The sequence below is a fragment of the Bacillus yunxiaonensis genome (assembly GCF_037104695.1).
GTDB classification, from domain to species: Bacteria; Bacillota; Bacilli; order Bacillales; family Bacillaceae_G; genus Bacillus_A; species Bacillus_A yunxiaonensis.
On record NZ_JBAWSV010000004.1, the window covers coordinates 115,344 to 173,014 of the forward strand.

Below are 57,671 nucleotides of genomic sequence, written 5' to 3' on the forward strand. Positions count from 1 at the left end.
AAGCTTTTCAAATTGCTGTGCACTTTGTATTTCAAATAGAAGATTTTTTACAGCAATTTCTCCTTCACCAATAATAATAAAATCGATTTCAGGAACACGTTTTAGCCAATATGTCACATCATATGTAACTTCTGGACCGCCGACAAAAATGATAAGATTTGGATTAATCTTCTTGAGCATTTGAATGACTTCAAGTGTTTCTTCGATGTTCCAAATATAACAGCTAAATCCTATTACCTCAGGTTTACGCCTATGCAAATCAGTAACAATATTCATGACAGGATCGTTAATCGTATATTCAGCCATTTCTAAATCAAATTCAGGCTGGGCATATGCTTTGATATAACGAATTGCTAGATTTGTATGAATGTACTTTGCGTTTAACGTACTAATAACAACGTTCATATTTTTCCCCTCAACTTTAATTTAGAATTACATTGTTTAGTATAGGCATATATATGGAAAAAAAACAACATTCGCAAAATGTTGGCTATGTGCAAAAAAAAGGACACATTTTTTCTTGATCGTCATATAATTTACCAACAGAAAAAAAGTTGGTTATGGGAAAGAAGGGGGAAGAGGTGAGTAACAGATTGCGTGAGAAGATAATAATATATGCACATGTACTACAAAAACTACGCATTATTAATGAACAAGAGAAGAATGCCATACTACAAATTATGATGAACAAAAGAGCCTTATAGCAGGGCTCTTTTTATTTGGATAAAGTTTATGGAACATGGCAAAAGCGTATTGACAAAAAAGATTTCTCGTGTGATAATTCAATTAAATTTTGCGAATTATCAAAAAATATCGCCTTTTACATAGAAACAGAAGATAACAATACGGGGGTGACAATATGTTATTATTTTTAAAGAAATGGAAAGAATTACGGGATATTAAGATGGAATTGGCTCTTCGTGATTGGTTTTATGGGACAAAAATTAGCTTATCAATGCGTACGTCTAAAGATCCGCTTACATTTTTAGTTAATATAGAAGGGAAAGATAAAGGATTATTTGCGGAAGATGATTTTATTGTAGTCAATAGTACGTGTGAACCAGTATTTGCGATTGATGAGAAACCAGCTTCAGAGTCATTTATGCATGCAGATATTTATAAGAAAAGTCAGGCAGAATGCATTTTACAAGTACAAACAGTTGATAGTCATTTAATGTCTGAGTTATATGGGAAAGAAGGAGAAGTAACGTTTGAACAAAGAAATGTAGAACGTGTTTTTGGTAAGGAGGGTATTACAGGTATTACAATTCCAATTGTAGAAAATGAAAGTAAATTTGCGAATTTGTTAGAAGAGAGTGTGCCTTGCTTTACCGAGGGTGGCGGAGCTGTGCTTGTTCATAATTACGGATTAATTGTATGGGGAACAACGCCAGAAGAAACGAAAAAATGGTTAGAAGGATTAGAGTACTTAATGAATTATCATGTGAAACTGTTAATGATTAAAGGAACGAAAAGCTCAGTTATTTAATTGAAAGTCTTCTTTAGGTAGAAATGCCTAAAGAGGAGTGGGATAAGGTACAAAGTAACCTTAAAAATGAAAGCGTTTTTATAAATGAATTTTTACTCATAAAATATGGCTCTCCTTATTATATATAGATTACATGTCGTCATGTGGGGAGGAACGTATTTTGCGAGTTAAATATCATTTTCTTCCAAAGCAACAAGTTGTGACTTGTTCAGAGAGTGAAGATGTAGAACGGGCGTTAGAGATAATGGATCGTTGTGGATATAGAGCGATTCCTGTCTTAACAGAGGATGGTAAGACTTTCAAAGGTATTATTTATAAAGTGGATATGTTAGAGAATAAATGTAGGGAGAAAGAAGGAAGCAAAGAAAGAGTTTCGGAGCTAATGGATAATGAGCAAGCATTTATTTTTGAGCGTGATTCTTTCTTCCGAGCTTTTTATACAATTCGTCGACTGCCATTTCTAGCGGTACTAAATGATTACCATGAGTTTGTGGGCATTTTAACACATTCTAATATTTTTGATGTGATTGAAGACTCATTTGGAATGAATACAGGTGGGTATATATTAACGATAGCGACGCATGAATCTAAAGGAATCATTAAAGAGCTTGGCACATTATTAAAGTCTTATAATATCGGTGGTTTATTTACGTTAGATAATGGTGATCAATATATAAGGCGTGTTATTGTTAATCTTACAGAGGATTTAAACCAAAAAGAGCTAGAAGCATTAGTGGCGAGATTAGAGAAAAAAGGTTTTCGAGTCAGTCATGTAGACCGTATTTAGAAATAGAGAGAGGCTTCTGCCTCTCTCTATTTTTGTGAAGAAACAGGTGGCGCTGGTGAGACAAGATCAGATAAGAAGATGAAATCAGCCTTTTCTTGAATTTTTGGAATATAAGACTGGATGACGGAAGAGGTAATTTCACCTGGTGGCCCAACATGACCAATAGCTACCATAACAGGTTCTTTTTCTATTTTCTTCAAAAGAGAATTTGCTTGTTTTGTTACGTGAGAAGAAGTATATACATCATCAAAAAATAGCTTGTTTTCTACAGTAGGCACACCAATTTCTTCAGCAACTTTTTTTACAACGCTGTTTGGGCTTGTTTTACTATCTAAATAAAAGAGACCATGTTCTTTACAAACGGATAGTATAATACGCATCACTCTTTCATCAGCAGTTGCTTTTGAACCCATATGATTATTCATTCCAATTGCAAATGGAACTTCTTCAATTGCTTGTTTGACACGACTTCTAATTTCATCATCACTTAAGTCTGTTGTAATAGCTTTTGGACCAAGCCATTCTTTTTTTCCTTTTATAGGCTCCATTGGCATATGTATAATAACTTCGTGTCCTTTTTGATGAGCTGATCTTGCATCTTGTTTTGTAGATGGAAGAAATGGCATAACTGCAACGGTTAACGGGATAGGAAGAGATAACATTTTTTCCGTTCCCTTCATATTATTTCCAAAGTCATCAATGACAATTGCTACTTTATTTGTATGAGCGTAGGTCGGTACAGAAAAGGTTATGATTGGCAGTAGCGCCGTAAGTAAAAAGGTAACAATATATTTTCGCATGTAAGATTCTCCCTTCTTAATAACAAAACACCCATCAATAGACGAGAGATTGTTCATTTTCGGTTTAAATGAATAGAATGAAGCTACCATTAGTAGATGGGGGATCTCATCAGCTGATGGTTTTCTCATTTATATTCTTTAATTTCTCATAGTCTTGAGACGGGGGCTTACTCTCCGCGAATAGCCGGATAAATGATAATCTACTGTTATCGTTTACGTTTTGAAGTAATTTAACCGCACAAAATGTCGAAAATGCAATTGTGAAAAAGAGGAAAAATTATAATTAAGAGGGGTTTCAACTAAAATAAAACAAAAAAAATGTCTATTATTGCGAATGTATTTACAAAGATAGAATAATTTGTAATAATTCTCAAGGTGAGGATAAAGATTTGTAAATTACAGGGAGAAAATGTTTAATTTTCTGAACGTTCACACTTGATGGAAAAGAAACAGAAAATTCCATTTTTAATAAGAGAGGAATACAGATTACGGAATAATATCGAGGGGGATACGTATGTTTGTAGCAAAAAGGAAATCTACATTGGACAAGCTTTTACGCGATATTGATGTGAAGCGCGAAGAAATGATTCACTTAGGGCTTATAAATGGACTTAATAGCCTAGAGACAGTTCAAGTAAGTCAAGAATTGGACATGCTTATTATGAAATATCAACGTTACAAAGAGAATAAAGTATCGAAATGGTTTTTAATGTTAAAAGCGCCAGTTTTTAAAACGTCAAACAATGTGAGATCGAATATGTTTTGGAGAATGTTTATTACAGCATTTATGAAATAATCATCCCTGTATAGAAAAAGGGATGATTATTGTGAATGGAGCGGGAGTGTAATGCATACAGTTGTTCCTATATGTTCTTTGCTTTTAATCGTAATTTGACCATTGTACATTTCAACGATTCTTTTGCATACGACAAGGCCTAGTCCTGTTCCTGTATCTTTGTTTGTAAAAAATGGATGAAAAATATGTTTTTGGATGTGTTCTGGAATTCCTTTCCCTGTGTCTATAATACGTAATTGAGCTATATTTCCGCTTGCTTCGGCTATAATTGTCAATGTATCACCTAATGTCATTGCATCAAAAGCATTTTTTGTAATATTTAAAATAACTTGTTTGATATGATCAGTTGAGCAACGAATAAGAATTGGATGTTCTGGCATATGTATGGAAATTTGAACGTTATGTAAATTTGCCTCAGATTGGATAATTAACGAAACTTCTTTTACAATGTCTCTTAAATCGTATGTTTTTTCAATAATAGCAGTTGGTTTTCCAAGGATAAGGAATTCACTGGCAATTTCATTAATCCTCTCAATTTCTTGTTCAATAACTGAGAAATAAAATTGGTCTTGTTCATTTGTATGTTTTTCTTTTAAAAGAGCGACAAGTCCTTTAATGCCTGTAAGAGGATTGCGAATTTCGTGAGCTGTACTTGCAGCAAGAGAGCCAACTAATTCCATTTTTTGTACTTCATTTTGCTTTCTTTCCAATTTTGTTTGTCTTTTCAGAAGCATATACTTTACAACTAAAAATAAAATGTTCATAAGAAATAATGTTATTAAACATTCCGTAAAGACGTTCCGGTATAGAATATTTTGTTGAATAGGTAACGGATAAATAGAAACGCTCCACGGTAATCTTGTTAATGGAACAGTAATTTGTTGTGTGTTTTTTTGAGCAAATTTGTGATCATCATCTTGTAAAAATGTAATTCCCTGCTTATCAAGCACTTCAAAATGGTATTTTGGTTTGATTGCATTTAAAGATGCTGCAATATAGTCAAATCGTAAACTTGCTACGAGTAGTCCGGAAACCTCTTTATTCTTTTTGAGAACAGGAGTAGCAATCGCAATGACCTGATGTCCAGAAACACGATCAGTAATTGCAGATGAAACTGTGGTCCGTTTATTTTTCAAAGCCTCTTGTGCATAAGAACGATCGGCGATATCAAAGCTTCTTTTTAAACTGGATGATGCTACTGTAATTTTATAATCTGTATTCGCATAATACAGACCAGAATAGCGAGGGTCTCTTTCATCTGTACTTTGTAGGACTTGTTGGATTTGATTAATATCTTTCGTTTTTGTGCTAATAACCATAGTAAGCATTTCTAATGCAGATGTTGCTTCTCCTAAATAACGATCTAAATAGTCTCTATATAAAAATACGACTTTATGAGCTGCCTGTTTATTTTCGCGCTGCATTGTATATTTGTGGTATGAAAAAAAGAGAGCGCTAATACAAAGAGTTGGCAATATAACAAACAAAATATATAAAAATGTGTTGCGTAGTTTTACGTTCAAAATTGCTAACTCCTTCTGTTTTTTATTTTCATTATATATAAACATTCTTAAATATGCAGTGCTTTTATATTTTTTTATTATTTTTTATTGTAATATATTGAAACAAGACGGTGTTTTTGAAATTTGATATAATATCGCTATTTGAAAAGAAATTTAGTAAAGGATTGAAGAGTTATGACATCTCAGTATGAGAGAGAAAATGTTTCCAAATCATTAAAAGTATTTATCGCTTTATCGCGCGTACACCGCTCGGTTATGGATACTACCAATAAATCTATTCAAAGTAACGGGTTAAATCCAACAGAGTTTGCAGTGCTAGAACTGTTATATCATAAGGGAGATCAACCATTGCAACAAATTGGTGAAAGAATTTTAATTGCAAGCGGCAGTATTACGTATGTTGTTGATAAATTAGAAAAAAAAGGACTTGTAGAGCGAAAGCCTTGTCCAAATGATCGGCGTGTCATTTATGCTCATTTAACTGAATCAGGGCTGCAATTGATTTCCAATATTTTTCCGAATCATGAAAAAGTCATACATGAATCATTCCATATGTTAAACAAGGATGAGAAAGATCAACTATTAACGTTGTTAAAGAAGATAGGGAAATATGAGAAATAATAAAGGGTTTTGTAAGCTTTGAATGCACAGTTCAAAGTTTTTTTATTTATCCCGCTATTTGCGGGCAGTAAGCCCTCCACTGATGATTAGTTATATCTTATTTCTTACTTAATGAATAATAGTATAGAATTTTCAATGTATCCCAAGTTTAAAATTAAAATGTATGAATTTAAAAATGTATGTAGGATGAATTTTGCTGTTCAATAAAGGGGATTTGCAAAATATATGGAATAATAGTACGAGAATGCTTTTTAGAAGAGAAAGGGGCTATTTACATGGCATTTGAAAGTTATGAGTACAAACGTCCAAATATGGATGAAGTGAAAGAAAGATTTACAGAAGCTTTGCAGCAGTTCAAGAGTGTAAAAACAGTGGAGGAACAAAAGAAAGTAATTGCACATATTAATGCAATTCGCAATGATTTCAGCACTATGTATAACGTATGTTATATTCGTCACAGTATAGATACGACGGACGAATTCTATAAAGAAGAACAAGATTTCTTTGATGAGTATTCTCCAATTGTAAAAGGATATGTGACAAAATATTACGAGGCATTAACACAATCTCCATTTCGAAAACAATTAGAAGAATATTATGGTACGCAGCTTTTTGCACTTGCAGAGGCTGAAATGAAGACATATTCCGATGACGTGGTAGCAGATTTACAGTTAGAAAATAAATTATCTTCTCAATATACACAGTTATTAGCAGCAGCTAAAATTTTGTTTGAAGGAGAAGAGCGAACATTATCGCAACTTGTCCCGTTTATGCAGCATACAAATCGTAATATGCGTAAACAAGCAAGTGAGGCATATTATGGTTTTTTAGCAGAGCATGAAGAAGAGTTAGATCATATTTATGATGAACTTGTAAAAGTAAGAACGACAATTGCGAAGAAACTGGGCTTTAACAATTTTGTAGAACTTGGATATGCAAGAATGTATCGTACTGACTATAATGCAGAGATGGTTGCAAATTTCCGTAAGCAAGTGCTTGATTATATTGTTCCTGTTGCAACAGAGCTTAGACAAAGGCAAAAGGCACGCATTGGGGTAGAGAAGCTTGCGTATTATGATGAGAACTTTGAATACGCATCTGGTAACGCTGTACCAAAAGGTGATGCGGATTGGATTGTGAATCACGGAAAAACAATGTATAAAGAACTATCAGAAGAAACAAATGAATTTTTTAACTTTATGTTAGAAAATAATTTACTTGATCTTGTTGCAAAAAAAGGAAAAGCTGGCGGAGGCTATTGTACATATATTGAAAACTATAAAGCACCTTTTATTTTCTCAAATTTTAATGGAACGTCTGGTGATATTGATGTGTTAACGCACGAAGCAGGACATGCTTTCCAAGTATATGAAAGCCGCCATTATGAAATTCCAGAGTATAATTGGCCGACGTATGAGGCATGTGAAATTCATTCTATGAGCATGGAGTTTTTCACATGGCCGTGGATGAAATTATTCTTTGAAGAAGGTACGGAGAAATATTACTTCTCACACTTAAGTTCGGCTTTACTATTTTTACCATATGGTGTATCTGTTGATGAATTCCAGCATTTTGTATATGAGCATCCAGACGCGTCACCAGCTGAGCGTAAAGCAGCTTGGCGTGATATTGAAAGAAAGTACTTACCGCACCGTGATTATGAAGAAAATGATTATTTAGAGCGCGGAGGCTTTTGGCAACGTCAAGCGCATATTTATAATTCACCATTTTATTATATTGATTATACGTTAGCGCAAATTTGTGCGCTTCAATTTTGGAAACGCTCTAGAGAGAATCGTCAAGAAGCATGGGAAGATTATGTTCACCTTTGTCGTCAAGGCGGAAGTAAATCATTTTTACGATTAGTTGAAACGGCAAATTTAATCTCTCCGTTTGCTGATGGATGTGTGAAGGGTGTCATCGATGAAATTCATGCGTGGTTAGATGAAGTAGATGACACAAAATTGTAAAAAATATACACTGTTTTTTATGAATTTACAATCGACACATGTTTGGAAAAATGAGATAATAAAAGAAAATTTAGAATAATTAAAAAGAGGTGTTTCTTTGAAGAAGCGCCTCTTTTTAACCAAATAGGGGGGAGAAATATGGTGCAATCTTATGCAAATATGAATATGGAGACGTTGTTACGAGGAATGTCGTCTACAAGACAGATGCTTTTATCAGAAATTGAAATGTTAACAGATACAGAAATTAACACGAAGCCACGCCGTGATAAATGGAGCATAATGCAAGTTTTACATCACCTTCATCTAGTTGAACAATCTGTTACATCCGCAATTGTATATGCACTTCATAAAAACGAAAGAAAAGTTGTTCCACTACAAGACCTTCAACTTACACTCGATCGAACAAGAAAGAGAGAAGCCCCTCAGCAAATGCAACCAACGGAAACGATAATGAAAAAAGCACAAATGATTCAATTGCTGCAAAGTTCAAGAGAAAAGCTCTTGCATGTTCTTCATAGCATTGTTAATGAAAAAGAACTATTTGAAAAATCGCTTAAACACCCTATATTTGATGAGCTTAATTTATATCAATGGGTACAATTCTTAGATTTACATGAACAACGTCATCTTACACAGTTGAAAGAAGCGAAACATTCAATTTTGCAAAGATAAAGTGAAACTTCCATCAAGTGGGATGAGCTTCATTCTCCACTGATGGAAGTTTTTTATGAAGTATTTAGGGTGGCAGGTGACATGCACCACTATTATTTCAATTTCCATGAGTTTTGTATCATCTCATGTATGTATATTCCTACTTTATATGTCGGAACATATATAAGGACATCTTAAAAGGAGTTGAAATAATGGGAAATAAAAAACGGGAGCAAGAACGACAATGGAAAGCGCGAAAAGAACATCAACAGCCGCATGGGAAAGTGAAGACTTTTGCAGAACTTGTGGATGAAACGAAAAAAACGTGATGCAGTTGCATCACGTTTTTTCTATTAAAGGAAATGTAAGAAGGAAAGACGTTCCAACATTTTTCTTACTAGATATTTTAATTTTTCCGTTCATTGCTTTTATGACACTAAACACAACCATCATTCCAAGACCTGTTCCCTTTTCTTTTGTAGAGTAAAAAGGGGAACCGAGGCGTTTTATTTGTTCATTGTTCATACCAATTCCGGTATCTTGAATATGTAATTGGATGTGTTTATGAGCGGGTGTTAAGGTAAATGTAAGGTCTCCACCGTTTGGCATCGCTTCAATGCAATTTTTTACAATGTTTAAAAGGCATTGATTAAGCTTGTGTTTTTCTCCCGTTATGTAAAATATTTTACTTTGTTTCGTATAATGAATACGAACGTTAGAAAGGTTCGCTAATGGTGTCATGAGCGTAAGAACGTGAAGTAATTCTTCTTCTAACTGTAACGTTTGTACTTTTTCAATACTTGGTTTTGCGAATGTTAAATAGTCTGTTAATACATGGTTAGCCTGATCAATACCGTGTATAGCGATGTCTAAGTACAACAGTTTGTCTTGTTCTGTGTAGTTTTTCGATTGTAGCAATTGAAGAAATCCTCTTGTTGATGTAAGAGGGTTTCGAATTTCATGTGAAATTGAAGCCGCCATCTCACCAATCAATTGAAATTTCTCGGCGTTCACAAGTTCTTTTGCAAGACGAACTTGCGATTGTAATACGTCCATTAAGTATAAAATTAAAATCGTTCCTATGATTGTGCATAATTCGTATGTAATGATATAAGGTAGATAGTTCTTCGGATTTGGAACTATAGATAAAAAATAAGGAATCCAAACTATGCCATAAATCAGGCTGTAAAAAAAAGCTAAATACATTTTTGGTCGTATTTTTCCTTTTATATATGTTTTGTATGTTGTAATAAGAAAAATATACAAAACGATGGATGCGATAAAAGAAGGGATGACACCGCTGCCGCCAATAAAAAAACGATATAGATTCATAACGCCAAAAATTGTACCGCCTGCTACTGGACCACCGGATAAAGTTCCGACAATTAGCACGATATGTCGGAAGTCGAATTGAAAGCCGAAATCAACTTTTGCAGCAAACGACATACAAACAATAGCGGTAATGCTGCAAGACAGGACAAATACAAGCGAATTGAGCTTCGGAGAGCGATTTCCTTTTTCACTCCAAAATAAATGATAAATTAGCATTGTAACTAGAATAAACAATATATTTAAGAAGAGGTACATAATAAAAAGCTTCAGCTTTAAAACCTCCTTGTAGTGAGAAGTGAAAGATGTGATATATAGAATTATCATACTATTAATATGAAGGAAAATAAAATAATATTTTTAGAAAAAATAGAAAAAACAGACGTTTTTCACTCTTACATCCGCTATGTTACAATGAAAGATGAAAATTGAAGAAGACAGTCCATGCATAGCGTGGGAGAGGTTCGCGAACTCCCTCTATAAAAAACTAAGGAGAGAACAATATTCTTTAGATATTGTTTTGTTTTTTTAGTATGACAGTTCAAGAACGCTCTTTCTTCTTGTAATCGAAAAAAGAGGAGAATGAGTGAAATGAAAAAGGAAAAAGCAGTTGTTGTTTTTAGTGGCGGTCAAGATAGTACAACATGTTTATTTTGGGCGCTTGAACAGTTTGAAGAAGTAGAAACAGTGACGTTTAATTATAATCAACGTCATAAGCTCGAAATTGACTGTGCAGCAGAAATCGCAAAAGAGTTAGGTGTGAAACATACTGTACTTGATATGAGCCTGTTAAATCAGCTCGCTCCTAATGCGTTAACACGTACAGATATGGAAATAACACATGAAGATGGCGAGTTGCCGTCGACATTTGTGGATGGACGTAATTTATTGTTTTTATCGTTTGCGGCTGTGTTAGCTAAACAAGTAGGGGCACGCCATATCGTAACAGGTGTGTGTGAGACAGACTTTAGCGGGTATCCAGATTGCCGTGATGTGTTTGTGAAATCGTTAAACGTTACATTAAATTTATCGATGGATTATCCATTCGTTATTCATACACCACTTATGTGGATTGATAAAGCGGAAACGTGGAAATTAGCAGACGAACTTGGGGCATTTGAATTTGTCCGTGAAAAAACGTTAACGTGTTATAACGGAATTATTGGTGATGGTTGCGGTGAATGTCCAGCGTGTCAGCTTCGTAAAGCAGGACTTGATAAATATGTACAAGAGCGTGAAGGAGCGAAAGCATAATGACACAAAACTTCTTTGGATTTCGCATTGTTGAAAATTTACAAAAAATAGATCAGGACATTGAGCGTAAGCAACTGAAGTATCATAATAAGCGTGTTATGGTTAGTAAAGAATTTACGTTTGATGCTGCACATCATCTACACTGTTATGAAGGGAAATGTAAAAACCTTCATGGACATACGTATAAAGTAATTTTCGGAATTAGTGGTTATGTCAATGAAATTGGCTTAGCGATTGATTTTGGTGATATAAAAGAAATTTGGAAAAATGAAATTGAAATATATTTAGATCATCGTTACTTAAATGAAACACTTCCAGCAATGAATACAACTGCTGAAAATATGGTTGTATGGATTTTTGAGAAAATGGAAGAGGCACTAACAAAAGGTGATCGACAAAATGAATATAAAGGAGCGCGTGTTGAGTTTGTGCGCTTATTTGAAACACCAACAAGTTATGCAGAAGTAAGACGGGAGTGGATGATGGGTGAGTAACATTCCTGTATTAGAGATTTTTGGGCCGACAATTCAAGGAGAAGGAATGGTTGTTGGACAAAAAACAATGTTTGTTCGCACAGCAGGTTGTGATTATAGCTGTGCATGGTGTGATTCTGCATTTACATGGGACGGTTCTGCGAAAGAGCAAATTCGTCAAATGTCGCCAGAAGAAATTTTTTCTGAACTTGTGCAAATTGGTGGTGAAAATTTCTCACATGTAACGATTTCAGGTGGGAATCCAGCGTTGTTGAAACATTTAGGAGAATTGATTTCTTTATTAAAAAAGAAAGGGATTCGTACAGCAATTGAAACGCAAGGAAGTAAATGGCAAGATTGGTTACTTCATATAGATGAGGTGACAATCTCACCAAAGCCACCGAGTTCAAAGATGACAACGGATTTTGTTATGTTGGATTCAATCATTGATAAGCTAAGAGGAAAGGAATTTAGTTTAAAAGTGGTTGTATTTGACGATCGAGATTTTGTATACGCAAAAGAGGTGCATGAACGTTATCCGCACGCTCCGTTCTTCTTACAAGTTGGAAATGATGATACGCAGACGACAGATGATACATCGTTAATTCAACGTCTGCTTACAAAATATGAATGGCTCATTGACAAAGCAATGCAATGTAAGGAAATGAATAATGCGAAAGTATTGCCGCAACTTCACGCTTTAGTGTGGGGCAATAAACGCGGTGTATAATTACTGTATGAATGAAGGGAGATTTTTAAGATGACCGGAAGAAAAGATGAAGATTTAAAAGATGTAACATTACTGGGGAATCAAAATACAAAGTATTTATTTGAATATAGCCCGGAAATTTTAGAAACGTTTGATAATAATCATCCAAATCGTGATTATTTTGTAAAATTTAATTGTCCGGAGTTTACAAGCTTATGCCCGAAAACAGGACAACCAGATTTTGCGACAATCTACATTAGCTACATTCCAGAGCAAAAAATGGTAGAGAGTAAATCGTTAAAGTTATATTTATTCAGTTTCCGTAATCATGGAGATTTTCACGAAGATTGCATGAATGTAATTATGAATGACTTAATCAAACTAATGGATCCACGCTACATCGAAGTATGGGGTAAATTTACACCACGTGGTGGTATTTCTATTGATCCATATTGTAACTATGGACGCCCTGGCACGAAATATGAAAAAATGGCTGAATATCGTTTAATGAATCATGATTTATATCCAGAAACAGTAGATAATCGATAAAGGAAAAAGAGGCAGCTTTGTAGGCTGTCTCTTCTTTTCTAGTATTTTATACATGTTGCGTAATAATTGTATAGTTTTTATGATTGACAACAGTAAGCGGTTCCATATCTAACTCTCTAAAATTATCCATAATTGTTATATCTACAATAACAGAGTTTTTATTTACTTTTTGAACGCGCCCTTGTAAACCGTCTTTGAATTCAATGATATCTCCAGCTTCCGCGATTTTCATAAGCAACTCTCCTTGTTACATTTTTACGAAAAAGAGAACAAGATTCGTTCTTTTTGTATTTTTCTTTATTTTGAACGATATTTCATCTTTTGTAAATGTTTCCATGCTATTTTTTTGAAAAAAATACTAATTTTTCACAAGAATTTCATAGTAAGAAACTTATATTCATATTTGTAACATGAATGTAAGGAACTCATATTTATAATTGTAAGATGAATATATGGGAGTATAATGAAACGGGGGCGATAAAATGGAACTTGAGATTGTGGGGAGCTTGATAGCTATTATTTTATTTCTGTTTGCATATACGAAATTAAAAATGATTCGAGAACATGGAACATACATATACTATGAGGGAGTTGATAGTGTATCTTCTTTTTCTAGCCATGAAGATGGGAGTACTGAATGAGACACACATGGATTTGTAATAATATAATGTGAAACATGTTGAACGGAGAGTGAGAAAGATGCAAATTTCTTTCATAAATCATGGACGCTCTAGTGTTCACAAAAAAGCGATGACAGTACGAGAATTTCAAGAATGGCTGCAAAGATATGAGAATGAAGATATTATGAAAGACATAGACATTCCAAGTAAAACGCTCGAAGTCATTGAAGCTTCCAAGTTTATAGTGGCAAGTGATCAAAAAAGAGCTGTTCAATCAGCAACAATGTTGACTAATAATATTATTTTTATACAGAATCCACTTTTTCGTGAAGCTGCTGTTCCTTCTATTTTACCTGTGCCAAAATGGATAAAATGTAAACCGAAAGTATGGATATCTTTAGGGCGCGCATTTTGGATGATCGGTTATTCGAAGGATGTTGAATCATACTCAGAAGTACAAGAAAGAGCGAAGCAAGCAGCGGATGTATTAGTTGGATATGCAAACGTATATCAGCGAGTTGCCCTTATTGGACATAGTTATTTTAATGTGATGATTGGTAAGGAGCTGCGTACCCGAGGATGGCATGGACCGCTGCTGCTTCAGACGAAACCGTGGGGGTGTACAATTTATACTTTTCGCGAAGTAATGGAAGGAAATATATTTGTAACGTATACATAAAATAAAATAGACATAATGCTTCGTGTATAATAGAAAGGCACAATCATTATTTAGTGATTGTGCCTTTCTATTATACACACTTAACTAAATGAGCATATGGTTCGCCTACAAGCATAATTGTGTTATCTTGTTTATAACCAAGCTTTTTATAGAGAGAAAATGCAGGCTTATTTTCTAGATTTACTAACAATGAAACTTTTTCATGCCCTTTTTCTTTGGCGTGTGTTTCAGCAGCAAGAATTAAATTTGAACCGATACCTTGTCCGCCATATGTGGATGAAACAGACAAGGTATCAATATAATATTCATCTTCTTCGGCTTCTTTTTCTAATATAATAGAAGAATCTTGTTTCATTTTTCGTAATCGTTTTACAATTGGGGCATCTAGCTTTGTTGCTTCACTTCCATGGTAGGTTATAATAACGCCAACTGCATCTCCATCACGCTCTGCAACGAAACAATTTTCATAGCTGAGTCGGTTGTGTTTTTTTGTAAACCAATACTCTAAACCTTCTAGAACTTCGGTTTCAGTTGTACCACCTGTTAATTTTTCAGCAACTTCATGCAGTGCGTTGTACAATAAAGGAGATATTGCTTTAGTATCTGTTTGTTTTGCTTTCCGAATCATGTTATCCCTCCTGGTTGTCCATTTTATTGTATCATAAAATGGAACTTCTATCAGTGGTGGGGTCTTACTGCACGCAAATAGCGGGATAATTTGTTAACTGTATTAGAAAAGTGTATTGTCGATATTTGGGAAAAATCGTAAAATAAAAGTAATACAGAGAGGTGAACTGTATGGATAAACAACAAGTAAATATGATTTTAGATCAACTTAAAAATAAAGAAATAGAAGAATATGTTGTAATAAAAGAAGTCTTTTATACGTTTCGTGAAGTTTTAGTAGAACGCCAAGATTTTAAACATTTTCGTGGTAACGCACAGCACGGGGGAGAAATTATTTATACGTATATGGAAACACCTCGCTCGTAGGTCAATTATCTGCTACTTAAACGCTAATGAGTTTGGTTGCTAATTAAAACAAGTAAATTTTTTTGAAGTTATTATCTACGTAAAGAAGATAGATATGCGATAATTGCCAAAAAGGGTGAGAGAAAGATAAGGAGAGGAGCTCGTATGGGAGAGTTTAAGCAAGGAATACTTCCGCATTGGGATTATTTTTGGAAAGATGAGGAAGGAAGAAAATTTGTTGGGATGGTTATGTTTCCTGAAAAACGAAAGCGAACGAAGGAGATCATTCAACAACTAAAAACAGCGTATGAACAAGAACAAAATGTGCTTGTAGTAGCTAAATTTCAAAATTCTATTCAAAAAGTTAAAGGTACGATTGCATATTTCGATGAAGAATCACCTATTTTTACGATGCAATGTAAAGATGAAAATTTCTATCATATATTTGTGAAGGACATTGTGCGCGTGGAAAATAATTAATAGGAGTTGTCTTTTGCGCGTGCTTATGTTTAGGATACGCTGCGCATTTTTCTCCTTTTCGTTGTAAATGAAACAGCAATATTTTTAATAGTGTACCAAAAAAGGATAGATTGTGAGTTTTTTAGTAACAAATATTGAAAAGAAAATCTCTTATTTGAATGTAGCTGTTTTTTAAGTAAGAGGGGTATAATTTAGAAAATGTGTAACCGGTTTCGAACAGTTTCTAGTAAGGAAACTGTTCGTTTTTTTATGACAAACGAAAAATAGATTTCGTAGGTATATTTCTTTTTTTGACAATTTTATACTGTTAACTTTTTCGAAAACATGGGTAAATCCGTTGACAACTTTTTTGAAATACACTTTATTGACATGCGTTTTAGAATGTTGTTTCATATTCTTTGTATTGTAAAAAGATCGGTCTTTTCTGTCGAAAAAATAAATTTTTAAAAAGAAAGAAATTATACATATATCTTGTGTCCTTTTTTAAAAAGTAATACAATATATAGAGAAATCATCGAGAACGAACATGATGTGAAAAGATGTAAGAGGAGGGTCGGAGATGTTAGTTGCATATGATTCTATGACAGGAAATGTGAAGCGTTTCATCCATAAATTAAATATGCCGGCCGTTCAAATTAATGAAAATCTCGTATTAGACGAAGAATTTATCCTTATTACGTACACAACAGGTTTTGGAAATGTGCCAGAACGTGTTTTAAAATTTTTAGAACGTAATCACGAACGCTTAAAGGGAGTATCTGCAAGCGGGAATCGCAATTGGGGAGATATGTTTGGGGCAAGTGCAGACAAGATTGCAACGAGATATGAAGTGCCGATTGTATCGAAATTTGAGTTATCTGGAACAAATAAAGATGTAGAATTTTTTAAAGAGAGGGTGCTGGAGATTGCGACACATTGAATTGAATAATGAGATCACGCAAATGCAGGACGGATTCTATCAGCTGCACAAAGATAAAGAGGCACTAGCAGTCTTTATGGAAGAGGCGAAAGAGAATACCGTTCATTTTGATAGCGTGGCAGAACGCATCGAGTATATGTTGGAGAACGATTACTACTATGATGTGTTAAGCGAGTATAAGATGGACGAGATAGAAGCTGTATACGAAATCACATACGGCGAAAAGTTTGAGTTTCAATCTTATATGGCAGCATCTAAGTTTTATAAAGATTACGCGTTAAAAACGAATGATCAAAAACAATACTTAGAAAGTTATCCTGATCGCGTGGCAATTGTATCGTTATACTTAGGACGAGGAAATGTTGAGAAGGCGAAACATTTCGCAAGTATGATTGTAAAACAAAACTATCAACCAGCGACACCAACCTTTTTAAATGCGGGAAGAAGCAGAAGAGGAGAAATGGTGTCTTGTTTCTTGTTAGAGATGGATGATAGCTTAAACTCGATTGGATTTAACATTAATACGGCAATGCAGTTATCAAAAATCGGCGGCGGTGTAGCGCTTAACTTGAGCAAGCTGCGCGCGCGCGGTGAACAAATTAAAGGTATTGAGAACGCGGCAAGCGGTGTAGTGCCGGTTATGAAATTACTTGAAGATTCGTTTTCGTATGCGAATCAGCTCGGCCAACGAAAAGGTGCCGGTGCGGTATATTTAAATATTTTCCATTGGGATATTATTGAATTCCTTGATACAAAAAAAATAAATGCCGACGAGAAGAGCCGTATTCAATCTCTTTCAATCGGAGTTATCGTTCCAAGTAAGTTCTTTGAGCTTGCGGAGAAAAACGAACCATTCCATGTTTTCGCACCTTATACAGTGTATAAAGAGTACGGAAAACATTTAGATGATATCGATATTGATGAAATGTATGATGAACTGATGAGCAATCCGAATATCAAAAAGAAACCACTTGATATTAGCGCACGCGATATGCTCATTAAAATTGCAATGATTCAGCTTGAGTCTGGTTACCCATACTTAATGTTTAAATCAAATGCGAATAAGCAACATCCGTTAAAGGATATTGGAACTGTGAAGATGTCTAACTTGTGTTAACTATGTAGCACCTTCTAGTAGAAATGCTAGTCGAAAACTCCGTTAAACGGGGAAAGCCTCAAAAATGAGGTAACCTACCGTGCTAAATTTTATCTTAGAATAAGTTAATTTATTCAGAGGGTATCTTATCATTTTGTATAGGTACAATTTAAAAAATACAGCATGAAATGATAAGAGACTTTCTGAAAGACTAAGGTAAATAAAAGCCTAACGACTATCCCATATGGGAGTAGAGCGCAAGTGATTGGCGTTCGAAAAGCGGAGCACCTAATCAGGTTATGCTGTAGGTGATGATATAGTCTGTCCTGTATGGTGACATACAGCAGTTGTGTAAGCAACGGGCTGAGAGTAGCGACCTCAGTTGAACATTAGAGACTGAAATCTTCCAGTTACAAGAAACATCAGAAATCAACGACTATGGTACAGATGACATTATCCGTCGTGACATTAACTGTAACTTAGGATCGTTAAACATCGTAAACGTGATGGAGAATAAAGAAATTCGTGAAGCGATCCATGCAGGTATGGAAGCTTTAACAGCTGTTTCTGATATGACAATTATTCCGAACGCACCGACTGTGAAAAAAGCAAATGATGAGCTTCATTCTGTTGGTCTTGGAGCAATGAACTTACACGGTTATTTAGCGAAAAATAAAATTGGTTATGAAAGCGCAGAAGCAAAAGAATTTGCTCGTACATTCTTTATGATGCTTAACTATTACTCCATCGAAAAGAGTATGGAGATTGCGAAAGAGAAGGGCGAAACATTTAAAGACTTCGATAAGTCGGATTATGCAAAAGGAACATACTTTGAGAAGTATGAAACAACAGATTACAGTCCAGTAACTGAGAAAGTACAACAGTTATTTGAAGGAATCCACATTCCAACAAAAGAAGACTGGACAAACCTAAAAGAACAAGTGCAGAAGCATGGTTTATATAATTCATATCGATTAGCTATTGCTCCGACACAATCAATTAGTTACGTTCAAAATGCGACTTCAAGTGTAATGCCAATCGTAAGTCAAATTGAGTCAAGAACGTATGCAAATGCAACGACATATTATCCAATGCCGTATTTATCAAAAGATACGTTCTGGTATTATAAATCTTCTTACGATATGAATCAGTTTAAATTGATTGATTTAATCGCAGAAATTCAAGAGCATATTGACCAAGGAATTAGCACAATTCTTTATGTAAATAGCGATATTTCTACACGTGAATTAGCACGTTACTATATTTATGCTCATAAAAAAGGATTAAAGAGTTTGTATTATACAAGAACACGCAAGTTAAGTGTCGAAGAGTGTGTAGCTTGCACGGTATGATGAGTTGTTTTTGAAAGAGAAGAAACAAATTGTACAGGTAGTATTTACGATAGAGTATCATCATGAGCAGGGGAAGAAACACCCTGCTCATGCTTAGTTATTAAATTTACGTTCTAACGCACGGTTAGATTTTCATTATGAAATGGAAATTTTACCGTACGTTAGGACAATGTAACAATATAAAGAAGGGGCGATTCAATGCGCGCGGTAAACTGGAACAAGAAAGAAGACGATTTTAGTTTAATGTTTTGGAAGCAAAACATCGCTCAGTTTTGGACAGAAGAGGAGATCGCTGTTTCTTCTGACAAAAATACATGGGTGCAGTTATCAAAAGAAGAACAACAAGCGTATAAGCGCGTACTAGGTGGTTTAACGCTCCTTGATACGAAGCAAGGCGGCGAGGGAATGCCTCTTATTCTTGTGCACCTTGAGAACTTACAAGCAAAAAGTGTATTAGCTTTCATGGGAGCAATGGAAGAAGTACATGCGAAGAGCTACAGTCACATTTTTACGACATTGGCAAGTGAAGAAGAAATTGATGAGATTTTTGAATGGGTAGATACTCATCCGATACTTGTGAAAAAAGCAGGGATTATTACAAATTACTACCGTCGTCTATTAAAACCTCAAGTAACGAAAAAAGAACTATACATGGCAATGGTAGCAAGTGTGTTCTTAGAAAGTTACTTGTTCTATAGTGGATTCTTCTATCCGCTGTATTTAGCTGGGCAAGGAAAATTAACGGCGAGTGGTGAAATTATCAACTTGATAATCAGGGATGAGTCCATCCACGGTGTATTTGTTGGTATTTTAGCACAGCAAGTTTTGGCAGAGCTTTCTGCTGAAGAACAACAAGAAGTACAAAAAGAAACGATGGATTTATTAGTGGAACTGTATGAAATTGAAACAGCATACACAGAAGAAATTTATACATCTATTGGTCTTGTTGAAGATGTGAATCGTTTCGTTCGTTACAATGCAAATAAAGGGCTAATGAACTTAGGATTAGAACCACACTTTGAAGAAGAAGAAATTAATCCAATCGTATTAAACGGTTTACGTACAGATACGAAAAACCATGATTTCTTCTCTGTAAAAGGGAATGGTTATGTAAAAGCAACAAATGTTGAAAAATTATCAGATGATGATTTCGTATTTGATTTTTAAATAGATAGGATTGAAAAAGCTGTCTTTCATATAAAGGCAGCTTTTTTTAGTATTGATAGTTTACATAATGTTATTATCCCGCTATTCGCGGGCAGTAAGACCCCCACTGACGGAAGTTTCACTTTATTTCGTGGTAAATTTGTTATTTTTCGACTGATTAAAGTTTCGCTTCACGTGTATGTAGTGGTATGAGAGACTGAATAAGTTATGTCAAAATGAATAAAAAACCAACAAAAAATGTAAAGAAAATAATCTCACCTGCTGTATCTTTGAAGCGTGAAAATTGGCTTATCCTCTTAATTTTTTAAACAAGAAATTTTTGGCTCAAAAATTGCATGAATATTTAAAAAATAGAAAAAGGAGGGTTTGGAATGCGATATAGCATATACACGGTTTATTGAAAGCGTTTTCTGTTTCATTATCAAACTTTACATGGAAATTAGATAGAGAAAGTAGGAGGAATGATAGGTGGGAAAAGAAGTTGGTTTAAAACGTTCATTAGGACTTTGGTCAATTGTCATGCTAGGTGTCGGGTATATGACGCCGATGGTGGGGTTTGATACATTTGGAATCGTTTCTGACAAAACGGGCGGGCATGTTCCAGCAGCTTATCTTATTGCATTAGCAGGAATGTTATTTACAGCTGCAAGCTACGGCAAAATGGTAAAGGTTTTTCCGACTGCGGGATCTGCTTATACTTATACCCAGAAGACAATTAGTGCAAGGCTTGGATTTCTTGTTGGATGGTCAGCGTTATTGGATTATTTGTTTTTACCAATGGTAAATGCGCTATTAACGAGGATTTATATGTCCGCACTTTTTCCAAGTGTTCCTTCTTGGTTATGGGTTGTTGGATTTGTCCTACTGATTTCACTAGTAAATATTATTAGTGTTAATGTTACTGCTAATTTCAATACATTCTTAGTAGTGTTTCAAATATTAGTAATGGTTGTGTTTGTATTTCTTGTTATAAAAGGATTGATAGCAGGAGAAGGAACTGGAGAAGTCTTTTCCATTCAGCCGTTTTTTCAATCAGATATACACATATCATCATTAGTTGTGGGGGCCACAATTCTTTGCTTTTCATTTTTAGGCTTTGATGCGGTAACTACATTTTCAGAAGAAACACCAAACGCGAAGAAGACAATTCCTCGGGCTATTTTTCTTACCGCTTTAATTGGCGGAATTTTATTTATTGTTACTACGTACTTCACACAATCTTTTTTCCCAGACGCATCCTTATTTAAAGATCAAGAATCAGCGGCACCAGAAATCGCGCTATACGTTGGAGGAAAATTATTTCAAACTTTCTTTTTAGTAGGGACATTTATGGGAACATTGGCATCAGGTTTAGCTTCTCATACAAGTGTGTCGCGATTATTATACGTAATGGGGCGAGATAATGTAATCCCGCAGAAGATATTCGGATACATTCATCCTCGCTGGCGAACTCCCGTATATAACATTATTATTGTGGGAATTATTTCACTTTCCGCTATATTTATCGATTTAGAAACAGCAGCATCTCTTATTAACTTCGGAGCGCTTATTGCATTTACATTTGTTAATTTATCTGTAATCGCTTACTATGTTATAAAGCAAAAAAGATATAAAACAGTAAAAGACTTTTTTAATTTCTTAGTTCTGCCTATTTTAGGAGCAGGTACAGTAGCTGTGTTATGGTTTAACCTCAATATTAATTCGCTTATTCTTGGACTTAGCTGGGCTGCTATTGGAATTGGTTACCTTTTATATGTTACGAACATGTTTCGATCAGCTCCGCCGCAAATGCATTTTGAAGAAGTACAGGAAATGTAAAATAACAAAAGACATCGGAATTTTTCCGATGTTTTTTATTTTGGAGATTTTAAAATCATGCAATATTGCATAAGTCATTCAACAATTCATAAAGAAAGAGAGAAAATTTGTAAATCAGTGCCAGAGAGAAGGGTGAAAAGGGAATATAAACATTATATTTTTATTTGGCACACTTATTGCTTTATAAAACTAGTAAAAATATATAAATGAGGTGTTATCGTGGCAATTCAATCAGAAAAAAATATAACTCAATCTATACAGGGAAAAGTTGAGATTGAAAATCCTTTAGAGGAATTTCAGTCTATATTAAAAGAGGCGCTCCAGATTTTACGTTATCCAGAGGAAGTATTCGAATTTCTTAAAAAGCCGATGCGCTTTTTAGAAGTAAGTATTCCTGTTCGAATGGATGATGGAAGAACAAAAGTATTTCAAGGGTATCGTGCTCAGCATAACGATGCAGCAGGACCAACAAAAGGTGGTATTCGGTTTCATCCAGATGTTACAGCTGAGGAAGTAAAAGCACTTGCTGGTTGGATGAGTTTGAAATGTGGAGTAACGGGTCTTCCATATGGAGGGGCAAAGGGCGGGATTATTTGTAATCCGCAGGAGATGAGTTCTAGAGAACTAGAGTTACTTAGTCGCGGTTATGTAAGAGCAGTGAGCCAAATTGTTGGGCCTACTAAAGATATTCCAGCTCCTGATATGTATACAAATGCTCAAATTATGGCTTGGATGCTAGATGAATATGATCATATTAGAGAATTTGATTCCCCAGGCTTTATAACTGGAAAACCATTGATGCTAGGAGGATCACAAGGGCGGGAAACAGCTACTTCTAAAGGAGTATTCTATACACTTCAGTTAGTGAGTGAGCTGAAACATATTCCACTCCAAAATATGCGAGTAATCATTCAAGGGTTTGGAAACGTTGGAAGTTATTTAGCAAAGTATTTATATGATATTGGTGTGAAAGTGGTAGGAGTATCTGATGCTTTAGGTGGCATTTACAACCCAGATGGTTTGGATGTTCCTTATTTACTAGAAAATCGAGATTCGTTTGGAGTAGTATCAAACCTCTTTAGTAAAACAATCTCTAACCAAGAGTTGTTAGAAAAAGAATGTGATGTACTCATTCCTGCAGCAATTGGAGGAGTGATTACGAAACATAATGCAGAAAGGCTTGGATGTAAGATTGTAATTGAGGCAGCAAATGGTCCGACAACAAAAGAGGCGATCACAATGTTAGAAGAGAAAGACATTTTGGTTGTTCCAGATATTCTAGCAAACGCTGGAGGTGTTATTGTTTCTTATTTTGAATGGTGTCAAAATAACCAAGGGTATTATTGGACAGAGCAATATGTCGACCAATGCTTAAAGGAGAAAATCACATCTAGTTTTTCTAATGTATTCAATACTTCAAAACATTTTGGAGTAAATATGAAAATTGCTGCTTATATAGAGGGAGTCCGTAAGATTGTAGAGGCATCGCGCCTAAGAGGGTGGTTGCATTTTTAATCTTTTAACAAAGGGAGGAATAAAATGAAGCTTGATATCTTATTAGAAGAAATTGAGAGACAACCGATCGGTTATTATTGTATCGTGTCGAATTGTCATCGATATGATATAGCCGTTACGTATTCACAGCAATTTTTGGGAAAAGCAATGGTTACTTCTATTCAGAATGGAAGAATGATTCTATTAAGTCAAGAAGATATTGAACAGGAACAATATTGGGCACCTAAGTTAGAGATTGAAGTAGAAGATGTAGAAGATTTTCAAAGTTTTTTCCGTATGATTCTTCAGCCACAAACGTTGGCAGAACAATATTAATAGAATAAAAGAAGGGAATGATTCATTTTGTTTTATGAGATCGTTACGAGCCCGTGCTATGGAACGGTTGAAAAAGTGGCTATTGATAAGGACTCTCGAATTTACGAATGGGAACCACTGTTTGCTATTAAAAATATGAATGGTGAGCTGGAAGTAATTAAAATGGGATGTAGTGGAGAAGTACAATCTTTAGAAGTAGAAGCAGGAGATAAGGTAATTCCAGGGATGGTATTAGCTTATATTCAAGAAGATATTTTAATTGGTGGTAGTGATTAATTAGAGAACAAAAAGGAAGATGGAAGCATTCATCTTCCTTTTTTTTAATAAATAAAGTTTATTATCAGATTAATTAAAAAAATCTATTTTTAGTGATACAATACAAGTTAAGTAGCTCAAAGGAGGGGTAGCGGAATGTTTTCCATTGCTCATAAAAAAATTAGACAGATTGTTTCTCTACCTATTGATCAACCTGAAAAGGAATGGAATATAGATGTTAAAAATATAAAAGAACCTTTTCTATTTTTAAAAAGGGAAGATCAATTATTTGCATACGTCCATGTAAAGGATCTGCTATCAAGAAATGAGGAATTAACTGCCCAAGCATTACTTTCAAATGCTGTTTCACTAGATACAATCTGCCACCTTAGTAAAATTATTTCCTTAACAGCTCTCTTTCAAATTATTGGGGCGCCTATTGCGATTGTGAAAAATGAAATAGGAGAGTTAAAAGGATACATAAGAAGAGAGGATGTTTTTGCAGAATTATTTAAGCAAGAAAATAAAAGTGTAGATATACTAAAAATCATTTTAATGTCTATTCCTATGGGGATTTTTGTGGTAGACAGGGAAAAGAAAATTGTAAATTGTAATGAATCTGGTTTAAAGATGATTAAGTCTACTTCTGAAAAAGTACTAAATGTACCAGCAGAACAGATTTTTAATGGGGAACATATTAACAATGTATATGCAACGGGAAAAACGATTTTAAATCAGTTACAAATAACAAATGAAATGGGAGTATTAGTTGATTACAGTCCGATTCCTAGCTTAGATCAAAGCATTGAAGGAATGGTTATTATTGTACAAGATTTACCAATGGTTGAGGATATGGCCATGGAAATTGAACATATAAAGGATTTAAATAAAGATTTAAACGCAATCTTATCTAGTATTTATGATGAAATATTAGTAGTTAATCATAAAGGGGAATTAATTCGTTATAGTGAAACCATTATCAATGATTTTTGGGGAGGAGATTTAAAGGATCTTTTAGGGAAAAATCTTTTAGATTTAGAGCGAAAAGGTTTATTTAGTCCATCTGTTACTCGTTTGGTACTAGAACAAAAGAAAAAGGTATCGGTTGTACAAGAAACAAAAAGTGGTAGAAAAATATTAGCGGTTGGAAACCCTGTGTTTAATGAAGCCGGAGAACTGCATCGTATTATTATTGCCTCAAGGGATATTACAGAGGCAACGAGATTAAAGACGGAATTGCATGAGATGAAAAAAATATCTGAACAATATAAGAAGGAATTGGACAACTTTAAAAATAAAGATCGTTTTCTTAAGAAACTTATTTATTGTAGTCCGAAAATGGAACAAATTATTAATCAAGCTAAAAAAATAGCTGATTTTTCTTCTAATGTTCTTATTTCTGGAGAATCGGGTGTTGGAAAAGAAGTGATTGCCCAAGCAATTCATCAACTGGGAAATCGATCTTCAAAGCCGTTTTTAAAATTAAATTGTGGTGCAATTCCAGAATCATTATTGGAAAGTGAATTGTTTGGATATACGAAAGGTGCTTTTACCGGTGCTGATAAAAATGGAAAAGAAGGATATTTTAAGCGAGCGGATCAAGGGATTTTATTTTTGGATGAGATTGGAGAAATGCCTTTACATTTGCAAGTGAAATTACTTAGGGTGTTACAAGAGCAAGAAGTAATTCCAATCGGAAGCACGGTACCTACGAAAATAAACGTTCAAATTATTGCGGCCACAAATAAAAGTCTCGAAAAAATGGTGGAAGCTGGTACGTTCCGTGAAGATTTATTTTATCGCTTAAATGTAATTCCATTGCAAGTTCCCCCGTTAAGGGAACGAATGGAAGATGTTCCAGTACTCGCATTTCATTTCTTACAACAATTAAATGAAAAATATAATAAAAACTACCATTTAACTTCTGATGCACTGAATTTACTAGAATTTTATTCATGGCCGGGAAATGTACGAGAATTACAAAATATGATTGAACGTTTAGTAGTATCAGCAGATGAGCCAGTTATTGAAGCTGAATTTGTTAGCAAATTTTTAACCCCTGGTTATGACTTTAAAAAATCAAAGCCAGTTATTACAAGGGTCTTACCATTACAAGAAGCATTACATTCTGTAGAAGAGCAATTAATCTTACTTGCGATGAAGCAGTATAAAACAACGACGAAGGCCGCAAAAGCTCTTGGGATTAGTCAATCTTCGGTTAGTCGTAAATATCAAAAAATCATGAACGAAAAGGAAATAGCAGTTGATACAATTTCATATTTTTAAAAGAGAAAGGAGAAGTTTGCATGGACTACTCCTTTTTCTTTGTTATCCCGCATTAACGGGCAGTAAGCCCCCTACCTCAAGATTGAGAGAGAAGCGAAGAAGATAGGTGGGGGATAACTGCCCGTAAAAGCCCGATTGGTTCAACTAACCTTTTGGAGAAGAGCGCTCCAAAAGGAAGTTTCACTTTATTTTTGTTGTAATTATGCAAAATGTAATAACCTATGCAAAAACGCATAGGTTTGTATGTTTTATCCCGCTATTTGCGGGCAGTAAGCCCCCCACATTAAGATTCAGAGAAAAGTGAAGAAGATAGATGGGGGATAACTGCTGACATGCGCCCGATTGGTGATGGAAGTTTCGCTTTATTTGGAGAAATAGTCAGTTTTTGTATGATTACTTGGTATTTTAAATGTTGGCACAATTATTGCTTATATAATATATGAACGATCGAAAAAGGGGGATTATATATAATGCTAGATTTAAAAATGTATCTAAATGGTGAATGGAGAGAGTCTAGTAATCAAGAGAAACGACCTATTATTAACCCTGCGAATGGCAAGGTTATCGTATATGCGCCTGAAGGAACGATCGAGGATGCAAAAGAAGCAATAGAAGTGGCAAGAGCGACTTTTGATAGCGGAATTTGGTCAGAAACATCCGCTGCTGAAAGAGCATCTTATTTATTTAAAATAGCAGATGAAATTGATAAAAATAAGGAAGAACTTGCACGTCTTGAAACAATGGATAATGGAAAAACACATCGCGAGGCAGAAGGCGATATTGGAGATGCGGCAGCTTGCTTCCGTTATTATGCTGGGCTTATTACAAAACCAGATGGACAAACATATCATGTAGCTGATCCGATGCAAGCTATGGTAGTCAGAGAACCAGTTGGTGTTTGTGGATTAATTGTTCCTTGGAATTATCCGTTATTAATGAGTGTATGGAAAATTGCACCTGCTCTAGCGGCTGGAAATACGATTGTATTTAAACCGTCTGAGGTTACACCAATCACTGCAACAAAGTTATTTGAAATCTTTGAGAAAGTAGGATTGCCAAAAGGTGTTGCGAATATGGTGATGGGTGCTGGCCCAATAGTAGGAAATGAGATTGCAGCAAGTAATAAAGTCGATATGATTTCCTTTACAGGCGGAACAAAAACAGGAAAACACATTATGAGAACAGCAGCAGATAATATGAAAAAGATTTCGCTAGAACTTGGCGGGAAATCTCCAAATATTATTTTTGCAGATGCAGATTTTGAAACTGCTGTTGATTATGCTTTGTTTGGTATTTATGCAGGTACTGGACAAGTATGCTCAGCGGGATCAAGAATCCTTGTAGAAGAAAGCGTTTACGATAGATTTGTTAGTAGTTTCGTAGAACGTGCAAAGCAAATTAATGTTGGACCTGGTGATAACCCAGAATCAGAGATGGGACCACTTGTTAGCCAAGAGCATATGGAAAAAGTATTACGCTATATTGAGATTGGGAAAGACGAAGGAGCAGAAATTGCTTGCGGAGGAAAGCGTATTACAACGGGTGGAAAAGGTGATGGTTTCTTTATTGAACCAACAGTCTTTGTCAATGTAAAACCTGATATGCGTATTGTGCAGGAAGAAATTTTTGGTCCTGTTGTAGTTATCCAAAAGTTTAAGGATGAACAGGAAGCAATTGAGCTAGCAAACGGTACAGATTACGGCTTAGCTGGAGGGGTATTTACAGTTGATGGCGCAAAAGCGATGCGCGTAATTCGCAAACTTCGCGCAGGAATTACGTGGATTAATAGCTATCATCCAACATATAATGAAGCTCCTTGGGGCGGATATAAGCAAAGTGGTATCGGTCGTAGTTTAGGAACGTTTGGTTTAGAAGAATTCCAAGAAATTAAGCAGATTAATATAAATCTAGAAGTAGAACCAATTGGTTGGTTTGCAAATAAAAAGACTATAGGAGTGAAATAAATGGTGACGAATGTAGAAAGTAAATTCAATGAGCAGGATGTAAACAATTCAAATGTAAATGATTATATTACGAAAGTACTGCAATTAATTGAAAAAGAAAAGGTCTCCGAAGAAGAGGCTAACTGGATTCAAAAAGAAACAGTAGATGGATTTAGAGAGCATGTCAATCCTGGTTTTCTTGCATATAGAAAAACAGTAACAAAAGATGGGCAATTTGCAGCAGTAGAATGGTCTGATGAAGGATCTTGCTTCATGGATATCAATGGTAAAAAATATATTGATTGTTTAGGTGGATTCGGGATTTATAATGTTGGACACCGTAATCCGAAAGTGGTAAAAGCTGTAACGGATCAATTAAAGCGTCAAGCATTGCATAGTCAGGATTTACTAGATCCACTTCGTGCGATTCTTGCAAAGATTTTAGCAGATATTACACCTGGTGATTTGAAATATGCTTTCTTTACAAATAGTGGTACAGAAAGTGTGGAGGCGGCATTAAAACTAGCAAAAATGTATAGTGAACGAACAACTTTCATTTCAACAACACGTGCCTTCCACGGTAAGAGTCTTGGATCTTTATCTGGAACAGCAAAAGGAATGTTCCGTAAACCATTTTTACCATTAATTCCAGGTTTCCGTCACGTTCCATTTGGTGATATCGACATGATGAGAAAAACATTTGAAACGTGTGCATTAGTAGGAGAAGATGTTGCAGCTGTTATTTTAGAACCAATTCAAGGAGAAGGCGGTATTATTTTACCTCCAGAAAATTATTTGAAACAAGTAAGAGAGCTTTGCGATGAATTTGGATCCTTGCTTATTTTTGATGAAGTGCAAACTGGAATGGGACGTACAGGAAAAATGTTTGCTGCAGAATTATATGACGTAGTACCAGATATTATTTGTCTTGCGAAGGCATTTGGCGGGGGCGTAATGCCAGCAGGTGCAATTGTTGCCAAAGAAAAAGTATTTAAAAGTTGGTTTGAGAACCCATTCATGCATACAACAACATTTGGTGGAAATCCACTTGCATGTGCTGCTGCAATTGCAACAATCCATGTATTATTGGAAGACAAATTACCAGAACGAGCTGCGGAAGTTGGGGAGTATTTCTTAAACGGGTTGAAAAAGGCTGCGGAAGGACACGAAGATAAAGTATTTGAAATTCGTGGTCAAGGTTTAATGATTGGTATTGAGTTCCATAAAGATGAAATTGGTTATGAAGTATCGAAGGCAATGTTTGATCGAGGCATCCTTGTTGCAGGAACGTTAATTAATTCAAAAACAATTCGTATTGAACCGTCTCTTACAATTAGTTATGAAGAAGTAGATATGGTAATCAATACTTTCGAATCAGTGTTAGCACAAGTAAAAGTACAATAATCATTCCATACAATAACGTGTAAAAACAAACCAGTAAAACCACCATGCTTATGTTCACTCTAATTGGTTTTACTGGTTTTTACTATAGGAGGAGAAAGGGTTGGAGGGAGCATTACACGGAATCAAAATTATTGATTTATCTCGGGTTCTTGCCGGTCCTTTTTGTACGATGATTCTTGGTGATTTGGGAGCGGAGGTAATAAAAATTGAGAATACTGGAAATGGCGATGATACAAGAGGATGGGGACCACCTTTCGTAGGAGGAGAAAGCGCTTACTTTCTTTGTGCGAATCGTAATAAAGAGTCGCTTACATTAAATTTAAAATCACAAATGGGAAAGGATGTTTTGAAAAAACTTGTTTCTCATGCTGATATCGTTGTACAAAACTTCAAGCCTGGAACACTTGAGAGAATGGGACTTGGTTATGAAGTGTTACAAGAGGTGAAGGAAGACATTATTCTAGCTTCTATTAGTGGTTTTGGCCAAAATGGTCCTGCTTCACATCTTCCTGGCTATGATTATATGATTCAAGCGATGAGTGGACTTATGAGTATAACAGGAGGAAAGGACGAAGAGCCTGCAAAAGTAGGAGTTGCGATTGCAGATGTGCTCACAGGTCTTTTTACATGTGTTGGGATTTTAGCCGCTTTGCAGCACCGAAATAGAACAGGAGAAGGGCAAGAAATTGATATTTCTTTATTTGATTCACAATTAGCGGCATTAGTAAATGTAGCAAGCAATTATTTGTGTACAGGAGAATTGCCAGAGAGACTTGGAAACCAGCATCCAAATATTGTTCCGTATCAAGTATTTCAGGCGGAGGATGGAGATCTTGTTGTTGCAGTTGGAAATGATGAACAGTTTCATAAGTTTTGTTTGTTACTTGATAGACAAGATTTATCTCGTTTAGATCGCTATAAAACAAATGCAAATCGTCTTTTGCATAGGGAAGAACTTGTAGACATGATTGCAAAAGAAATGAAAAAGAAAAAGAAAGAGGAATGGAAACAACTTTTAGATGAAGCAGGGATTCCAAATGGACCAATTCTCAATGTGAAGGAAGCGTTAGAAACAGAGCAGGCAGTTTCGAGAGATATGACAATTCATATGGAACATCCGACCATTGAAAATCTTACACTTGTAGGTTCACCATTAAAACTTGCAAAGACACCAGTGCGGATGCAGAAACATCCGCCACTCCACGGGGAACATACAGAACAGATTTTGAAAGAACTGGGGTATTCGCAGGAAAGCGTTACGGAAATGAAAAAAAACCAATGGATATAGGAGGCAGTACAAATGAATTTTTCTTTAACAGAAGAACAACAAAGTGTTAGAAAAGTAGTGAGATCCTTTGTAGATAATGAAATTATTCCATACATTAAAGAATGGGATGAAAAAGGACATTTTGAGGAAAAGATCTTGAAGCGTTTAGCGGAGTTACAGTTTATGGGTGTTTGTATTCCAGAGCAATATGGCGGTGTTGGTATGGATTATAATACGCTCGCTATTGTTTGTGAAGAATTAGAACGTGGTGACACAGCTTTCCGAACAGCTGTATCTGTACATACGGGATTAAATAGCATGACACTTCTCCAATGGGGAACAGAAGAACAAAAACAAAAATACCTTGTTCCACAAGCGAAAGGTGAAAAAATTGGGGCATTCGGTTTAACTGAACCAAATGCAGGATCAGACGTTGTTGCTATGCAAACAACAGCGGTAAAACAAGGCGATTACTACGTATTAAATGGATCTAAAACATGGATTTCTTTATGTGATGTTGCAGACCACTTCTTAATTTTTGCAAAAACAAATCCAGAATTAAAGCACCGCGGTATTTCTTGTTTTATCGTAGAACGAACATTTCCTGGGGTATCGACAAAAGCGATAAAAGGAAAGCTTGGTATTAGAGCGGGTAATACAGGAGAGGTATTTCTAGATGATGTGAAAGTACCGGTGGGAAATCTTCTTGGAGAAGAGGGAGAAGGATTTAAAATTGCAATGGCATCATTAGACAATGGCCGTTTTACAGTAGCGGCAGGGGCGTGTGGGCTCATTCAAGCAAGTTTAGAAGCGAGTGTAAAGTATTGTGAAGAGCGTAAAACATTTGGAAAAGAAATTGGAAAACATCAGCTTGTACAGCAAATGATTGCGAAAATGTCTGCGAATCTTGAAATATCACGTTTATTGGTCTATAAAGCAGGATGGTTAAAAAATCAAGGGAAACGTAATACACAGGAAACATCTTTAGCAAAATGGATTGCTTGTGATGCTGCATTTGAAGCGGCAAATGATGCGGTGCAGGTGCACGGTGCCTATGGATATTCGAATGAATTCCCAGTAGAACGATATTTACGAAATGCAAAAGCTCCAGTAATTTACGAAGGAACACGTGAAATTCATACAATTATGCAAGCGGAATACGCACTTGGATATCGTTCTGATAAGGAGCTTCGTAACATGTTACCGAAGTGGCCTTTTGAAGAAAATGAGGCAGAAATGGTAACGAAATAAAGTGAAACTTTAATCAGTGGGGAGCTTCATTCCCCACTGATTATCAGCCTCACCAATCGGGTTTTTACGGGCAGTTTATCTCCCATCTAACTTCTTTAGAAAAGCGGAAGCGGCTCGCTCAGAATCGCAGGACGCCCGCGCCTAAGGCAGAGAGGCGCTTTTTGCCTCGTCCGAGGGGGCGAAACGACCGGAGATTCTAGCCGCTAGAGCTGGACAATGCTTTCACCAAATTTTGAGGTGCCCGTTCATGCGGGATAAAATTAAGATGAAGAAAAGGGCTATCTCCTTCTTGGAGACAGCCTTTTTCTTCATTTGGTAAGTAAGATTTATAGTTTACATAATATGTTGATCAAATTTCATTATTTGGGTTTCTTTTTTATCAATTTTTATATTTGTTATAATAACGCCGAATATAGTTATTATCCCTCCTATTATTGAAAAAACAGTAGGAATTTCTCCAATCCATATCCAAGAAATAATAATTGCTAGAGCGGGTGTTAAGTATAAAGAAGTTGTTGCTTCGGATGTTCCTATACGTGATATGATATAAGCTAGAGCAAAATATGGAATCATAGTAGGAAAGAGACCTAAATAGACAACGCTAAGTGTTGTTTCTATAGATGAATGCATAATTCTTTCCCCTAATCCTGGGAGAAAGAGAAGCATGAAAAATGTACCAGACCAAATTGTATAGGAAGTAAATGCAAGAAACCCGTATTTATTTAAATATCGATTTTGAAATACAAAGTATATGCTTTCTGAAAAGGATGCTAGAAGAATTAACAAAGCTTCAATGTTCAACGTAAAATGACCATCTTTTCCTAATGAAAGAATAGCGACACCACAAAAGCTAATAATAGATCCAATCCAGCCCCGAAGCCCAAATCGTTCATGCAAAAATAAAGCAGCTAATATGGATGAAAAAATGGGAGAAGTAGAAACGAGCAGGCTTGCAGTACCTGCATTAATAGTTGCTTCCCCAGCACTTAAGGCTACATGGTAAACAGTAAACCCTAGCAAACCTAATACGAGAATAATAGGGATATCTCTCCATTCTGGTAGTTGCATGCGGGTCAATATAGCGAAGAAGATAAGTGCTAGCGAAGCGATTAATAGGCGAAGCAAAACTAAATGCTCAGGAGTATAGGATTCTAATCCGACTCGTATGGCTGGAAAAGCGGAAGCCCAAAGAAAAATTGTAGCCCCATAAGCAGTTATGATTCGAAAATCCCATTGTTTCTTCATATTTTCACATCCTTATCATGTTAATTGACTTTCATGTTAATAAGGATTTAGTAAAATGTCTTCAACCAATTGTGTTGTTTTAAAAACCAACCAAATGTAGGTGATTTTGATGGAGAAGGAAAATAGGAAGTTAAGTAAATCTTCACATCTCCCGTTGTATCAACAAGTTGTTGTGTATATAAAAAATAAAATTATAAGCGGGGAATGGCCAATAGGAAGCAAACTTCCGACACAACGTGAGTTCGCTAAATTGTTTGGAGTAAATCGAAGTACAGTTGTTACAGCTTTAGAAGAATTAAAAGCGGAAGGGTTAATCGAAGGGAAAATGGGTGCTAGTACAAAAGTAGTCAATAATACATGGACATTACTAGCAAATACCGCCCCTCCTGATTGGAATAAGTTTGTAAAAACAGGGTTTTATAAGCCAAATCAATCGATTGTACAAGAAATTAATAAAGCAGAATCAGATTTAAACATAATTCAATTAGGAAAAGGCGAGCTTTCTTCTGAATTGTTTTCTGTAGAAAATTTACATACTGTTATGCACCGCTGTATAAACCGTATTGATTCTTTAGGGTATGAAGTACCGAAAGGACTTTTACCATTACGCCAAGAATTAAGCAAATATTTAAGTACAATAGGGATAACTTGTTCTCCTGACTCCATTTTAATTGTTTCCGGTGCACTGCAAGCGTTGCAACTCATTTCAGTTGGACTTTTACGACAAGGGTCAACCATTCTTCTTGAAGAGCCATCTTATTTGTATTCTTTACATATTTTTCAATCAGCAGGAATGAAATTTTCCAGTCTTTCAGTAGATAATCAAGGGTTAATACCGAGTGATATTGCTACAAAAAAACAACGAAATCAGTCGATTATATATACAATTCCTTCTTTTCATAATCCGACAGGTATTGTTATGTCAGAGAAGAGACGAAAAGACCTTTTGCAAGTATGTGAAAAAGAGAATCTTCCCATTATAGAAGATGATGTTTATCGAGAATTATGGATCGATACTGCACCGCCTTTACCACTAAAAGCAAAAGATAGACATGGACAAGTTTTATATATTGGGAGTTTTTCTAAAACATTGAGCCCTGGATTAAGAGTAGGATGGCTTGTTGGTCCTGAACCTGTTATCAATCGTTTAGCTGATATTAAAATGCAAATTGATTATGGGTCCAGTTCATTATCACAATGGGCAGTTGCTGAATGGTTATCAAGCGGTTTATATGCTCAGCATCTTAGAGCGGTTAGAGGAAATCTTACTATTCGTCTCCATACAATGTTAGAAGCATTAGAGAAATATTTACAAGGAATTGCAACTTGGAATATTCCTAAAGGGGGCTTTTTTATTTGGGTGAAAATTCTTCCAGCTATACCAATGCAAAAACTTTTTGAAACGGCACTTGACGAGGGAGTATTATTTTATCCAGGGAGTATATATAGCTCGGCATGCACTCAGTATTTGCGACTTTCCTACTCCTATGCATCTTTGTCTGATATAAAACAGGGAATTTACCGTATTTCTCAAATTGTTAAGAAGTTAATGTAATGTTGTACATTTGGAAGTTTCACTGTATTATTTTTCGTGGAGATTTTTACGACGAATCTATATTAGTAAGTTATAGTCTGGCACAATTCTTTAGAAAATACATGCAAGATTACGTATTTTTCAAGGAATTGTGTACGACTTTTTTTGTTATGTTGAGTTTTCATTCCTTTTCCTCTAGCGCTGCATAAGCTCTTATTGTAAAGCCGGATATAATAAAGTGAAGCTTCCATCAGTGGGGGTTTTTTCATCCCCTACTGATGGAAAGCTCTCACCAATCGGGCTTTTACGGGCAGTTATCTTCCTCGCGTCTCTCCTAATCTTGAGGTGGGGGGCTTACTGCCCGTTAATGCGGGATAAATAATTCCACTTAGAATGTTTATAAATTTGAATTTTTTAATTTACATTATTTACATAACGGTGTATTATTTAACTAGTACACTATAACATTAGGAGGAAGAAATGAAAATTGAATTTTCTCCCAACATCCCTATTTACATTCAGGTGATGGAATACATAAAAAAGGAAATTGTAACAGGTCATTTATCGCCTGGTAGTAAAATTCCCTCTGTACGTGAATTAGCTAGTGAGTTACAAGTGAATCCGAATACAATTCAACGTACATTTCAAGAGTTAGAACGAGAGGGTATCGTTGTGACACGTAGAGGAATGGGAAGATATGTAGCGACTGAAGGAGAGAAGATTATGGAGCTGCGAAAGGGTATGGCGAAAGAGTTGCTTCATGCCTTTATAAATGGAATGAACAATTTAGGGTTTTCAGAGGAGGAAATGTTGTCCATTCTTCATTCTTCATTAGAAGAGAAAAAGGGGAAGAACAGATGCGAGAATTAGTAAAAATAGAAAATCTATGGAAACGTTATGATTTAAAAGCTGTTATTAGAGATGTAAACGTAACGATAACAGAAGGGAAAATTATTGGTCTTGTTGGGGATAATGGGAGCGGAAAAACGACGTTGCTGAAAATGATTGTAGGTTTGCAGCATCCTTCTCAAGGAGATATTTTCATTGCTGGTAAGAAAGTAGGGCTAGAAACGAAAAAAATTGTTTCATTCATGTCTGACCGTCCTATATTTGAAGAGTGGATGACTGTAAAAGATGCTTTGTTTTTTTATCGTGATTTTTACGAAGATTTTGATATTCAAAAAGCAGTGGATACAATCGCGAAATTTAAAATTCCGTTAGAAGAAAAAATTAATGCTTTATCAAAGGGAATGGTAGAAAAACTACAGCTTATTTTAACATTTTCACGACATGCAAAACTATATGTGTTAGATGAGCCGCTTGGCGGAATCGATCTTGTTTCACGGGAGCATGTACTAGAGTTAATTCTTCAATTTTATCGCGAAGACTGTACAATTTTAATTTCTACTCATTTAATTGGCGAAATTGAAAACCTATTTGATGAAATAATTTTTTTAAAGGATGGAGAAATTGTGCTATATGAAAATGTAGAAGATATTCGTTTTCAAAGAGGAAAAGCAATACATGAGTTGTTCAAGGAGGTTTTTGGACAATGAATCAACTTCTCCATTATTTATATAACTGTAATAAAAAGAAAATATGGATAATTTATACGGGGTTTATTACGATTTCGCTTATTCTTTTATTTAATTTTATGGGTTCTTCTAAGCACATGACTCCAATAAAACAAAATATAATATTGGTTTTGTTTATATTATTATTTTGTATAACGGTATTTTCTATTGGCTTAATAGCAGTCTCATCTTTTCGGAGAATGCTAAAAAATTCTATGATTCGTTATACAGCTGTTCCAGCTAAAAAGAATCTATATGCAAATCTATTGTTTTTTACGCTAATGTTTATTCTACTGTCTTTGATAGGTTTAGGATTTGTTCATTTTTTTTCTATGAATATTTACGAGAAAAACACAAATGGAGAGATTCAACGAGCAATGCACCACTTATATAATTATGGAATATTTCATCATTTCTTTTCTATCTTTTTATGGATTATAGATTTAACAAGTTTGTTAGTTTCTATATATTTCATAATTGCAGTTATAAAACTCTTTAATGTGAACTCTTTATTAAGTAAGGTATTATTTATATTTTTCTTTTTGCTTTTTGGCGGAATTCAAATCTTTACAACTACTCTCTTAGAAAAAATAGATAGATCTGTATTTTATACAAAAAATGTTGGATTTATAGATAATAACGGTTTTTTTGAAATATCTTTTTATATTAGTGAAAGTTCGAGTATTTCTTATGTATGTTTTAATTTGTTATTAATTTATCTATTAATATTCATAACATCCTACATCATCGACAAAAAATTAGAGGTTTAAAGGAGGAATAGGCATTGGGAAATGTAGTAGTGAAATTAGAAAATGTTCATAAAAAAATAGGCAGTGCTGAAATTATTTGTGGCCTTTCGTTTGAAGTACAGGAAGGGGAAGTGTATGGCTTTCTTGGGCCAAATGGAAGTGGAAAGACGACGACAATTCGAATGATGACAGGGCTGATTTCAGTAACAGAAGGTGATATTACAATTTGTGGTCACAGTATACGTACTGAGCGTGAGAAAGCGTTAGAGTACATTGGAGCGATTGTAGAGAATCCTGAATTATATGAGTATATGACAGGAATGCAAAATTTAAAACATTTTGCTAATATGGCAGTCACACCGATTCCTAAAGAACGAATTGCTGAAATTGTAAAGCTTGTTGAATTAGAGCATGCGATTCATAAAAAGGTAAAAACATATTCTCTCGGTATGAAACAACGTTTAGGGATTGCACAAGCGCTATTACATAATCCGAAAATTTTAATTTTAGATGAGCCAACAAATGGTTTAGATCCAGCAGGAATTCGTGAAATTCGTGATTACTTACAGCGTTTAGCAAAAGAGGAAAACATTGCAGTCATTGTATCAAGTCACTTATTAAGTGAAATTGAGCTGATGTGTGATCGTGTCGTTATTATTAAGAATGGACAATTTGTGCAAGAGTATAGCTTGCGTGAACAGGCGAAAAGCGACGACAAGATTATGGTAGCGTTTGAAGTGGATCAAATAGAGAAAGCGAATGAAATAATAAAAGGAACAGTACAAGAAAAGAAAATTATTGTGTCTGTCATGAAAGAGGAAATTCCACAACTTGTGAAAAATTTAGTGCATGCTGATGTTCTTGTGTACGGTGTAACAGTTCAAAATAGATCATTAGAGGATGAATTCTTAGCAGTTACAGGGGGAGTGAAAGCATAATGATAAAATTAATTCAAAATGAATTTTTAAAGTTGCATGCGAAAAAGAGTATGTATATTTTGTTAGTCGTACTAGCAGTATTAGAAATAGCAGGAGCAGTTATTTTCAAAAAATGGGCTCCGCCTGAAATTAAAATGGAAGGGTTTATTATGTTCGCAGAGCAAAATATCGGCATGATTGCTACATTTGCAACAATCTTTGGAATAACGCTAGCATCCCGCACAATTACAGAGGAATTTCAAAAAGGGACAATTAAACAATTGTTGATTCGTCCGAGAAAGCGAGTTACGATATTATTTTCAAAGTATATTACAGTTCTCTTAGCTATATTATGTGTATGTATTGTTTCTTTACTTACAGCAATGTTGATTGGTCTAATTACATTTGGCGGGGACACTGGAGCGGTAACTTTTACAATTTTGTTAAAACGCTTTGCTTATAACATTTTACCGATATTATTTTATCCAACAGTTGCATTCTTGCTAGCGAATATTTTTAGAAAATCAGTTTTACCATTAGTTATTACACTATTTTTCTTCTTCATAGAGGGAATGTTAAAAATGCTAGTATTCCAATTTGCCCAAGGTATAGCAAAATATATTGTAATGTTTCACTTAAATTTAAATATGTATGATAGTAATGTGTTGCTCAGTCAAGGGGCCAAACCAATATTTACAGAGTTTAGCTTTACAACTTCTTTGTTATTTGTATTAGCTCATTTTGCTGTTTTACTTGTTGCTTCTAGTGCATTGTTCCAAAAGCGCGATGTTCTATAAGAAAATAAATCCCCGCTTAGCGGGGATTTATTGCCTTTAGTTATATCATGATAAATAAAAGAAGAGATCACAGTATGTTGATACTATAATATAACTATATCATGTTGGAGGTGTTTTCTATTAATCTTGCATTTTCACGTATTCGACTTCGTAGTTTTTTTGGATGGATGATTTTAGGTGCATTCATTGCATATGTTCCATTAGGAATAATAGGGGCTGAAAGTAGTTCATTTGAGTTTGTTTCAGAAGCATTGGTTTTCTTTGTTTTTCCGTTATTTTGGCTATTTTATAAGATGAACAAACATAACGCAGTATTTACAAGTTTTTTTGATAAACCAGCATCAATTCCATGGATGTTAATTTTGATTGCTACTGCTATGGGAATGATTTTTTCATTTGGTATATCTTTTATTCAATATTACATATTAGCTCAGTTGATTCCTGATTTTCTAGTTAATTTATTAAGTGATGGAAATGTTATTGATATGAGTACTACTTTTACAAAGATTTTTAGTGTGATTTCAGCTTGTATATTTGCCCCAATTATGGAAGAAGTAATTTTTCGCGGTTTTTTCTTAAATCGAATGACGTATAAATGGGGAGTGAAACGCGCTATTATCGTTTCTTCACTTATTTTTGGATTCGGGCATATTGATGTGATTGGTGCGTTTTTATTTGGCGTCGTTATGTGTCTTTTATACATTAAGACAAAAAGTATATGGACAAATATTCTTGTGCACGCCTTAAACAATAGTGTTGTTAGCATCATTCAATTCAGTGATAGCAGCCGCGCACAAGAAGCAGTGAAAATCGCTGATCTGCAAGCACAGAGTAATTTATGGATTGGTTTGGTTATTATTATTATTAGCTTATTATGGCTTGTTCCCTTTATTCGTAACAATTGGCGTGCTGTAAAAGAAGTTGGACTGCCATCATTACGGATCATTCAAGAGGAAAAACAAGCTGACTTAATTGCACAGCAAGCCACATATAGTCAAGTTGTATTGACAGAACGCTATATGGCTGTCGAATTGCCTGATGAAGCTGTCAATCATTTGCGTTTAGAAGAACGTGATTATGTAAAAGTGGAACTAGTGGATGATACAATTGTGATTAAAAAAGCAGATGAAAGAGAAAGGCTCTCCTAAAGAAAAATGGAGAGCTTTTCTCTTTAGTAAATAAGAATTTCTACGTGGAAATTGTTTCCGTTTTTTATATATTTAATATCTGTTACAGTACGTACCTTCTTTAAAATTTCTACTTTTTCACCGATTCTCGGAATAGTTGGAACATTGTCCCAGATACCAAGCAAATCATCCATTGTCTTTGTCTTTTCGTAAAACCAAATTTTCACCGTGATGCCCCTTTCTTATTTTTGTATTTTAATACATGATAATACATTTTTATTCTTTTTGTAAGGGGTTTTAACGTATTTTTTGAATGAATTTAACAAAAAAATTTTCACTCATGAAAGACATGTTCAGCATTAGGTATTAATGACATTTCTGAATCTTTACGATGAATTTGCAACACTTGTGACCATAGAAGAAATTTTAAATTGCTTAGATAAAGAGTGCAGTAAAAAATTTTCTTACTTTAATATTATAGTGAGAAAATAAAGAATAATTTTATAGAAAAAAATAAGAATATTTTGTATAATTACATTACAATAATTTTGAAAATAGGGGTGGCAGCGTATGGCACATATTCCAGTAAAAAAACTAGAAACATTATTAGCATTAGCTGATGATGATAAACAAAAACAAAAAGAATTTTACGAAACATTGTTAACAACATATGTTTATGTTGCAGGAACAGTTGATGTAAAAGAAGGAGATTCACAAGGAACAGTGCATTTACGTTATTTCCAAGGTGATGGAAGATGGATTTTACCATTTTTTACACAGCTTGAATTTTTACAAGCCGTACTGCCTGAAGATGTGCCTGTGATTACGATTCGTGGAAAAGAATTATTTGAGAACATTGATGGGGAAGCAACAGGGGTCTTAAATATTGGCACAGATCTTGATAAAACATTTACACCTCCAGAAATTGCTGATATTGCTTCGGGAAGAATTTTTAATTATTATCTATAAAGTACCGTTACCATTTTTCCTTTGCGTCATATAGTATTAGTAGCTTGACCAAGGGGGGATGGAGATAGATGGCTGACAATAATAACAATAACAACAACAATAATAGCAACTGCTGCTGGGATAACTTGTATAATTGGAAAAACCGTAATAACAACAATAACAACAACAACAATAACAACAATAACAACAATAATAACAAAAACAAATACAACTGTTGCTGGAATTACTGGAATTATTGGAATAACAACAATAACAACAACAACAACAAGAATAACTGAATGGAAAAAGGAGAAGCAAAAAGCTTCTCCTTTATTATTTCTATACAAAATTCCCTCGTATTAACGAGAAATATGAGATTCCCACTTCAAGATTCAGAGAAAACGAAGAAGATTGGTGGAGAAGGAAGAAGCCCTAACTGACGGAAGCTAGAAGCTTCACTGTATACCAGAAGAGATGCAAATCGTCTTTTGTTGTCCATTTATTGTAGCAGGAACACTAAGAGGTACTCCTACATTTGATTGTATGTGACCAATTGGTAAGCCACTTAAAAGAGGGATATTATAAGATGTAATGTAATCATATAGAATTTCAGAAATAGATAAAGATGGTTTTGAAGATGTACAGTTATGACAACTTGCAAAGATAACGCCGGCACACTGTTCAAGTTTCCTTCCTAAGCGTAATTGATTTAGCATGCGATCAATACGATACGGTTCTTCTGCAATTTCTTCTAATAAAAGTAGTTTATTTCTTGTATCAATTTCGTAAGGTGTACCGAGTGTGCTTGTAATTACACTTAAATTTCCCCCTACAAGAGGGGCGGTGATAGAACAAGCAAAAGAATGAATAAATTCTGCTCCTTCTAAAATAATAGGGTACGGATGGAAGAGTTGTTTGAAGGAGGAGAAAGAGAGAGAATCAAGGCTTTTTCCAACTTCCTCCATCATGGGACCATGGAAAGTAACGAGTTGTGAAAATTGCCCAAAAGCAATATGTAGGGCAGTAATATCGCTATACCCCCAAAAAATCTTGGGGTTATCTCGAATGAGTGCATAATTAATATAAGGTAGAAGGCGACCGGTACCATATCCGCCTCTTGCACAAAAAATAGCTTTTACATATGGATCTGCGAAGGCTTTGTGTAAGTCATGAACACGAATGGCATCACCTCCGGCTAAATAGCCTCGTTTTTCTTGTACGCTTTGTCCAATTATAACGAACAATCCTAGTTCTTCTAATTTTTGTTTTGCTTGAAGAATATGCTCTATGGATGGTGGACCTGCTGGAGCAATGATCATAACGGTATCTCCGTATTTTAACGGTTTAGGATACTGCATCAAATTTCCCCCCTTTTCTTTCACTATATTCACTTATATGATATTCGATCCTTGTGAAAAGAAGGAAATCATTTGGCATGACAAGAAAGTATAAGAGAAAGGGGAGAAGAAAAGATGTTCCATAGTCGAGTATGTGAGAAACTGCAAATTACATATCCTATTATTCAAGCTGGGATGGCAGGAACAATTGTAACCCCAGAATTAGTAGCCGCTGTATCTAATAGTGGAGGATTGGGTACATTGGGTGCAGGATATATGAGTCCTGAACAAATCCGTTTAGCCATACGTATGATTCGTCAGTTAACAGATAAGCCGTTTGCGATAAACTTATTTATTACAAAAGAAGTGGAAATTGACGAAAAACAAGTAGAAGAGACACAAAACCTGCTAAAGCCTATTCGAGAAAAATTGCAATTGGGAATAGCGAAGCGAATGTTACATCTGCCGAAAAATTACAAAGAACAGCTGCAAGTTCTTATTGAGGAGAATGTTCCTGTTTTTAGTTTTACCTTTGATACACCAAAACAGGAGGAGATAGAATTATTAAAAAGAAAGGGTATAAAAGTAATTGGTACGGCAACGAATGTAGCAGAGGGGAAGATATTGGCTCATTTAGGAGTAGATATTATTGTTGGACAAGGAAGTGAAGCAGGGGGACACCGCGGGACATTTCTAGGAAAAGAACAAGATTCTATGATTGGAACGACTGCGCTTATTCCGCAGCTTGTTGATGCTGTTCCGCATATTCCAATTGTTGCGGCAGGTGGGATTATGGATGGACGGGGAGTAGTGGCAGCCTATGCACTTGGTGCAGAAGGGGTACAAATGGGTACAGCCTTTTTAACCTGTTATGAAAGTGTAGCTCATGAGGCACATAAAGAGGCAATTATAATGAGTACAGACCAAAGTACGACAATGACTCGTGCATTTTCGGGGAAATATGCGAGAGGGATTCGAAATACTTTTATTGAAGAATTGGAAAGTACAGAAGGAAAAATTCCTGTATATCCAATTCAAAATGTATTAACAACAGAAATTCGCCAAGCAGCAGCGATACAAAATAATAGTCAATATATGTCACTTTGGGCAGGACAAGCTTCCTCTTTAGCCAGAACAGAAGAGGCGCAGCAAATTATAATGCGAGTGATTAAAGAAGCGAAAGAGACATTAGAAAGATTACAAAGTACAATCTATATATAAAAAAAGAACGCTTGAAAACTCAAGCGCTCTTTTTTAGTTATTTTCATAAAATTGCTGAATTGCCTCGTCGACATATACCCAGCCTTTCCAACCTAAATGCATCGTATCTTTTAAGAAATACTTATCATATTCATGGCTTGAAAAATCTGCAACTGGGAATCCAGCTTTTTTAATTTGGTCATTTATTTTTTGATAGTACACATCACGTCGTTCTTTCGGGAATCCAGCATAATCATACCATGGACCATTAACTGGAACAGAAATGAATAATGGTTTTGCATGCTCTTGTTTTAGAATGTCTAAAACTAATTGGAAATCATCATATTCTGGGGATTCCTCGAATGATTCATTTGCTCGATATCCTTTTAGACGTTTTAATTTATCCTTAATCTTTTGGTCATAGTAGGGATCTTCAATACCGAATGGATTCGTTTGAGATTCCGCTTTACCAGTTTTTTCTGCACGGTTACGAATATCGTTCCATGCAAGGGATTTTAATTCAGGATCCGTATGTGTTTTTCGCGGTTTAATATCAAACATTGATGTAACTAAATCTTTACGATCCAAAATGTTACGATATACGTACGCAAATGGTTTTGCTACCGCTGCTTTCACTTTATGTTTTGTATCGTCATATACGATTCCTTCTAAAGAAGTTTTTAGGAGTGTATCTTTACGAACAATTTCAAAACTTAATAAGCGGTTTGCAATTTGCTTTTTCATTTCAGGCTTTAATTCATTATTAAAGATTAAATGATAAGCTTGTTGAGATGAAAAGTTTGGCGCAAAATGAACTTCGTCTAACCCTTGTTTTTCAAACCATTGCGGTGAAAGGACGAAGACAATTTTGCGATCTTTTAACTGATCCATTGATGATGCTAAATTTAACACATGAGTAAGACTTTGTGTTCCACCACGACCGATAAGAAACGGAGTAAATTCTTCATTTTTCACTTTAAAGTAGTTAGATGGATGATATACATCTAACCGAGAAAATTCCGATGAACCGTACATCGGAAGGTATTTTGGATCTTCTAGCGCCTTTTGTTGCAGTGCAATGCCTTGGAACATATCTTTCTTTAAAGATGTTGAGGCATCGTTGACCTTTTGCTCCCCGATAAGTGGTAAAAGGAAGCGTGATGGAATAAATAACACCACGCAAAAAAGAGCAAATGCTAGAAGCATCGGGCCAAACGTTGGTTTTTTCATCGCATATCTTCCAGTTTCTTAATAATCATGTTTGGTGTTGCCCATTCGTCGCGATCAAAGTCAGAAATAGATACTTCAATACCTAAACGTTCTTGAAGTTCTACTAATAAAGATACTGTACCGAAAGAATCAAGAATGCCTTCTTCAAATAATTGTACATCTGTATTTTCTTTTACGATATCATTTTCACATACTTCTTCTAAAATATCTAATACTTGATCTTTAAATTCAGCCATTGTGTATTCTCCTTTATATCCATAATGTATTATGTGTAACTTCCTAAGAAGTTTTTAACTAAAAGTGTCTGCCTAGGTTACCAGAGAAGAGTAGGAGACCGAGACAAACGAAATGGAATGTAATGATAATTCCAAGGACATGTGTGAATTTATTATTTGGCCAAAACTTATGCTTTTTATTTTTACGTTCGAATATATCAAACGCAATAAACAAAATTGCATGATATAAGCCATACGTAATATAATACCACGTTAGTCCATGCCAAAGTCCCATAATTCCAAAGTTTAAAAATGCACCGATATAAGAAATTGTATAACGGTTTTTAATTAGTTTTTTCTTTGTCGCAAAAAAGACAAAGCGCATATAAATAAAGTCGCGGAACCAAAATGATAAGGTCATGTGCCAGCGGTTCCAGAAGTCCTTAATATTACGACTTAAAAATGGCTTGTTAAAGTTTTCAGGCGTCTTAATACCCATCATATAACTTACACCAATTACGAATGCGCTATATCCTGCAAAGTCAAAGAATAGATATAAACTATACGAGTACATATCAGTCATAAATGAAGCAAATGTAGCTTGTTTAGAAATTGCTGCATCCCAAATATAAGTTTTAATTAAATACGCAATAATAAATTTGTAAAGAAATCCTTGGAAAATACGATTGATTCCTGTATAAAGCATTGCCTTATACTCATCAGCTGATGGTGGTTTCTCTACATCTTTTTGAAAGCGACGATACCGATCAATCGGGCCTGTTGAAATCGCTGGGAAGAACAGAAGAAACTCCCAAAACTTAAATAGAGTTATTTCTTTAATAAGCCCATCGCGAATTTCAAATATCATTTGTACTGCTCTAAAGGTTACGTATGATATACCAAGAAATACGACTAATTTTATAGCTGGTATATCAAAAAATACGGTTGATTTTAAAGCTGGTACAACAGGTGCGATTTTTACTAAGATAAGCGGTAAAATCGATAAAATCACAGCAGCGCAAAAGATACTCGTTTTGTTATCACGCTGTCGCAGTGTTAAATATCCTTTAATCAAAATAAATTGCCAAATTGCAAATAATGCTAATGCAACAGCTTGTTTTGGTTTATCCGAAAAGATAATTGCCAGCATAATAAGTGTTACAACCGCATTATATTTGCGCAGCATTTTTCCTTGTAACCCAGCAATGATGGTAGGGATAAGTAAAATGCCCACAATCACGAAAAAATAAAATGATGCATATGGGGTCATGCTGTAACCTCACTCAATAATTTTTTACGATCTACTTTTCCATTTGGTGTCATTGGAATAGAAGATTGATACATGAATTTTCGTGGAATCATGTAATTCGGTAATCGTTCATTGAGTTCTTTTTTAATCGCAGATGTTAATTTGAATTCTTTTTCAAAAGAATGTTCACTTGGAACAACAACTGCTAATAAGTAGTCGTATTTTTCACCTTTTTTAATTGGAAGTACCACAGCAGCTTCCACATACGAACATGAACGAAGGTGATGTTCAATTTCTTCTAATTCCATACGATAACCGTGTAATTTAATTTGGAAATCAAGACGACCATTATAGAAAAGAAGTCCATTTTCTAAATAACCAGCGTCACCTGTTTTGTAAGCACGTTCGCCGTCAATAACAGTGAACGCCTTTTCTGTTAATTCAGGGCTTCCTAAGTATCCAACACTTACACTCGGACCAACGATTACAATTTCACCTTTTTCACCATCAGCTGCAACCGTACCATCTTCCTTCATAATGATGATGCGGCAATCTGATTTACAGTAACCGACTGGAAGAGATTGATACTTGTCTACTACTTCATTTGTTACATGAATACCAGTCACAGCAACAGTTGCTTCTGTTGGTCCATATGTATTCATAATAGTAGCTTTTGGGAAGCGCTCTAATAGTTTTCTTGCAACATCATTAGATAATACTTCACCGCAGAATAAGAATGTTTTCATGTTTGGAAGCATACCTTCTGAGAAAGATGGTTCCATTAAACACATTTCTGCAAAGGATGGTGTAGACGTCCAAACTTGTACATCTGATTGTTCTAAAGAAGCAAATAAATCTTTTGGACGTGCAATCATATCTTTATCAATTGCCCATAGTGTACCGCCTGTTACTAATGACGGATAAATGTCCATAACAGATAAGTCAAATGAGAATGGTGCTTGGTTTAAAAAGACTTGTTCGGTTTGTAAGTTGAAATCTTCAATTGCCCATTTTGTGAAGCTTACAAGACAATTATACGTAATTTGTACACCTTTTGGATTTCCAGTACTTCCTGATGTATAAATAATGTAGAAGTTGTCTTCACCCTGTACTGCATGTTCAGGATTTGCTCTTTTTCCTTTATGAGTAAGAAGAATATCTTCTAATTTAGTTCCGTCAACAATCTGAACTGGTAAATCAGCTATTGTAACATCTGTTGGAGATAAAAGTAGCTTTGCACCAGAACTTTCTGCAATACGTAGCACACGATCAACTGGAATGGATACATCAACTGGAATGTACGCATGACCAGCTTTGACACACCCTAAGAAACAGACAATCATTTCTGGCTGCATATGTCCGTATACCATAATTGGCGAACGGTCATCTTCATATTGAGAAGAAATCCAAGATGCTAATGCATCAGAGTCTTCTTTTAATTGTCTGTACGTAATTTTCGCATCTCGCCAAACGAAAGCGGTTTGGTCAGGCGTTTCAACCGCCCACTTTTCGATTTGTTCTAATAACATCATAACGCTCCCACCCTAAAATTCATTGTAAATAAATGTACTTGTGTTTGTATCTTGGAATCCATACAACCATAGTAAAGCAAGTAAAATCGCAAGGTAATAACAAGTTTTTGCAACCCATTGCGTGAGTGGTTGAGACCATATTTCTTTTAATGTTTTCATGTCTGTCCCCCTCTATAAAATAATATCCGTATGTAAGTATCATATCCTACATCACTTTGAAAAACACAGAGATTCCACATTTTAGGAAAGTGTAATATCAAAAGGCTCTTTTCTGATAGTAGCACTAAATATAAAAAAAGAAAATCCCTAACTTAACAATTATATTACATTCCAGATAGAATTGTAATTCCTTTGCATTTGAAAGAGGCATGATTATATTTCTTCTAACTAAAATAGTACATAAAATCTTGTTGTACAAAGGAATAAGGTCATGATGATGGAGTAAGATTCTTGAAAATAGAATAGGGGGTTAAAATGAATGAAATCATCTCAAGTAGATTGGTTATTATATCTTTCTGAAGAAAACATTCGAATGTGGCGACGTTATTTACATCAGTACCCTGAATTGTCATTTCAAGAGAAGCATACAGCACAGTTTATATATGATACATTGCACTCATTTTCTTACTTTGACCTAACAAGGCCAACAACATGTAGTGTAATGGCAAGAAGAAAAGGAAAAGGTTCAGGGAATGTTATTGCTATTCGAGCAGATATAGATGCACTTCCAATTCAGGAACAAACGATGAAACCATATGCATCTATTGTACCAGGAGTTATGCATGCTTGCGGTCATGATGCACATACAGCAATTTTGCTAGGTGTGGCTGAGGCGTTAGTAAAATATAATGAAGACTGGGGTGGAGAAATTCGTCTTTTGTTTCAACATGCTGAGGAACAGTACCCTGGTGGAGGAAAAGAGATGGTGGAAGCGGGAGTTATGGATGGGGTAGATTATGTCATTGGTCTTCATGTAATGTCAGGACTAGGGAGTGGACAAATAGGAATTTCCTATGGACCAATGATGGCAGCACCGGATGTATTTACAATTGAAGTTAAAGGAAGAGGAGGACATGCTGCTCATCCGAAACAAACAGTGGATCCTATTGCAATTGGTGCACAAATTATTACGAATTTGCAACATCTTGTGTCAAGACGGACGGATGCGTTTGAACAACGGGTGGTATCAGTCACGCAATTTCATGCAGGAACAGCTGATAATATCATTCCTGAGACAGCAACGATTGTAGGAACGGTGCGTTGTTTTGAGAACACATTACGACAAGAATCTAAAGAAATTATTGAACAAATTGTGAAGGGAATTACAGCAGCACATGATGCAACGTACTCATACACGTATCGTTACGGATACAATCCGGTAATAAATGATTCCTATGTAACAAAGATAGTAGAAGATAGTGCCATTGAATTGTTTGGAAAAGAAAGTATTATCTCACTTCCCCCTTCTATGGGAGGGGAGGATTTTTCTGCATACTTACAAAAGGCTCCAGGTTGTTTTATAAAGTTAGGAACGGGAAATATAAACAAAGATACTTGTTATCCGCACCATCATCCGAAATTTGATGTGGATGAAACAGCATTAATTCGTGGTGCACAATTATTTTTGCAAGCGGCAATGAAGCTATTGAAAGGATAAAGTAAAACTTCCATCAGTGCTACGGTCCTCATTTATAATTAGTTGAATAAATTCAGTCCATATGGGAAGTCTTTTCATGAGAAATCTCTTTAATTTTTTACGTATATGCTAGGATAAAAAAAGGCAACTGCGAATATCGCAGTTGCTTCTATTTCTTTCCGTTTGAGAGGGTTAAGAAAGAACTATGCTCATTCATAGTATATGTATGTCTCCCGGACAAGCTTGTACCTTTTCATTAATTTTCAAAACATATGGGGAGTATTTTCACGAGAAATCTCTTTAATTTTTTACGTATATGCTAGGATAAAAAAAGGCAACTGCGAATATCGCAGTTGCTTCTATTTCTTTCCGTTTGAGAGGGTTAAGAAAGAACTATGCTCATTTATAATATATGTATGTCTTCCGGACAAGCTTGTATCTTTTCATCAATTTTTTAAAAAAAACATTGACTTTGATAATCATTATCAATTAATCTGATGGTGTTATTCTAATTGATAATGATTATCGTCTTTGTCCATTCCATGCTAAAGGAAATAAATAATATTAAAAATAAGAGAATAAGATACATTCATAAAGGGAGAGAGTAAAATGAGTAAGTTAGTAATGATTTTTGCAAGTATGAGTGGAAATACAGAAGAGATGGCAGATCATATTGCCGGGGCAATTCGCGAGGCGGGAAAAGAAATTGAAGTAATCGATATTATGACATCACCAGAAGCGTCTGTTTTAGAAGATTATGAGGGGATTGTATTAGGTGCTTACACATGGGGAGACGGTGATTTACCAGATGATTTCTTAGATTTCTATGATGAAATGGATAAATTGGATTTAACGGGGAAAAAAGCAGCGGTGTTTGGCTCTTGTGATACTGCATATCCAAAATACGGGGCAGCTGTTGATATTTTAATAGAAAAATTACAGGAGCGCGGAGCTAACGTTGTACTTGAAGGATTAAAAGTAGAATTAACACCAGAAGACGAAGATGTTGAAGCGTGTCGTCGTTTTGGTAAAGAGTTTGCAAACCACCTTTCTTAATGACATTTGAAGAAAAGAAATGAAGGGAAGACGTTTAGCGTATTCCCCTTAAAACATGTAACAGTCTTTCTTGATTATTTTCAATCATTTTTGAATCATTTGTTTCAAAACCATATACAAGGTTATGTAGTATAGGACTGTATTGATAAAAGGAGATAATCCGTTCAAAAAATGTTGCATCCTTGTTATTCGTTAAAGTTGCATATTCTTCGTATACTTCTAATGTAAAGATATGGCCATAATCAGCATATAATCCAGCAAAATCAAATGCGGGATCACCAATTTGTGCATCTCCTATATCAATGATACCAGCAATGTGCTTAAGAAGAGGATGAAATAGAATATGTTTGTGTGTTAAGTCAGCATGAATAACTGTTTGTAAGGATGAACTTGTATATAATTGCTCTAAAAATGTTTGAAATAGTCTATTCAATTGTTTAGTTTCTTCTATTGTAAATGTAGTAAACAGATAATGTTGTAGTTTCATATGGAGTTTCTTCCAATATTCAGCTGTTTGTTCAACTTGAAATCCCCACTCTTTTGCAAGTGTAATAGGAACTGTATGGAAAGCAGCAAGAAATGATGCAAGTTGGGTAACAATTTTCGTTTTTTCATTAATTGAGAGATTATGTAAGTAAGATGGTTTGAATGGTTTACCATGGATCATTTTATAGTAACTGCAAACAGGAGCTGTATCTATTTTATTTTCGTATAGAATATGATAGTTCGGTACTTCTATTTGTTGTGTTTGCAACATAGGGGACAGTACCTCATATAATTGTTTTTCACGAGGGATTTTTTTTGCGTATTCAACTTTCCTAGGAAATCGAAATAACCATTCATCATTTATCAGAATAGCAACATTATCCCAACCGCTTTCATCTTGATGAAAGGAATGGATAGGCAAATTCGGGAGTGTTTTTCGAATGTATTGCATATAGTATGTCATTTTTTCGCCTCTTTCTTTTATTATTCCACATTAACGGGCAGTAAGATCCCCACCCAAAGATTAAGAGAGAAGCGTTGTCCAGCTCTAGCGGCTAGAATCTCCGGTCGTTTCCCCCCTCAGACGAGGCAAAAAGCGCCTCTCTGCCTTGAGCGCGGGCGTCCTGCGATTCTGGGCGAGCCGCTTCCGCTTTTCTACAGAAGATAGGTGGAGGATAACTGCTGGCATGCGCCCGATTGGTGAGAGCTTTCCACCAGTGGGGATGAAGATCCCTCACTGGTGGGAGTTTCACTTTATAAATTCTCGTTTTGCTGCTGTATCTCCTTTTTACTCAAATCAAGATTCGCACTTTCGATAGCTCTATGTTTGTCTAAAGAATCTCCGGCGTATCCTTTTTGTGTTTTTATAACCCTTTTACTTGAATTTGCTGAGTTATTATTCATATGAATTCGTCCTTTCTTTTATCCCGCTATTCGTGGGCAGTAAGACCACTACCGCTTTTCTACAGAAGATAGGTAGGGGATAACTGCTGGCATGTGCCCGATTGGTGAGAGCTTTCCATCAGTGGGGGATGAAGAAAATCCCCACTGATGGAAGTTTCACTTTACCTAAAATATACGAAAGTAATAAGTAATAGCAGTACAGCTGCAAAAATAACGATGCCGACTAAAAATGTCATGTTAGAATAACGAGGTGATTTATGTACATCTTGACGATAACCAGGTGAAATTTCTGGTGCAAACTCTTCTTGATAAGATTGTTGTTCTTCCTTTTGATCCACTGTTGTAACTCCTTTATGTTTTTTATATGTTACACGTTATAAGGAAGAAATATACTCTCAATATGTTAAGCACTGAGCGAGAACCCAGCCAATAGATATTGATAATAGCAGAATCATAAGTCCGACAGCACGATTATCTTCTTCAATTGCTTTCTTAATACTGAAGCGAATTACAACAAGTTCTATAATGTAAAAAGCAATAATTTGTATTACAATACCGATAGCACTCCAAAGAATCATATCGATGAGTGAAGCAGATTGGGAGATGGCTGCCCCAATTATAAACGTAAGGCCAAGTAACTTTCCTCCCATTGCCATAGCTGCAGATACATTTCCTTTTGCTATTAATTGAAGTTCCTTTCTATTTGTTGTCAAATCAAATAGAAGAAAACCGACATATAGTAAAGTAAGTCCCGTTCCGGCGCATATGAAAAAATGTAGAAATAAATTCATATTTCCCTCCTTTCTTTTGTGAGAATCCAATCTTTTCCTTTTATTATACATGAAATAAAAAAGTGCTTTTATAAAAATAATGGGAAAATTATTTTTGGAGGATATTATAAAAATAGTGGATGTTAAATATATCGATATCTTATTATAGGGGGTTATGTATATAGTTTGTAGGAAAAAAGGGTGTTCTTACTTAAAGAACCTTTTCTCCCAAAAAACATTATGTGAGTTTGAATCCATATGTAGCAGCAATTGCTTTATATGTTGTTTTTTGATTTGTGGTGATTACAGTTGTTTCGATAGGAACACGATCAAATAGCCAATGTACGTCACTATTATACATGCGAACGCAACCGAGTGTTGTCCATTTTCCGATGGCGCTTACATTATTAGTTCCGTGAATGGCATATGTTGTTCCTTTTGTTCCTTTGAAGTTCAGACCGAGCCATCGATCCCCTAATGGGTTGCGTGAATCACCCCCAGGAATATGTTTGGCATAGTAGGGCCGATTTTTAATTTTGTTGACAATCTTATATTTCCCTAGGGGTGTTGGTGTGCTGCTTTTTCCAGTAGCAACTGTAAACTCTTTTACAAATTTACCTTTTTCATAATATGCCATCTTATTCGTTGCTACATTGACAATTAACAAATGTTCTTGCTGGTATGTCTCTGCGTTAGCTGTCTTAATAGGAAGCATAAAAGAAAAGAATAATAATAGTACAATCGCAATCTTCCTCATATTAAATTAGTCTCCTTTATGTAAATATCAAAATTTATTATAGCTTTCTTTTATAAGGAATCCTATTACTTTTTTATTTATATAAAAAATATTAAGGATATGTAAAAAAAGCCGCTATTTAGCGGCTTTTTAATGTAATATATTTTTGCTGTACTTGAAATAAACGAGCGAGTAAAAAGATTGCACCGAAAGCTAATCCTAAAATTAGACCAATCCAATAACCTTTTGCAGCCAAAGTTGTATATGTTGCAAGTGTATAACCGAGCGGGAGACCTATTATCCAATATGCAACTAATGTCATAACAAGTGCTACATTTACATCTTTATAACCGCGAAGTGCACCCTGTACTGGGGTTGCAACGGCATCAGAAAATTGGAATAAAATCGCAAACACGAGAAATTGTTTCGTTAATTCGTGTACTGCAGAATCATTTGTATAAATAGAGGCAATGTTGTCATCAAATAAAAATAGTAAGATGGAATATAACAGTGCGAAAGCTAGTGCTAATCCAATACCAATAAAGCTATAATGTTTAGCATCTTTATATCGGGAAGCACCGACTTCAAACCCGACAGAAATTGTCATTGCCATGGATAAACTGAGTGGTGTCATATATAAAAGAGATGCGAAGTTCATCGCAGCTTGGTGAGCGGCAATGGTTGTTGTGTTAAAATTACTCATAAATAATGTAACAGCAGCAAAAATACTTGTTTCAAAAAAGATCGCAAATCCAATTGGTACACCAAGTTTTAATAATTCCTTCCAGCTTGATAAAGAGAGGCGATACAAACGTTGGAAGACACCATAAGAAGAGAAAGGCTCTTTCGTACGGATAATGACAGTAGTGATAAGTAAAATACACCAATATGTCGATGTTGAAGCAATGGCAGCTCCGACTCCACCGAGTTTTGGAAAACCGAAATGACCAAAAATTAATATGTAGTTCAACATGATATTAATCGGTAAAGATAGTAAAGTAATAATCATTGTTGTGCGTGTTTTTCCTAAGGCATCAATAAAGCAGCGGAGCACTGTATATACAAATAGCGGAATGATACCAAATGCGATAATGCTTAAAAATTGAGCAGCAATTTGGGCTACTTGTTTCTCTAAATGCATGGCATGTAAAATTGGTGAAACCACAAGGGATCCAATTATTATAACAATAATACTGACTAAGATTGCTAAGTATACGGCTTGTGTCACAACGTGAGATACATTTTCTTTTTGTTTGGAACCGATAAGGTGAGCGACAATAGGAGTTGTTGCCATTAAAATACCTGTTAATCCTGTACTAATTGGAAGCCATATACTTGCTCCAATTGCAACTCCAGCTAAATCAGTGGCACTTGCATGACCTGACATCGTCGTATCGAAAAAACTCATTGAAAATAATGACATTTGTGTAACAAATATGGGGAAAAATAATAAGACAAATTGCTTGATTTTTTGTGAAATCGATGTAGTTTCTTTCATATATACTCCTTTCTAAAATACGAACAAGCCGCTTCAATCATACTATTGAATAAGAATTTAGAAAAGTAATACGCATTTATAACAATATTGGTGCATTTTGATAGAATTTGAAAAAAACGATGCGTGTTTGGCGAAGATACGGTATTATGATAAAGTATGAAAAAAGTATTAAGGAGGCACGGTTGTGGCTGATTGGTTAATTGGATTAATCATGGGTGCTGTTGAAGGGTTGACGGAGTTTTTACCTGTATCATCAACAGGGCATATGATTTTAACAGGGCATTTAATTGGATTTGAAGGCGATAAAGCAAAAACGTTTGAAATTGTTGTTCAATTAGGATCCATTTTAGCGGTTGTTGTTGTATTTTGGAAGCGATTATGGTCGTTAGTTGGAATTGGACGAGTAAAGCAAGGGCCATCGTTAAACTTATTACATATTATTATCGGAATGATTCCAGCTGGTTTACTTGGTGTTTTACTCCATGACAAAATTAAAGAGATTTTATTTGGACCAGGTCCAGTTGTTATTAGTTTAGTTGCTGGTGGTATCTTAATGATTGTTGCTGAGAAATTCTCAAAGCCAAGCACAGCGAAAACACTGGATGACATTACATATAAACAAGCATTTACGATTGGAATGTTTCAATGTTTAGCATTATGGCCTGGTTTTTCTCGTTCAGGATCTACAATTAGTGGCGGTTTGCTAGCGCGTGTGTCTCATACAGCAGCAGCTGAATATACATTTATTCTTGCGGTACCAATGATGGTAGCTGCAACAGGTCTTGATTTAATTAAGAGTTGGAATGAATTAAGTGCAGCAGATCTGCCATTATTTGCAACTGGATTTATTACTGCATTTATAGTTGCTATGCTAGCAATTGTTTCATTCTTAAAATTATTATCTCGTGTGAAATTAACACCATTTGCATATTATCGTTTTATTATTGCTGCGGTGTTTTACTTCTTTGTTTTATAATAAAAAAACTGCCATTTGGCAGTTTTTTATTTTGCTATTTTTTCAATCATATTTTCCATTACGTGCTCCCAAATGGAAGTGTCAGAAGTTAATGCTTTACGAAACTCAGCATACATTTCTTTTTGCTTTTCTTCAAACAGTGGATCATCTTTTTCTGGTAATGTAGCACGCATAGAAGTAACGAATTCTTGAACTTTTGAAGCGCGTGGCCCCCAAACATATTTTTCATTTCCTGCTGCGTCAATAAAAATGAAAATTGGAATCGCACGTGCTGTACCATTTGTTAAGTATTGATCCATCAATTCTAAGTTATCATCACGAATAAGCAAACTCATCTCGATATTGGCAACTTCGCAAATGCGTTTCATAATTGGTATGCAAAGAAGGGCATCACCACACCAATCTGCTGTTAAAACAATAACGTTTAAACGATCGTTTTGATGTTGCTCTAAAACAGGAAGAAGTTCATTTGGAATTAAGAAATTATTATAAATATGTAGTAATTCGTGTTGATTCACTGTCATATTATTTACATATGTATCAAAGGACATGCCTTTTTCAAACCATTGACGTAACGTCATGTACTACACCTCTTTCTCTATTTGTTCATATTGTACCAAATATTTTACGGGAAAGCTGGTAAAGTTACTTTTATCGGTAATCTATATTTTGTCGAGTGTAAAAAGCTAGAAAAATAAAGTGAAACTTCCATTGGTGGAGGTTTTTTCATCTATCCTACTGATGGAAAGCTATCACCAATCGGGTTTACTGCCCGCGAATAGCGGGATAAAATGAAACAGGGTGCTTCTGCGCACCCCGTTTTCTTGCTGATAAAATTCACAGCATTTTATGAAAGCAACCTTTATCATCTATTGCCAAGTAACTAAAAAAAGATACATGAATTTCCAAATAAAATGGATGACAAATTCCAAAAAGTACGTTAGTATAATTCATAATGTTTTTATTTAATCATATTAAGTAAATAGAGGGGCTGTACAAAATGTCTAATAATCGCGAGATGCTAATGGAAGATCTGTCTACAAATTTTTTTGCTATGTTTCGTACATTACGTAATGATATGAGCAAAATTTTCGGTGATTATATTCCATGGAATGAATTTATCGTGTTGCGTATTTTAAATCGTGTCCAAAAAGAAATGGTTTCCCATGTTGCGAATGAACTGAACGTATCGAATAGCCATATTACGGCTGTTGCAGAAAAATTAATTAAAAAAGAACTTGTAACGCGTTCGCGCTGTACATCAGACCGTCGGGTTGTGTACTTGGAGATCAGTGATAAAGGAAAAGAACTAGTAGCCGAAATGGAAAAACAAAAGAAGATATATCTGGAAGATAGATTTTCTACTTTGTCTGAAGAGGAAATGAAAGTCATGATTTCCATTACACAAAAGCTAATTTAGATAAGAAACGATATTGATATCTTATATTATTAGGTAAAGGTTAAAAAGATAGAAAATTATATAACATATTGAGAATAATGAATACCGCAGGAGCGGTCTTGCTATGCAAAAGCCTTCGCAATCAATGCGAAGGCTTTTCATGTGTATTTAGAATGGATTGGAGCATACTAACAATATCATTATAAAGAAGGGAAGAAAGAAGTATGTCAAGTCGTAATGGTAGTAAAGGAAGCGGGAATCAAGGAG

At 35.1% G+C, this 57,671-nt stretch carries 64 protein-coding genes, 1 pseudogene and 1 riboswitch (2 of these 66 cut by a window edge); of the genes and pseudogenes, 43 read left to right on the plus strand and 22 right to left on the minus strand.

Features of this window, described 5'->3' with window-relative positions:
- Nucleotides 1–405, minus strand: the 5' portion of a protein-coding gene (locus WAX78_RS12690; protein WP_336482627.1) for a B12-binding domain-containing radical SAM protein. It extends 1,347 nt beyond the left edge of the window; 405 of the gene's 1,752 nt are visible here — the first part of the coding sequence; the start codon lies at nucleotides 403–405; its stop codon lies off the left edge, out of view.
- A gap of 176 nt (nucleotides 406–581) precedes the next feature.
- Between WAX78_RS12690 and WAX78_RS12695 the strand changes: the two genes are divergently transcribed.
- From WAX78_RS12695 to cbpA, 3 genes are all read left to right on the plus strand, one after another.
- Nucleotides 582–704 carry a hypothetical protein gene (locus WAX78_RS12695; RefSeq protein ID WP_336482628.1) on the plus strand — a complete coding sequence of 41 codons (123 nt, stop codon included), beginning with the start codon at nucleotides 582–584 and terminating at the stop codon, nucleotides 702–704.
- A gap of 155 nt (nucleotides 705–859) precedes the next feature.
- Nucleotides 860–1,489: a class II aldolase/adducin family protein gene (locus tag WAX78_RS12700; protein WP_336482629.1), complete on the plus strand. Its 630-nt coding sequence runs from the start codon at nucleotides 860–862 to the stop codon at nucleotides 1,487–1,489.
- A gap of 160 nt (nucleotides 1,490–1,649) precedes the next feature.
- Nucleotides 1,650–2,276: a cyclic di-AMP binding protein CbpA gene (cbpA, locus tag WAX78_RS12705; protein ID WP_336482630.1), complete on the plus strand. Its 627-nt coding sequence runs from the start codon at nucleotides 1,650–1,652 to the stop codon at nucleotides 2,274–2,276.
- Between the two features lie 26 nt (nucleotides 2,277–2,302).
- Here cbpA and WAX78_RS12710 read toward each other — a convergent pair whose 3' ends face one another.
- A complete protein-coding gene (locus tag WAX78_RS12710; protein WP_336482631.1) occupies nucleotides 2,303–3,076 on the minus strand; it encodes a divergent polysaccharide deacetylase family protein in 774 nt (257 codons plus the stop codon).
- A 514-nt stretch (nucleotides 3,077–3,590) separates the two neighbouring features.
- On the opposite strand from WAX78_RS12710, the gene WAX78_RS12715 reads away from it, so the two are divergent.
- On the plus strand, nucleotides 3,591–3,872 hold the full coding sequence (locus WAX78_RS12715) for an aspartyl-phosphate phosphatase Spo0E family protein (protein WP_336482632.1): 282 nt from the start codon (nucleotides 3,591–3,593) through the stop codon (nucleotides 3,870–3,872).
- 26 nt (nucleotides 3,873–3,898) lie between these two features.
- On the opposite strand, the gene WAX78_RS12720 is transcribed toward WAX78_RS12715, so the two are convergent.
- Complete coding sequence (locus WAX78_RS12720) at nucleotides 3,899–5,395, minus strand: ATP-binding protein (RefSeq protein WP_336482633.1); 1,497 nt, start codon at nucleotides 5,393–5,395, stop codon at nucleotides 3,899–3,901.
- A 174-nt stretch (nucleotides 5,396–5,569) separates the two neighbouring features.
- Here WAX78_RS12720 and WAX78_RS12725 point away from each other — a divergent pair, with 174 nt between their 5' ends.
- From WAX78_RS12725 to WAX78_RS12740, 4 genes are all read left to right on the plus strand, one after another.
- A complete protein-coding gene (locus tag WAX78_RS12725; protein WP_336482634.1) occupies nucleotides 5,570–6,016 on the plus strand; it encodes a MarR family winged helix-turn-helix transcriptional regulator in 447 nt (148 codons plus the stop codon).
- 275 nt (nucleotides 6,017–6,291) lie between these two features.
- Entirely contained in the window at nucleotides 6,292–7,986 is a 1,695-nt protein-coding gene (locus WAX78_RS12730) for a M3 family oligoendopeptidase (RefSeq protein ID WP_336482635.1), read from the plus strand.
- Nucleotides 7,987–8,124: 138 nt separating this feature from the next.
- Nucleotides 8,125–8,658, plus strand: a complete 534-nt coding sequence (locus tag WAX78_RS12735; RefSeq protein ID WP_336482636.1) for a DinB family protein — start codon at nucleotides 8,125–8,127, stop codon at nucleotides 8,656–8,658.
- Between the two features lie 191 nt (nucleotides 8,659–8,849).
- Nucleotides 8,850–8,966: a DUF6254 family protein gene (locus WAX78_RS12740; protein WP_090915292.1), complete on the plus strand. Its 117-nt coding sequence runs from the start codon at nucleotides 8,850–8,852 to the stop codon at nucleotides 8,964–8,966.
- A gap of 10 nt (nucleotides 8,967–8,976) precedes the next feature.
- Here the strand turns inward: WAX78_RS12740 and WAX78_RS12745 are convergent, their stop codons facing one another.
- Nucleotides 8,977–10,185: an ATP-binding protein gene (locus WAX78_RS12745; protein ID WP_336482637.1), complete on the minus strand. Its 1,209-nt coding sequence runs from the start codon at nucleotides 10,183–10,185 to the stop codon at nucleotides 8,977–8,979.
- Between the two features lie 234 nt (nucleotides 10,186–10,419).
- Nucleotides 10,420–10,463: riboswitch (PreQ1 riboswitch) on the plus strand.
- A gap of 94 nt (nucleotides 10,464–10,557) precedes the next feature.
- Here WAX78_RS12745 and queC point away from each other — a divergent pair.
- The 4 genes from queC to queF are packed head-to-tail and all read left to right on the plus strand — an operon-like array spanning nucleotide 10,558 to nucleotide 12,951.
- Complete coding sequence (gene queC, locus WAX78_RS12750; RefSeq protein WP_020061893.1) at nucleotides 10,558–11,220, plus strand: 7-cyano-7-deazaguanine synthase QueC; 663 nt, start codon at nucleotides 10,558–10,560, stop codon at nucleotides 11,218–11,220.
- A complete protein-coding gene (queD, locus tag WAX78_RS12755; protein ID WP_336482638.1) occupies nucleotides 11,220–11,714 on the plus strand; it encodes a 6-carboxytetrahydropterin synthase QueD in 495 nt (164 codons plus the stop codon). The genes queC and queD overlap by 1 nt, the downstream gene beginning before the upstream one ends.
- Nucleotides 11,707–12,423: a 7-carboxy-7-deazaguanine synthase QueE gene (queE, locus tag WAX78_RS12760; protein ID WP_336482639.1), complete on the plus strand. Its 717-nt coding sequence runs from the start codon at nucleotides 11,707–11,709 to the stop codon at nucleotides 12,421–12,423. Before queD ends, queE begins: the two co-directional genes overlap by 8 nt.
- 30 nt (nucleotides 12,424–12,453) lie before the next feature.
- Nucleotides 12,454–12,951, plus strand: coding sequence for a preQ(1) synthase (gene queF, locus WAX78_RS12765; RefSeq protein WP_035435424.1), 498 nt, complete (start codon nucleotides 12,454–12,456; stop codon nucleotides 12,949–12,951).
- A gap of 46 nt (nucleotides 12,952–12,997) precedes the next feature.
- Here queF and WAX78_RS12770 read toward each other — a convergent pair whose 3' ends face one another.
- Nucleotides 12,998–13,183 (minus strand): YkvS family protein, encoded by a 186-nt coding sequence (locus tag WAX78_RS12770; RefSeq protein WP_336482640.1) that lies wholly within the window; start codon nucleotides 13,181–13,183, stop codon nucleotides 12,998–13,000.
- A 250-nt stretch (nucleotides 13,184–13,433) separates the two neighbouring features.
- On the opposite strand from WAX78_RS12770, the gene WAX78_RS12775 reads away from it, so the two are divergent.
- Together WAX78_RS12775 and WAX78_RS12780 are read left to right on the plus strand one after the other, a co-directional pair.
- Entirely contained in the window at nucleotides 13,434–13,592 is a 159-nt protein-coding gene (locus WAX78_RS12775; protein WP_336482641.1) for a hypothetical protein, read from the plus strand.
- A gap of 58 nt (nucleotides 13,593–13,650) precedes the next feature.
- On the plus strand, nucleotides 13,651–14,250 hold the full coding sequence (locus WAX78_RS12780) for a histidine phosphatase family protein (protein WP_336482642.1): 600 nt from the start codon (nucleotides 13,651–13,653) through the stop codon (nucleotides 14,248–14,250).
- 70 nt (nucleotides 14,251–14,320) lie between these two features.
- Here the strand turns inward: WAX78_RS12780 and WAX78_RS12785 are convergent, their stop codons facing one another.
- Complete coding sequence (locus WAX78_RS12785) at nucleotides 14,321–14,878, minus strand: GNAT family N-acetyltransferase (protein ID WP_336482643.1); 558 nt, start codon at nucleotides 14,876–14,878, stop codon at nucleotides 14,321–14,323.
- 170 nt (nucleotides 14,879–15,048) lie between these two features.
- On the opposite strand from WAX78_RS12785, the gene WAX78_RS12790 reads away from it, so the two are divergent.
- The 15 genes and pseudogenes from WAX78_RS12790 (at nucleotide 15,049) to WAX78_RS12860 (ending at nucleotide 32,290) form a co-directional block, all read left to right on the plus strand.
- The gene (locus tag WAX78_RS12790; RefSeq protein ID WP_336482644.1) at nucleotides 15,049–15,243 is read left to right on the plus strand and encodes an abortive phage infection protein; all 195 of its coding nucleotides are present in this window, start codon (nucleotides 15,049–15,051) and stop codon (nucleotides 15,241–15,243) included.
- Nucleotides 15,244–15,387: 144 nt separating this feature from the next.
- Nucleotides 15,388–15,702, plus strand: a complete 315-nt coding sequence (locus tag WAX78_RS12795) for a hypothetical protein (protein WP_336482645.1) — start codon at nucleotides 15,388–15,390, stop codon at nucleotides 15,700–15,702.
- Nucleotides 15,703–16,261: 559 nt separating this feature from the next.
- On the plus strand, nucleotides 16,262–16,621 hold the full coding sequence (gene nrdI, locus WAX78_RS12800; RefSeq protein ID WP_336482646.1) for a class Ib ribonucleoside-diphosphate reductase assembly flavoprotein NrdI: 360 nt from the start codon (nucleotides 16,262–16,264) through the stop codon (nucleotides 16,619–16,621).
- A pseudogene (locus WAX78_RS12805) lies at nucleotides 16,608–17,735 on the plus strand (ribonucleotide reductase N-terminal alpha domain-containing protein); the annotation flags it as partial. The gene nrdI and the pseudogene WAX78_RS12805, both read left to right, overlap by 14 nt.
- Before the next feature lie 383 nt (nucleotides 17,736–18,118).
- Complete coding sequence (locus tag WAX78_RS12810; RefSeq protein WP_336483018.1) at nucleotides 18,119–19,069, plus strand: ribonucleotide reductase; 951 nt, start codon at nucleotides 18,119–18,121, stop codon at nucleotides 19,067–19,069.
- A 198-nt stretch (nucleotides 19,070–19,267) separates the two neighbouring features.
- Nucleotides 19,268–20,236: a class 1b ribonucleoside-diphosphate reductase subunit beta gene (nrdF, locus tag WAX78_RS12815; RefSeq protein WP_336482647.1), complete on the plus strand. Its 969-nt coding sequence runs from the start codon at nucleotides 19,268–19,270 to the stop codon at nucleotides 20,234–20,236.
- Nucleotides 20,237–20,704: 468 nt separating this feature from the next.
- Nucleotides 20,705–22,054, plus strand: coding sequence for an APC family permease (locus WAX78_RS12820; RefSeq protein WP_336482648.1), 1,350 nt, complete (start codon nucleotides 20,705–20,707; stop codon nucleotides 22,052–22,054).
- A gap of 219 nt (nucleotides 22,055–22,273) precedes the next feature.
- Entirely contained in the window at nucleotides 22,274–23,569 is a 1,296-nt protein-coding gene (locus WAX78_RS12825; RefSeq protein ID WP_336482649.1) for a Glu/Leu/Phe/Val family dehydrogenase, read from the plus strand.
- A 24-nt stretch (nucleotides 23,570–23,593) separates the two neighbouring features.
- Nucleotides 23,594–23,884, plus strand: a complete 291-nt coding sequence (locus WAX78_RS12830) for an SAV0927 family protein (protein WP_336482650.1) — start codon at nucleotides 23,594–23,596, stop codon at nucleotides 23,882–23,884.
- Nucleotides 23,885–23,911: 27 nt separating this feature from the next.
- Nucleotides 23,912–24,160 (plus strand): biotin/lipoyl attachment domain-containing protein, encoded by a 249-nt coding sequence (locus WAX78_RS12835; protein WP_336482651.1) that lies wholly within the window; start codon nucleotides 23,912–23,914, stop codon nucleotides 24,158–24,160.
- Between the two features lie 135 nt (nucleotides 24,161–24,295).
- On the plus strand, nucleotides 24,296–26,425 hold the full coding sequence (locus WAX78_RS12840) for a sigma 54-interacting transcriptional regulator (protein ID WP_336482652.1): 2,130 nt from the start codon (nucleotides 24,296–24,298) through the stop codon (nucleotides 26,423–26,425).
- A 470-nt stretch (nucleotides 26,426–26,895) separates the two neighbouring features.
- Nucleotides 26,896–28,389: an aldehyde dehydrogenase family protein gene (locus tag WAX78_RS12845; RefSeq protein WP_336482653.1), complete on the plus strand. Its 1,494-nt coding sequence runs from the start codon at nucleotides 26,896–26,898 to the stop codon at nucleotides 28,387–28,389.
- Nucleotides 28,390–29,772 carry a putrescine aminotransferase gene (locus WAX78_RS12850; RefSeq protein WP_336482654.1) on the plus strand — a complete coding sequence of 461 codons (1,383 nt, stop codon included), beginning with the start codon at nucleotides 28,390–28,392 and terminating at the stop codon, nucleotides 29,770–29,772.
- 100 nt (nucleotides 29,773–29,872) lie between these two features.
- The gene (locus WAX78_RS12855) at nucleotides 29,873–31,060 is read left to right on the plus strand and encodes a CaiB/BaiF CoA transferase family protein (protein ID WP_336482655.1); all 1,188 of its coding nucleotides are present in this window, start codon (nucleotides 29,873–29,875) and stop codon (nucleotides 31,058–31,060) included.
- Nucleotides 31,061–31,072: 12 nt separating this feature from the next.
- The gene (locus tag WAX78_RS12860) at nucleotides 31,073–32,290 is read left to right on the plus strand and encodes an acyl-CoA dehydrogenase family protein (protein WP_336482656.1); all 1,218 of its coding nucleotides are present in this window, start codon (nucleotides 31,073–31,075) and stop codon (nucleotides 32,288–32,290) included.
- Nucleotides 32,291–32,623: 333 nt separating this feature from the next.
- On the opposite strand, the gene WAX78_RS12865 is transcribed toward WAX78_RS12860, so the two are convergent.
- Complete coding sequence (locus WAX78_RS12865; RefSeq protein WP_336482657.1) at nucleotides 32,624–33,535, minus strand: DMT family transporter; 912 nt, start codon at nucleotides 33,533–33,535, stop codon at nucleotides 32,624–32,626.
- 109 nt (nucleotides 33,536–33,644) lie between these two features.
- Here WAX78_RS12865 and pdxR point away from each other — a divergent pair, with 109 nt between their 5' ends.
- The 7 genes from pdxR to WAX78_RS12900 all read left to right on the plus strand — a co-directional run bounded on the left by pdxR (nucleotide 33,645) and on the right by WAX78_RS12900 (nucleotide 40,254).
- Complete coding sequence (pdxR, locus tag WAX78_RS12870; protein ID WP_413789194.1) at nucleotides 33,645–35,090, plus strand: MocR-like pyridoxine biosynthesis transcription factor PdxR; 1,446 nt, start codon at nucleotides 33,645–33,647, stop codon at nucleotides 35,088–35,090.
- A gap of 459 nt (nucleotides 35,091–35,549) precedes the next feature.
- Entirely contained in the window at nucleotides 35,550–35,939 is a 390-nt protein-coding gene (locus WAX78_RS12875; RefSeq protein WP_336482659.1) for a GntR family transcriptional regulator, read from the plus strand.
- Nucleotides 35,927–36,625, plus strand: a complete 699-nt coding sequence (locus WAX78_RS12880; protein WP_336482661.1) for an ABC transporter ATP-binding protein — start codon at nucleotides 35,927–35,929, stop codon at nucleotides 36,623–36,625. The genes WAX78_RS12875 and WAX78_RS12880 overlap by 13 nt, the downstream gene beginning before the upstream one ends.
- Nucleotides 36,622–37,413 (plus strand): ABC transporter permease, encoded by a 792-nt coding sequence (locus WAX78_RS12885; protein WP_336482662.1) that lies wholly within the window; start codon nucleotides 36,622–36,624, stop codon nucleotides 37,411–37,413. Before WAX78_RS12880 ends, WAX78_RS12885 begins: the two co-directional genes overlap by 4 nt.
- A 14-nt stretch (nucleotides 37,414–37,427) precedes the next feature.
- Nucleotides 37,428–38,330 (plus strand): ABC transporter ATP-binding protein, encoded by a 903-nt coding sequence (locus WAX78_RS12890; RefSeq protein WP_336482663.1) that lies wholly within the window; start codon nucleotides 37,428–37,430, stop codon nucleotides 38,328–38,330.
- The gene (locus tag WAX78_RS12895) at nucleotides 38,330–39,106 is read left to right on the plus strand and encodes an ABC transporter permease (protein WP_336482664.1); all 777 of its coding nucleotides are present in this window, start codon (nucleotides 38,330–38,332) and stop codon (nucleotides 39,104–39,106) included. Before WAX78_RS12890 ends, WAX78_RS12895 begins: the two co-directional genes overlap by 1 nt.
- 119 nt (nucleotides 39,107–39,225) lie before the next feature.
- On the plus strand, nucleotides 39,226–40,254 hold the full coding sequence (locus WAX78_RS12900) for a CPBP family intramembrane glutamic endopeptidase (RefSeq protein ID WP_336483019.1): 1,029 nt from the start codon (nucleotides 39,226–39,228) through the stop codon (nucleotides 40,252–40,254).
- A gap of 23 nt (nucleotides 40,255–40,277) precedes the next feature.
- On the opposite strand, the gene WAX78_RS12905 is transcribed toward WAX78_RS12900, so the two are convergent.
- Nucleotides 40,278–40,460: a DUF3913 family protein gene (locus tag WAX78_RS12905; protein WP_336482665.1), complete on the minus strand. Its 183-nt coding sequence runs from the start codon at nucleotides 40,458–40,460 to the stop codon at nucleotides 40,278–40,280.
- A gap of 343 nt (nucleotides 40,461–40,803) precedes the next feature.
- Here WAX78_RS12905 and WAX78_RS12910 point away from each other — a divergent pair, with 343 nt between their 5' ends.
- Complete coding sequence (locus tag WAX78_RS12910; RefSeq protein ID WP_336482666.1) at nucleotides 40,804–41,202, plus strand: SseB family protein; 399 nt, start codon at nucleotides 40,804–40,806, stop codon at nucleotides 41,200–41,202.
- A 26-nt stretch (nucleotides 41,203–41,228) separates the two neighbouring features.
- On the opposite strand, the gene WAX78_RS12915 is transcribed toward WAX78_RS12910, so the two are convergent.
- The gene (locus WAX78_RS12915) at nucleotides 41,229–41,528 is read right to left on the minus strand and encodes a hypothetical protein (RefSeq protein ID WP_336482667.1); all 300 of its coding nucleotides are present in this window, start codon (nucleotides 41,526–41,528) and stop codon (nucleotides 41,229–41,231) included.
- A gap of 108 nt (nucleotides 41,529–41,636) precedes the next feature.
- Entirely contained in the window at nucleotides 41,637–42,539 is a 903-nt protein-coding gene (locus WAX78_RS12920; RefSeq protein WP_336482668.1) for a S66 peptidase family protein, read from the minus strand.
- A 114-nt stretch (nucleotides 42,540–42,653) separates the two neighbouring features.
- Here WAX78_RS12920 and WAX78_RS12925 point away from each other — a divergent pair, with 114 nt between their 5' ends.
- Nucleotides 42,654–43,739 carry an NAD(P)H-dependent flavin oxidoreductase gene (locus WAX78_RS12925; protein WP_413789195.1) on the plus strand — a complete coding sequence of 362 codons (1,086 nt, stop codon included), beginning with the start codon at nucleotides 42,654–42,656 and terminating at the stop codon, nucleotides 43,737–43,739.
- A gap of 33 nt (nucleotides 43,740–43,772) precedes the next feature.
- Here WAX78_RS12925 and dltD read toward each other — a convergent pair whose 3' ends face one another.
- From dltD to WAX78_RS12950, 5 genes are read right to left on the minus strand one after another with little or no spacing between them, the layout of a single operon-like run.
- Nucleotides 43,773–44,948: a D-alanyl-lipoteichoic acid biosynthesis protein DltD gene (dltD, locus tag WAX78_RS12930; protein ID WP_336482669.1), complete on the minus strand. Its 1,176-nt coding sequence runs from the start codon at nucleotides 44,946–44,948 to the stop codon at nucleotides 43,773–43,775.
- On the minus strand, nucleotides 44,945–45,184 hold the full coding sequence (gene dltC, locus WAX78_RS12935; protein ID WP_336482670.1) for a D-alanine--poly(phosphoribitol) ligase subunit DltC: 240 nt from the start codon (nucleotides 45,182–45,184) through the stop codon (nucleotides 44,945–44,947). The genes dltD and dltC overlap by 4 nt, the downstream gene beginning before the upstream one ends.
- 58 nt (nucleotides 45,185–45,242) lie before the next feature.
- Complete coding sequence (dltB, locus tag WAX78_RS12940) at nucleotides 45,243–46,433, minus strand: D-alanyl-lipoteichoic acid biosynthesis protein DltB (protein ID WP_336482671.1); 1,191 nt, start codon at nucleotides 46,431–46,433, stop codon at nucleotides 45,243–45,245.
- A complete protein-coding gene (dltA, locus tag WAX78_RS12945) occupies nucleotides 46,430–47,944 on the minus strand; it encodes a D-alanine--poly(phosphoribitol) ligase subunit DltA (RefSeq protein WP_336482672.1) in 1,515 nt (504 codons plus the stop codon). Before dltA ends, dltB begins: the two co-directional genes overlap by 4 nt.
- A gap of 12 nt (nucleotides 47,945–47,956) precedes the next feature.
- A complete protein-coding gene (locus WAX78_RS12950; protein WP_336482673.1) occupies nucleotides 47,957–48,103 on the minus strand; it encodes a teichoic acid D-Ala incorporation-associated protein DltX in 147 nt (48 codons plus the stop codon).
- Between the two features lie 319 nt (nucleotides 48,104–48,422).
- Between WAX78_RS12950 and WAX78_RS12955 the strand changes: the two genes are divergently transcribed.
- A complete protein-coding gene (locus WAX78_RS12955; RefSeq protein ID WP_336482674.1) occupies nucleotides 48,423–49,601 on the plus strand; it encodes a M20 metallopeptidase family protein in 1,179 nt (392 codons plus the stop codon).
- Between the two features lie 588 nt (nucleotides 49,602–50,189).
- A complete protein-coding gene (locus WAX78_RS12960) occupies nucleotides 50,190–50,636 on the plus strand; it encodes a flavodoxin (protein ID WP_336482675.1) in 447 nt (148 codons plus the stop codon).
- A gap of 34 nt (nucleotides 50,637–50,670) precedes the next feature.
- Here the strand turns inward: WAX78_RS12960 and WAX78_RS12965 are convergent, their stop codons facing one another.
- The 6 genes from WAX78_RS12965 to WAX78_RS12990 form a co-directional block, all read right to left on the minus strand.
- Nucleotides 50,671–51,585 carry a phosphotransferase family protein gene (locus tag WAX78_RS12965; RefSeq protein WP_336482676.1) on the minus strand — a complete coding sequence of 305 codons (915 nt, stop codon included), beginning with the start codon at nucleotides 51,583–51,585 and terminating at the stop codon, nucleotides 50,671–50,673.
- Nucleotides 51,586–51,875: 290 nt separating this feature from the next.
- Nucleotides 51,876–52,025, minus strand: coding sequence for a hypothetical protein (locus WAX78_RS12970; protein ID WP_336482677.1), 150 nt, complete (start codon nucleotides 52,023–52,025; stop codon nucleotides 51,876–51,878).
- A 161-nt stretch (nucleotides 52,026–52,186) separates the two neighbouring features.
- Complete coding sequence (locus WAX78_RS12975; protein WP_336482678.1) at nucleotides 52,187–52,363, minus strand: 2-isopropylmalate synthase; 177 nt, start codon at nucleotides 52,361–52,363, stop codon at nucleotides 52,187–52,189.
- A gap of 57 nt (nucleotides 52,364–52,420) precedes the next feature.
- Nucleotides 52,421–52,816 carry a DUF350 domain-containing protein gene (locus WAX78_RS12980; RefSeq protein WP_336482679.1) on the minus strand — a complete coding sequence of 132 codons (396 nt, stop codon included), beginning with the start codon at nucleotides 52,814–52,816 and terminating at the stop codon, nucleotides 52,421–52,423.
- Between the two features lie 217 nt (nucleotides 52,817–53,033).
- Entirely contained in the window at nucleotides 53,034–53,552 is a 519-nt protein-coding gene (locus WAX78_RS12985; RefSeq protein ID WP_336482680.1) for a L,D-transpeptidase, read from the minus strand.
- Nucleotides 53,553–53,670: 118 nt separating this feature from the next.
- Nucleotides 53,671–55,029 (minus strand): MATE family efflux transporter, encoded by a 1,359-nt coding sequence (locus WAX78_RS12990; protein ID WP_336482681.1) that lies wholly within the window; start codon nucleotides 55,027–55,029, stop codon nucleotides 53,671–53,673.
- A gap of 184 nt (nucleotides 55,030–55,213) precedes the next feature.
- On the opposite strand from WAX78_RS12990, the gene bacA reads away from it, so the two are divergent.
- Nucleotides 55,214–56,005, plus strand: coding sequence for an undecaprenyl-diphosphate phosphatase (bacA, locus tag WAX78_RS12995; RefSeq protein WP_336482682.1), 792 nt, complete (start codon nucleotides 55,214–55,216; stop codon nucleotides 56,003–56,005).
- Between the two features lie 26 nt (nucleotides 56,006–56,031).
- Here the strand turns inward: bacA and WAX78_RS13000 are convergent, their stop codons facing one another.
- Complete coding sequence (locus WAX78_RS13000; protein WP_336482683.1) at nucleotides 56,032–56,586, minus strand: thioredoxin family protein; 555 nt, start codon at nucleotides 56,584–56,586, stop codon at nucleotides 56,032–56,034.
- 419 nt (nucleotides 56,587–57,005) lie between these two features.
- Here WAX78_RS13000 and WAX78_RS13005 point away from each other — a divergent pair, with 419 nt between their 5' ends.
- On the plus strand, nucleotides 57,006–57,425 hold the full coding sequence (locus WAX78_RS13005; protein WP_336482684.1) for a MarR family winged helix-turn-helix transcriptional regulator: 420 nt from the start codon (nucleotides 57,006–57,008) through the stop codon (nucleotides 57,423–57,425).
- Between the two features lie 203 nt (nucleotides 57,426–57,628).
- A protein-coding gene (locus WAX78_RS13010; RefSeq protein WP_098309527.1) for an imidazoleglycerol-phosphate dehydratase crosses the window boundary here: on the plus strand, nucleotides 57,629–57,671 show its 5' portion. It continues 113 nt past the right edge of the window; only the first 43 of its 156 coding nucleotides appear in the window; its start codon is at nucleotides 57,629–57,631; the stop codon falls past the right edge of the window.

Coding starts and splice junctions, on each gene's coding strand:
- WAX78_RS12735 (WP_336482636.1), top strand. CDS start 8,125: ATGGTGCAATCTTATGCAAATATGAATATGGAGACGTTGTTACGAGGA.
- WAX78_RS12925 (WP_413789195.1), top strand. CDS start 42,654: ATGTTCCATAGTCGAGTATGTGAGAAACTGCAAATTACATATCCTATT.
- queF (WP_035435424.1), top strand. CDS start 12,454: ATGACCGGAAGAAAAGATGAAGATTTAAAAGATGTAACATTACTGGGG.
- WAX78_RS12950 (WP_336482673.1), bottom strand. CDS start 48,103: ATGAAAACATTAAAAGAAATATGGTCTCAACCACTCACGCAATGGGTT.
- WAX78_RS12840 (WP_336482652.1), top strand. CDS start 24,296: ATGTTTTCCATTGCTCATAAAAAAATTAGACAGATTGTTTCTCTACCT.
- WAX78_RS12845 (WP_336482653.1), top strand. CDS start 26,896: ATGCTAGATTTAAAAATGTATCTAAATGGTGAATGGAGAGAGTCTAGT.
- WAX78_RS12955 (WP_336482674.1), top strand. CDS start 48,423: ATGAAATCATCTCAAGTAGATTGGTTATTATATCTTTCTGAAGAAAAC.
- dltB (WP_336482671.1), bottom strand. CDS start 46,433: ATGACCCCATATGCATCATTTTATTTTTTCGTGATTGTGGGCATTTTA.
- WAX78_RS12700 (WP_336482629.1), top strand. CDS start 860: ATGTTATTATTTTTAAAGAAATGGAAAGAATTACGGGATATTAAGATG.
- WAX78_RS12895 (WP_336482664.1), top strand. CDS start 38,330: ATGATAAAATTAATTCAAAATGAATTTTTAAAGTTGCATGCGAAAAAG.
- WAX78_RS12980 (WP_336482679.1), bottom strand. CDS start 52,816: ATGAATTTATTTCTACATTTTTTCATATGCGCCGGAACGGGACTTACT.
- WAX78_RS12775 (WP_336482641.1), top strand. CDS start 13,434: ATGGAACTTGAGATTGTGGGGAGCTTGATAGCTATTATTTTATTTCTG.
- WAX78_RS12795 (WP_336482645.1), top strand. CDS start 15,388: ATGGGAGAGTTTAAGCAAGGAATACTTCCGCATTGGGATTATTTTTGG.
- WAX78_RS12715 (WP_336482632.1), top strand. CDS start 3,591: ATGTTTGTAGCAAAAAGGAAATCTACATTGGACAAGCTTTTACGCGAT.
- WAX78_RS12865 (WP_336482657.1), bottom strand. CDS start 33,535: ATGAAGAAACAATGGGATTTTCGAATCATAACTGCTTATGGGGCTACA.
- WAX78_RS12985 (WP_336482680.1), bottom strand. CDS start 53,552: ATGAGGAAGATTGCGATTGTACTATTATTATTCTTTTCTTTTATGCTT.
- nrdI (WP_336482646.1), top strand. CDS start 16,262: ATGTTAGTTGCATATGATTCTATGACAGGAAATGTGAAGCGTTTCATC.
- WAX78_RS12745 (WP_336482637.1), bottom strand. CDS start 10,185: ATGCTAATTTATCATTTATTTTGGAGTGAAAAAGGAAATCGCTCTCCG.
- WAX78_RS12885 (WP_336482662.1), top strand. CDS start 36,622: ATGAATCAACTTCTCCATTATTTATATAACTGTAATAAAAAGAAAATA.
- dltC (WP_336482670.1), bottom strand. CDS start 45,184: ATGGCTGAATTTAAAGATCAAGTATTAGATATTTTAGAAGAAGTATGT.
- WAX78_RS12710 (WP_336482631.1), bottom strand. CDS start 3,076: ATGCGAAAATATATTGTTACCTTTTTACTTACGGCGCTACTGCCAATC.
- WAX78_RS12725 (WP_336482634.1), top strand. CDS start 5,570: ATGACATCTCAGTATGAGAGAGAAAATGTTTCCAAATCATTAAAAGTA.
- WAX78_RS12740 (WP_090915292.1), top strand. CDS start 8,850: ATGGGAAATAAAAAACGGGAGCAAGAACGACAATGGAAAGCGCGAAAA.
- WAX78_RS12875 (WP_336482659.1), top strand. CDS start 35,550: ATGAAAATTGAATTTTCTCCCAACATCCCTATTTACATTCAGGTGATG.
- WAX78_RS12920 (WP_336482668.1), bottom strand. CDS start 42,539: ATGCAGTATCCTAAACCGTTAAAATACGGAGATACCGTTATGATCATT.
- WAX78_RS12830 (WP_336482650.1), top strand. CDS start 23,594: ATGAAGCTTGATATCTTATTAGAAGAAATTGAGAGACAACCGATCGGT.
- WAX78_RS12850 (WP_336482654.1), top strand. CDS start 28,390: ATGGTGACGAATGTAGAAAGTAAATTCAATGAGCAGGATGTAAACAAT.
- nrdF (WP_336482647.1), top strand. CDS start 19,268: ATGCGCGCGGTAAACTGGAACAAGAAAGAAGACGATTTTAGTTTAATG.
- WAX78_RS12780 (WP_336482642.1), top strand. CDS start 13,651: ATGCAAATTTCTTTCATAAATCATGGACGCTCTAGTGTTCACAAAAAA.
- WAX78_RS12785 (WP_336482643.1), bottom strand. CDS start 14,878: ATGATTCGGAAAGCAAAACAAACAGATACTAAAGCAATATCTCCTTTA.
- WAX78_RS12910 (WP_336482666.1), top strand. CDS start 40,804: ATGGCACATATTCCAGTAAAAAAACTAGAAACATTATTAGCATTAGCT.
- WAX78_RS13005 (WP_336482684.1), top strand. CDS start 57,006: ATGTCTAATAATCGCGAGATGCTAATGGAAGATCTGTCTACAAATTTT.
- queC (WP_020061893.1), top strand. CDS start 10,558: ATGAAAAAGGAAAAAGCAGTTGTTGTTTTTAGTGGCGGTCAAGATAGT.
- WAX78_RS12770 (WP_336482640.1), bottom strand. CDS start 13,183: ATGAAAATCGCGGAAGCTGGAGATATCATTGAATTCAAAGACGGTTTA.
- dltD (WP_336482669.1), bottom strand. CDS start 44,948: ATGAAAAAACCAACGTTTGGCCCGATGCTTCTAGCATTTGCTCTTTTT.
- queD (WP_336482638.1), top strand. CDS start 11,220: ATGACACAAAACTTCTTTGGATTTCGCATTGTTGAAAATTTACAAAAA.
- pdxR (WP_413789194.1), top strand. CDS start 33,645: ATGGAGAAGGAAAATAGGAAGTTAAGTAAATCTTCACATCTCCCGTTG.
- WAX78_RS12970 (WP_336482677.1), bottom strand. CDS start 52,025: ATGAATAATAACTCAGCAAATTCAAGTAAAAGGGTTATAAAAACACAA.
- dltA (WP_336482672.1), bottom strand. CDS start 47,944: ATGATGTTATTAGAACAAATCGAAAAGTGGGCGGTTGAAACGCCTGAC.
- WAX78_RS13000 (WP_336482683.1), bottom strand. CDS start 56,586: ATGACGTTACGTCAATGGTTTGAAAAAGGCATGTCCTTTGATACATAT.
- WAX78_RS12880 (WP_336482661.1), top strand. CDS start 35,927: ATGCGAGAATTAGTAAAAATAGAAAATCTATGGAAACGTTATGATTTA.
- WAX78_RS12960 (WP_336482675.1), top strand. CDS start 50,190: ATGAGTAAGTTAGTAATGATTTTTGCAAGTATGAGTGGAAATACAGAA.
- WAX78_RS12990 (WP_336482681.1), bottom strand. CDS start 55,029: ATGAAAGAAACTACATCGATTTCACAAAAAATCAAGCAATTTGTCTTA.
- WAX78_RS12965 (WP_336482676.1), bottom strand. CDS start 51,585: ATGACATACTATATGCAATACATTCGAAAAACACTCCCGAATTTGCCT.
- WAX78_RS12790 (WP_336482644.1), top strand. CDS start 15,049: ATGGATAAACAACAAGTAAATATGATTTTAGATCAACTTAAAAATAAA.
- WAX78_RS12860 (WP_336482656.1), top strand. CDS start 31,073: ATGAATTTTTCTTTAACAGAAGAACAACAAAGTGTTAGAAAAGTAGTG.
- WAX78_RS12730 (WP_336482635.1), top strand. CDS start 6,292: ATGGCATTTGAAAGTTATGAGTACAAACGTCCAAATATGGATGAAGTG.